This is a genomic window from Paenibacillus oryzisoli, assembly GCF_050467285.1.
Lineage (GTDB): Bacteria > Bacillota > Bacilli > Paenibacillales > NBRC-103111 > Paenibacillus_E > Paenibacillus_E oryzisoli_A.
The window spans coordinates 403,701-461,371 of sequence record NZ_JBCMUN010000009.1 but is presented as its reverse complement, the minus strand read 5'-3'; the positions used below and the strand labels follow the sequence as shown (position 1 = coordinate 461,371).

The following is a 57,671-nucleotide window of genomic DNA, read 5'->3' as shown; positions in this document are numbered from 1 at the left end:
GCGGCGGTGCAGCACGGCGATTATACCGTCATGGAGCGGCTGGTGGCCGCGCTCAAGGATCCGTATGCCCACCGTCCCGAGCAGGAGGAATATGCGGAGCAGCCGCCCAAGTCGGCTTGCGGGTATAAGACGTTTTGCGGGACATAAGCTTTCAGGAAGCCGCCGAGGCTCAAACTTCTTCCATTGCTACAGACGGATGCTGATGCGTTCGCAGCTCCGGATTTTCATAGAAAGCGATTTTCGCATCGATGATGTCCACATTTTTATGGAGCGCCTCGATCTGCTTCAAGACTTCCTCGCGGTGGGCGGCGAGCATTGCTTTGCGCGTTTCGATGGATTCGCTGCCCTGCCTTACCCAGTTGCTGTATTGTTTGATGTCTTTGATCGGCATGCCGGTATCCTTCAAGCAGCAGATCAATTTCATCCACTCCAGATCGTGATCGGAGAAAATCCGTTTGCCGGCAGGTGTGCGGGTCACAAAAGGAAGCAGCCCTTCCTTATCGTAATAACGCAGCGTATGTGCGGTGAGATCAAACTTCTGGGCGACTTCGTTGATCGTATAAGTTTTCATTTTTTTGTTCCTTTCGCTTGACTTAGAGTGAACTCGAAGTGATAACCTCACTATAGACCACAAACACACTTGGGTTCAAGTGGCACAATTTAAGCGATAAGGAGTATGATCGAACATGGCGACGAACCATAAAATTGCAGTGATCACAGGCGGAAGCAGAGGTTTAGGGAAAAATACAGCGATTGCGCTGTCCCGCAAAGGGATTGACGTAATTCTCACGTATCATTCCCGTCAAGAGGAAGCGGAGGCCGTGGTTCGCGAAATTGAAGCGAATGGCTCTCAAGCGGCGGCGCTTCAGTTCGATGCGGGGAGCATCTCGACATTTGACGATTTTGCCCAACGATTGGCGGCAGTTCTGCGGGAGCGTTGGGGCCGGGAGCAGTTTGATTTTCTGATCAACAATGCAGGCTTCGGCCTGAACGGCAAGCTGGACAGCGTCACGGAGGAGCAATTTGACAACTTGATGAATGTGCATTTCAAAGGCGTCTTCTTCCTGACGCAGAAGCTGATCGCCCGCATCGCGGATAACGGAGGCATCATCAATCTGTCCAGCGGCTTGACGCGTTTTGCATTTGAGGGGAGCGGCACTTATGCGGCCATGAAAGGCGCTATCGAGGTGCTGACCAAATATATGGCCAAAGAATGGGGCCACCGCGGCATTCGCGCCAATGTTGTTGCACCGGGTGCGATCGAAACGGACTTTGGCGGCGGTCGGGTGCGTGACAATGAGGCGTTGAACCGCCATATCGCTTCGGTGACGGCGCTTGGACGCGTTGGGATGCCAGACGACATCGGCGGATTAATCGCATCGCTGTGCACCGAGGAATTACGCTGGGTGAACGCGCAGCGGATTGAGGCGTCAGGCGGTATGATGCTGTAAGATGAGGCCCGGGGGATCGGTCGATCCTTCGGGTTTTATTCTTTTGGGGAAGGAATCGCTTTCTTGGACGGCGAATGGATAAGCAAAATACAACCGAAAGAATGTGACGACATGACGACGATTCGCCGAAATTGGGCAGGCAATTACACATATCAAGCGCAGCAAGTCGAAGTTCCGGAAAGCGTGGAGCAGCTCCAGTCCATCGTGGCAGACAGTGCAACTGTTAAAGTTGTAGGGACGCGGCACTCTTTTAATGGAATTGCAGATACTACAGGTACCCACATCTCGCTTGAAAAGCTAAACCGTGTCCTCTCCCTGGACCGCGTGAACCATCAAGTGACTGTGGAAGGCGGCATCCGTTACGGCGAGCTGTGCGAGTACTTACACGAGCAGGGTTACGCGCTGCATAATCTCGCTTCGCTGCCGCATATTACGGTGGCGGGCGCTTGCGCGACCGCGACGCATGGCTCGGGTGACCGCAACGGTAACCTGTCGACGGCTGTGGCCGCATTGGAAATCGTACAAGCAGATGGGCAAAAAGTTGTTTACACCCGCGAGCATCCTGATTTTGCCGGGTCGGTGGTCGGCATTGGCGCCCTCGGCGTGGTGTCGCAATTGACGCTCGACGTCGAGCCGACGTTCGAGATGCGTCAACATGTGTACGATCGTCTGCCGCTTGCGGCGCTGGAGAACAATTTCGACGCCATTTATGGCGCGGCATACAGTGTCAGCTTGTTTACGGATTGGCGGGGCGCTTCGTTCAATCAAGTGTGGGTGAAGGAGCGGATGGATGGCGGCGGCCCTGAACCAAAGCCAGTGCCAGCAACCTTTTTCGGCGCTCAGTTGGCGGAGATCCCGCGGCATCCGGTGGAAGGCTGCGGCACGGAGAATTGCAGCGAACAGCTCGGCGTTCCTGGCCCTTGGCACGAGCGTATGCCGCATTTTCGCATGGCGTTCACGCCAAGCGCGGGGGAGGAGCTGCAAAGCGAATACTACGTGCCGCGGCACGCGGCGTATGAAGCGCTTTGCGCGCTGGAGAAGATCAGCAGCCGCTTCGCGGAGCTGTTGTTCGTGTCAGAAGTCCGCACGATTGCGGCGGACGAGCTGTGGATGAGTCCTTGCTATAAGCAGGACTCAGTAGCGGTCCACTTCACATGGAAGCCCATGTGGAAGGAAGTGCGTGAGGTGCTGCCGCTGATCGAAGCTGCGCTGGCACCGTACGATGCGCGCCCGCATTGGGGCAAGCTGTTTACGATGGCGCCTGCGGACGTGCAGCGGCGGTTCGTGAAGCTCCCGGCGTTCAAGGAGCTCGTGCAACTGCATGATCCGCAGGGCAAGTTCAGGAACGATTTTTTAAGCATGATGAACTTGTAGGGGGTTTGGTGCGAAGTAGTCTGGTATACAGGCTTTGTTTTTGTGGTGCTTAATTCGGAATTACTTTTAACCCTGCAGCTTGCAGGGTTATTTATATTCAAATCATTTCAGAACTTTTTTGAACAGGAGGAATAAATGACTAAGAATTGATAGGAAGTATGGACTATTCCAAAGTTATTGAATAGTAATTTTGTCTTGTGTAAGTTGCTGCTTACAGATATAATAGTGTTAATTTTACTATTTCCTTACAAGAGGTGACGAAAAGTGCATCCGACTATTGAAAGAAATATAGCTTTGTTCAGGAATTATATTAATGAAATTGACTTCGTTTTAGATGAAGAAAGCGGGAGGGACGGCACTCCTTTTTTTGCTATGAATATTCGAACGGATAGCGGTGCAAATATCAGACTTGTTGCTGCATTTACGCTCGATTATCCATCAGTTGACATTTATTGCTTTAACTTAGCAGATATCACAAATCCGCTAAAAAGAGAAATCGCTTTAAAACATGTTAATGACTTGAACATAAACTATAGATACTCGAAATTTACAATTAATGATGAAGGCACTGTTACAATCACTACGGCGCTTGATTTTAATGAGTCTTTTGACCCATCGCTTATTGTAAGACACATCAGACTTTTATACAAAGCAGCTGATGATGAATACAGAAACTTTATGAAAATAGCTTGGTCCTAGAATTTCCTCTATGCTATTATTTTCAAGATAGGAGAATTCAGAATGTCAACAGCTCTTGATAGAGAATTGTCAAGCATTTTCTCTCAATTAACTAGCCATATTAACAAGGATAGCCTGCAAAGTGAAGTAAAAGAGATCCTCTTGAATAAAAGACGCAGACAACAAAATGAATTAGGATATATGAATAATTTAGTTGAAAATATCGCATTTATTACCGAATCATACAAAGCGACTGAGGAATTGCTTGAAAAGATTTTTGCTGAAAAAATCTTTACGCCTGTACAAACTGCAGTAGAAAATATCGTTGGCAGTGTGCAAAGTGATATAAAGCAAGCAATGCCTAGACTCTTGCCTGTATACAGGCAATTAATTAAGGAAAACAAAAGCAATCAAGAGAACATATCGTTCTTAGAAATGAATTATAGTGTTTCTAAGCTAAGCCAGGATTTCACAAATTCATTTTTAATTACCATGTGTAACCCAGCCAATAAGTCATTTTTTGCAAATCTATTTAATTATCCTCCAAAAATGGTGGTAGAGAATATTCGTCAAAAATCACAGTTTTATGCTTCGATGTTCTGTGATGGGGTTAGATTTGGTTGATTTATTAATATCTTACTTTTGTATTTATTACGGGCATAAAAAAGAGCTGCAACTTTCATTCGCGTGAATGAAGGCTGCAGCTCTTTATCGTTAATCCGTAATATTGTTCATGTAATACGCGATAATATCTTTGCGGCGGATGATGCCGAGGAAAATGCCGGTACCGTCGACAACGGGCACGAAATTCTGGTCGGCCGCTTTTGCCAGCATGTCTTCCATGAAAGCGTCGATGGAGACGGATTCGTTGTGAATGTTCTTTTCGATATCCGCGACCGGAAATTTATCCATATTCTCAAAGGTGAGGCCCGGTGTATCTTTCAGGGTCCACAATAGATCGCCTTCAGACAGCGTACCCGCGTATTTGCCCTCATCGTCTACAATCGGCAGTGCTGTATAGGTGTGCTTCTCTAGTTGTTCCATTGCTTCTTTCATCGAAGAGGAGGAGCGGATATAGGCAACTTTATCTTTTGGAAATAAGAATGAGGCAGTTTTCATAAGCGTCGTTACCTTTCTCTGAATTTTCAAACGTCTACTACTATTAAACCATATTTTGAAGCAAAAAGGGGTGAAAGTTCCTGGCAATCGTCGATTATTAGCAGTTTATGTCTGCGAACACGAGGCCTTAACGGTCCTTCTCCTGTAAAATGTGCAGGTAATTTCTCATAAATAGGCCTATATAACCGTAATCATGTAAAACCTACATGTCATTTTCGTCTTAGCGCCTCTTTTTCGTGAAAATGAGGGGACAAGTGGCAATTTACTGTAAGAAATGCAGGATTGTGCAGAAAATCCCACCATTTTTTTGAATTTGATGTAGGAAATGCAGTTTCTCACAGCTGGGTTCTTCAAAAACAATCTTATGTCCTCGCAAAGTTCTCGACGCTCCCAATCTTCAAGCCATGAACCTACTGTTCCCCGCGTATACATGTTGTAATAACTAATGGAGGGAAGGTGCGGCCATGACTAGCGCAGGCACGTATTCAGGCTACCGACCTCAGCAGCCGGTACGATTCGTAACGGCGTCCGCATTATTTGACGGTCACGACGTCTCGATCACCATTATGCGACGAATATTGCAGGCAGGAGGCGCTGAAGTCATCCACTTGGGGCACAACCGCTCTGTGCAGGAGATCGTGCAGGCCGCCATTCAGGAGGATGTGCAGGGGATTGCGGTCTCCTCGTATCAGGGCGGACATGTGGAATTTTTCACATATATGATTGATCTGCTGCGGGAAAAAGGCGCCTCACACATTCAGGTGTTCGGTGGGGGCGGCGGTGTCATTCTGCCTAAGGAAATTCAGAAGCTCCAGACCTACGGCGTCGCCCGGCTGTTCTCGCCGGACGATGGCCGGCAGCTCGGGCTGCACGGCATGATCGCCTGGATGCTCCAGGCGTGCGATTACGCGCTGCCGCTGCCGGCAGCTGGGGAACCGCCGCTCACGCCGGCGGATCAGCAAAAGATCGCGCGGCGCATCACCGCCGCCGAGCTGGCTTGCGCGGCGGGCTCGGCGCCCGCGCCTCTTGCAGACGCAGCCAGCCCCGCTGCTGCGTCACCCGCGCCTCCTGCGGCCGCGGACGCGCCCAGCCTCGCGGGCCCTTCCCCCGCGTCGCCATCTGCGCAGCCCGCCGGCCTGCCGCCATCGCCGGCCAACCCGCCCCGCGCCCCCGTGGTCGGCATCACGGGCACCGGCGGCTCCGGCAAAAGCTCGCTCACCGACGAGCTCGTGCTGCGCTTCCTGCGGCAATACCCGCAGCAGCGCGTCGCGGTGTTGTCCGTCGATCCGACCCGGAAGCGCAGCGGCGGGGCTCTGCTCGGCGACCGGATCCGCATGAACACCGCGAGCGACGAGCGGGTGTTCATGCGCAGCCTTGCCACGCGAAGCTCGGGCAGCGAGATGTCGGCTGCGCTACCGGGCGCGATTGCCGTGCTGCAGGAGGCGGGCTTCGACCTCGTGCTGGTTGAGACGAGCGGCATTGGGCAAGGCGACGGGCGCATCGTCGAGCTTGCAGACGTGTCGCTGTACGTGATGACCAGCGAATTCGGCTCACCGTCGCAGCTGGAGAAGATCGACATGCTCGACTGCGCCGACCTGATCGCGATCAACAAATTCGAGCGCCGCGGTTCGGAAGACGCGCTGCGCGACGTGCAGAAGCAGGTGCAGCGCAATCGCGGGCTTTTTCACATACAGCCCGAAACGATGCCTGTATTTGGCACGCAAGCCAATCAGTTCAACGATCCCGGCGTCGACGCGCTGTTCGGAGCGCTGATCGGGAGCATCCATACGAAGCTCGGCTACCAATGGTCAATACCTAATTGTACCGCGAACCGGCCGAAGCCGCAAATGATCATTCCTCCGGAGCGGATAAGATACCTGGGGGAGATCGCGCAAACGGTCCGCGATTACCATGCCGAAGCGGAGCAAGAAGCGCAGCTGGCCAGCAAGCATTATCAAGTAAGCGGCGCGATTCAGGCGCTGCGGGAGGCGTCAACTGACGCTCCGGCAGACGCGCAAACCGCCGCTGCGATGCATGAGTTGCTGCGTAATCTGGAGAAACAATTGAAGCCAGCAACGCTGCACCTGCTCCGCGCCTGGCCTGATCTCCAGCAGCGCTACACCGGAACAACCATGACGAGTCAAGTGCGCGGCCGCGACATGCTGACAGCGCTTACCTCCCAAAGCTTGGCCGGCACGGACATTCCCAAGGTTTGTTTGCCGCGCTTTCATGACAGCGGTGATGTGATCCGCTGGCTGCTGCGCGAAAACGTGCCGGGTTCGTTTCCATACACGGCGGGCGTGTTTCCTTTTAAGCGCACGGCGGAAGACCCGAAGCGGCAGTTCGCCGGCGAAGGGACGCCGGAGCGCACGAATTTGCGCTTTCACTTCCTGTCGAAGGACGACGCGGCCAAACGGCTCAGCACAGCGTTTGATTCCGTGACTCTGTACGGCGAGGACCCTGACGAGCGGCAGGACATCTATGGAAAAATCGGTGAAAGCGGCGTCAGCATATGCACCTTGGACGATATGAAGAAACTGTTCGATGGCTTCGATCTGTGCGATCCGCTAACGTCGGTGTCGATGACGATTAACGGTCCGGCCCCAATCATCTTAGCGATGTATCTGAATACGGCGATAGATTTCGAACTGTCTCGGGCGTCGCGAGCGGCGGGCCGTGAGCTAACGCCTGACGAAGTTAAGCTGGTTCATAGACAGACGCTCAAGTCCGTGCGCGGCACGGTACAGGCGGATATTTTGAAGGAGGATCAGGGGCAAAATACGTGCATCTTCTCCGTGGAATTCGCGCTGCGGATGATGGGCGATATTCAGCAGTATTTTATCGATCATGAGGTGCGGAACTATTATTCGGTCTCGATTTCAGGCTACCACATTGCCGAGGCGGGGGCGAATCCGATTTCGCAGCTTGCTTTTACGCTAGCCAACGGCTTTACGTACGTGGAATATTACTTGTCGCGCGGCATGCGGATTGACGACTTCGCGCCGAACTTGTCGTTCTTTTTCAGCAACGGGCTTGATCCGGAGTATACGGTCATCGGACGGGTGGCGCGGCGCATTTGGGCCGTGGCGATGAAGCGCCGCTACAAGGCGAACGAGCGTAGTCAAAAGCTCAAATATCACATCCAAACGTCCGGCCGCTCGCTGCATGCGCAGGAGATGGATTTCAACGACGTTCGCACGACGCTGCAAGCGTTGATCGCTTTTCTCGACAATTGCAACTCGCTGCATACGAATTCGTATGACGAGGCGGTGACAACCCCAACCGAGGCGTCGGTGCGGCGCGCTATGGCGATTCAACTCATCATCAACAAGGAGCTGGGTCTCATTCAAAATGAAAATATGCTCCAGGGCTCCTTTTTCATCGAGCATTTGACAGATCTGGTGGAGGAGGCGGTGCTGCGAGAGTTGGACCGGATCAGCGATCGCGGAGGGGTATTGGGCGCCATGGAAACGCACTATCAGCGAGGGAAGATTCAGGACGAATCGATGCACTATGAGATGAAAAAGCATTCCGGCGAGCTGCCGATCATCGGCGTCAACACGTTCCTCAATCCGTCTGCGCCGGAGGGGGATGCGGGGATTCCGGTCGCCCGGGCGACGACGGCGGAGAAAGATGCGCAGATTCGGCATCTGCGGGCGTTTCACGAGCGGCATCAGGCGGAAGCGCCGGCGGCGCTCGCGAAGCTGCAGGAAACCGCACTGACGGGCGGCAATATTTTCGAAGCGTTGATGGAGACGGTCAAGGTGGCAAGCTTGGGGCAGATGACGCGGGCGCTGTATGCGGTCGGCGGCAAATATCGGCGCAATATGTAGCAAAAGGGACAGTGCTCGGAGCCTAAAGGCTGGAGTGCTGTCCCTGTCTGATTTTTAGCGATACACAACCCGCGGTCCTTGCTGAAAAGCGCCATGATGTTCGTCATCGTCCTCATCGTCGTCAATATCCAGCCCACTGGCGAGAATCGTATCGTTTGCCACGGTTTCTTGATCGTTCGGCTCCATGGTTGACCTCCCTTGCAATGTAAGGATATTGGTATTGTATTTCCCTATCTCCCCGTGAAAACCCTGCTGCTGGAAAAAAATATTTACTTTACTCAGTTGAATTATAGATATTATGAGTCTATAATATACGTAAAAGGAGGCGAGACCATCATGATCTACGATTGCGCCATTATTGGCGGTGGCCCGGCTGGGCTGAATGCTGCATTGGTACTAGGACGAGCAAGGAGAACGGTTGCGCTATGCGACAATAACCTGCCGAGAAACCGTGTGACGCATGCTTCGCATGGCTTTATTACACAGGATGGCGTGACGCCGTCCGAATTTCGCCGCAAGGCGTACGAGGACGTACAGAAATATCCGTCCGTCCAGCATCATGCAGTGGCTGTTACGGCAATTATAAAAGAACAGGACGCTTTTACGGTCGTTGTTGAAGGTGGCGAATCGATTCGGGCGCGAAAAGTGCTGCTCGCTGTCGGTTTGGATGAAACGCTCCCGGATCTGCCGGGAGTGAAGGAGGTATACGGTACGAGTGTGTTCCACTGTCCATACTGCGATGGTTGGGAACTGCGCGATCAAGCGCTCATTGCGATCGGCGATCATCCGCGCATCTTCCATATTGCGAAGCTGCTGTATGGCTGGAGCCGCGATGTTGTCATTAGTACGAACGGGGCGCAGGTGTTGGATGACGAGCAGAAGCGTCAGCTGAGCGCCAAGGGAATCCGCGTGACCGAGCAGCGCGTGGCGGCACTGCACAGCGAGCAGGGCAAGCTGAGGGAAGTGGAGTGGACGGACGGCACACGGCTTGCGCGCAGCGGCGGCTTCGTCATGCCGCAGTGGACGCCGCACACGGCGCGCTTCGCCTCACTGGGGTTTGACACGAACGAGTGGGGCGGCATTCGGACGAATGAGCTCGGCGAAAGCTCGGTCCCCGGCTTGTTCGCCGCGGGAGAAGCCGCGACAGGCATGGGGGCGCAGCTCATCACGGCGGCGGCATCCGGCAGCATGGCGGCTATGGGCGTCAACACGGCGCTGATGGAAGAAGCGTTTCAGGATTAACGAAGACGGAAAGCCAAGGAGAAGTGCTGAGATGAAATATTCCAAAGCCACGGATTACGCGCTGCATACGATGCTGTTTTTATCGGTCGTCAGCCCGGATAAACCGCTGGGCGTGCAGCTGCTTGCAGATAAATTTCAGGTGTCGCCGACGTATTTATCCAAGATTTTAACCAAGCTTGTCAAAGCTGGCATGGTCGAATCGGCGTCGGGCGCGAACGGGGGGTACCGATTGAAACGAAACTGGGAATCGGTGTCGTTCCTTGATATTATTCATGCGATTGAAGGGACGGCGTCCTTGTTCGATTGCAGTTTGGATCATGGGCCGGAGTGCCAGGTTCAGCAGATTGTGTTGGAAGCCGAGGCGAAGATGGAGGCGCATTTGCGCAGCCAGACGCTGGGGGAGTTGGCGAAGCGGAGCAGCGCATTTTTTAAAGGAGGTCAGATGTCGAGTGAAGAAGGAACTGTTTGACGAAGCTTTATGGGAGCAGGCGTGGCGGGAGGATCCCGATACCGCGGTGAGGAAAATGAAACGATCGGGCCTCGACCCGACGCGCGTTTTCGATGAGAAAGCGACTGTGTTCAACGAGCAGTCCTTCAATGAGGAGGGCAAGCGGCGAAGCCGGCGCATTATGAATTGGATCGAAGGGCAGGGCGTGAATTTTGAGGGAGCCTCGATTTTGGATATTGGCGCGGCTTCGGGGGTATTTTCCATACCGTTTGCGGAGCGCGGCGCCCATGTCACGTCGGTGGAGCCCAACGAACCGCTTGCTCGGCTGTTTAACGAGAATCGCCAGAACCTGAGCGGCCCGGGCTCCATCAATCTCGTGACGGAAGCGTTTGAGGACATCGACATTGAAGCGAGAGGCTGGAAGATGAAGTTCGATCTTGTGTTTGTCTCCATGTGCCCAGTCGTTTCCGACTGGCCGAGTGTGGAGAAGGTGCTGAGCTGCGCGAAAGAGTTTTGCTACATCAGCACGATGGCTGGCGGCCGGGAGAACAGCCTGCTCAGCGAGGTATGGCCGCTCGTGTCCGATCGCCCTTATGGGTCGGCGCATCTGGAGTTCGGCTATTTGCAGCATTTGCTGTATCTCAAAGGCTATTCATACGAATCTTTGGTGAGCCGCGAATTGAAAACAACGATCCATACGCGTGAAGAAGCGCTGAATGAGTTGATGAATTGGCTGCGCATGGCTGACTCGCTGGACGCGGAGCGTAAGCGCGACATCATCGCCGAGCATTTGGCGCGGCGGTACCCGGATGACCGTGTCGTCGCCCATGAGGGCGGACGCTTCGGCAAAGTGCTGGTTCGGCTGGGAGATCAGCGCATGTTTTCTCGGGAGTAGGCCAGATTATATACACGTACCATGCGAAATCGAACACACTGCGGGAAGTGAACCTGCGGTGTGTTTTCATTTATTTTAAATAAAGAGAGTGATACAATTGGAAAACAAAACGACCATAACCTTGATAAAGGGGAACGCCTATGGCCCTAACGCAATGGATCAAACGGCCGCTTGCCGTTGTTCCGAACATGAAGCTGAGGATGAGGTTTCTGACGAGTTACCTGCTGGTGTGTATGATTCCGCTGCTGATTGTAAGCACGATCATTTATTACCAGTCGGCTCACAGCCTGGAAGAAGCCTCGCAGGAATTTGCTGCGCTGTATACGTCCCAGATCGATTCGTCGATGAATGATTTCATTCAGGAATACGACCGAGTGACGAAGACGGTTTTGATTGATAACGATCTGCTCTCACGCTTAGGCGAGGAGAAGCTGCCGATGGACGAAATGATTGCCAACAAAAACATGATCAACCGCATCCTGATGCGGATTGCGCTGCTCAAGCCGGAGATCAGCAATTTGATGCTTGTCACCAAAGGCAATCTTGTCTATCACTTTTCCAATACGTCCAGCGCTGTGAATGAAACCGTTTTGCTCGAGCAGGATTGGTACAAGATGAGCGCTGATCCGGAGGATACGCTGTTTATAACGGGCCTCCATGACCGCTCGTATTACGAGGATAAAGGGGAAGGCGCGGTGCTGACGGTCGGCCGGGTGCTGCTTAACGCCAACGGTTCCTATGCCGGAGTCTTGCTGATTGATCTTGATCCTTCGCGGCTGCTGAAGCTGAACGAGAACTTTCTGGTCGCCCGGGATCGTTATGACATGCGGGTCATCGTCACGAACAAAAAGGGAGAATTGGTGTACCATTCCGATTTGACCAGTGGTAAAACGAATTGGAAGCAGCTATCCGCGAGCCGTATGACCCCAGCGACAGATAAGGAAAACGAAGGGATGATCGTGCTCAAGGGCAGCATGAGCTCAAACAAGCTGGATGTGCGAACGGAAATTCCTCGGGACAAATTGCTGCTCAAAATCGGAAATATGAAAGTCTCGACGATTCTGGTCACGGCCATCAGCTTTGTGTTTATTATGGCGATCTCACTTGCGATGAGCTCCTACATTACGAAGCCCATTATGAATCTTCGCCGAAGTATGAAGCAGGCGGAAGCCGGGGCGTACCAGCCGATCGAGCTGAAGATTCCCAATGACGAAATCGGGAGCTTGATTTACAGCTACAACAAGATGATTGTCACGATCCGAACGCTGATTGAAGATGTCTATATGGCGGAAATCAAGCAGAGGCAGGCGAAGTTTCTTGCGCTTCAGCATCAGATTAATCCGCACATGCTCTACAATACGCTTGAATCGATTCGGATGAAAGCGCTTGTACAGGGGCAGGACGAAATCGCCGGCATGATCAAAATTCTTGCCCGCATGTTCCGATTGTCCTTGGGGAAGGAAACCCATGTTCATTCGGTCCGCGATGAAGTGGACTACACGGTGAATTATCTCCAGCTCCAGAACATCCGCTTCGACAATCGCTTCAAGCTGCATGTGGAAATGAGCGAAGAGGTGCTGCAATGCCGCATATTGCCGCTCGTCTTTCAGCCGATCGTCGAGAACAGTATTAACCACGGTTTTCACGATTATAGCAAAGTGATGAATCTGGTTTTGGAGGGAACCCTCACAGACCATGGCGAGATTCGGATCCGAATTTCGGACGATGGAGCCGGCATGCCTCCGCCGAAAGTGATGGAGCTGAATGAGCGTTTGGCGGAAGCGGAGACCGATAAGCTGAAGGTGGACGATATTATCGAAGCTTCAGGGAAAAGCATTGGATTGAAAAATATTGCCGAGCGAATCAAGCTGCAGTATGGAGACGGCTATGATGTGACGGTTCATTCGACGGAAGGCGAAGGCACGGTTGTTGAATTTCATATACCCAGAAGGCTGCAGAACTAAGGAGGATGGTGCCATGAGACTGGTGATCGTGGATGACGAAAAGGGAATTATCGACGGCTTGAAAACGATTGTGAGCCGTTATTTGCCGCAATGCAAGGTCGTCGGCACGGCGCATAACGGGAACGAAGGCTGGCAGCTTGTGCAGGAGCTGCAGCCGGATATTGTGATCACGGACATTCGTATGCCGCAATCCGATGGGCTGGACATGATTCGCAGGCTGATCGAATCGGGCAGCAGAGCCAAGTTCATCATTTTGAGCGGATATGCGGAGTTTGAGTATGCCAGAAAAGGCATCCAACTGGGCGTAAAATTTTACATCAACAAGCCGGTTGAAGAGGAAGAGCTTCAAGACTGCGTGTCCAAAGTCATCGCTGAGATCAACAGCGAGCAGGCGCAGGCTCGGCATTGGCATGAATTTGTGTTGAAAGATATTTTGCTATCCGGCTATGATGCGCATAGCCACGAGAGCCATCTGCCGCATATGTTCCATCTGCCTGTTTCGCGCTATCAGTGTGCATGCCTCTTAGTGGAGTTCGGCTGCGAGCCAAGCCAATTGCAGGATGAGTACGTCTTGCGCCAAATAGGGGAGGAATTGCAGGCGTACGATCTAATACAAGCGTTCCGTTATGAAGGTTCCCAATTTGCGGTACTCGTCCTGAGTGAATCGACCATTAAGGAGGAGCAGCTGGTCAGCGATGTGAAGCGGCTGCAAGAGCGATTCCAACGTGTATTAGGCATTCCCGTTTCGGCTGGCATTGGGCGGGGACATGCGGCGCCGGAGGGGTTGAGCACTTCGTTCGATGAAGCTGTGCAGTCGCTGAGATACATGGTCATGAAAGGCGGCAATGCCGTCGCTCTGTTCCAGGAGACCGAACCGTCTTCAACCGGCAGCGCTCTGGTCTCGGAAGTGGATTTGGCGCAGCTTGAGACGAGCATGGAAGCCATGGACAGCGAAGGCAGCGCCGAAGTCATCGAGCGTATTTTTCGCGCCATCGAGCAAGAGAGCTCCCTGCATCCTGCCGATCTACACCATCACATCCTGATGATTTTTCTATCCAGCCTGAGACGCATGTCGTATACACAGCTGCAAATGAACGATTTGCTGGGATCCTATATGCTTTCTAAGGGTGAATTAGTCCGCTTCAAGACGCTGGAAGAACTGAAACGGTGGGTCGTTCAAGCGATTGAGCGCATCGTTGAGCATAATCGGACCCGCAGCGTTCCGAAGAAAAAGGATGTCATTTCCGAAATCAAGGACTATGTGGCGGCGCATTATGACAGCAATATCACGCTTGCGGATTTGTCCGCCCGCTTTTTTATCAATCCGTATTACTTAAGCCAGTTGTTCAAAGAAAAGACCGGGGATACGTATCTTAGTTATGTAATGAGTGTCCGGATGAATAAAGCGAAAGCGCTGCTGGAAGAAACCGACTTGAGAGTGTATGAAATTTGCCAAAGGGTCGGGTATGCGGATACGAACCATTTCAGCAAGCTGTTCGAGCGAATGGTCGGGAGCACGCCGACGGAATATAGAAAAAAATGTAAGCTATAAGCTTTAATAAAGCGCCAGTTTTCCAAGTGATGGAAAGAGCGGGCGCTTTTTTTGTTGAAAACTTAAAAGTGACCTAGTGTAAACTTAAAAATCCCCCTTTGAGATTCCGGCCAAATCTCGGTATATTTTTAACATGAAAACGGATTCAACCAGATACAGAAAAACAAAAAGGATGTGGAGAAAACAACATGAACAGGACACTGTCTGCTGCCGGCAAGGGGGTCGCTACCAGGCGAACGGGATTGCGCCGTGGCGCACTGCTGTGGCACAATATGCGAAAATATTGGCCGCTCTATCTCATGGCCGTCCCGGGCACCGCATTTATTCTCATTTTCAAGTACATTCCGTTAACCGGATCGCTGATCGCTTTCCAGGACTACTCCGTGTTCAAAGGATTTGCGGATAGCCCATGGGTCGGGTTCAAGCATTTTCAGACCTTGCTGCATTATGCGGATTTTAACCGGGTGTTTACCAATACGTTGATTCTGGGCATGCTCAAGACGCTCTTCGTATTTCCGGTTCCGATTGTGTTAGCCTTGATGATTAACGAGGTCCGAAAAGCTGCGCTGAAGAAAGGGATTCAAACCGCCTTATACATCCCGCACTTTCTGTCTTGGGTTATTGTAGCGGGCATTGCCTTTGATTTGTTCGCCGTAAGCGGTTTGTTCAACATCGTGATGGGGTGGTTCGGCCACGAGCCTGTTCTCGCCATGCAAGAAAGCGCATACTTCCGACCGATTTACGTTTTAACCGGTCTCTGGCGGGATGCAGGATGGGGCACCGTCGTCTACATGGCGGCGATCTCCTCGATCGATCCTCAATTGTATGAATCGGCGATGATGGATGGCGCTTCGAAATTCAAGATGATGAGGCATGTGACGTTTCCGCTGCTGCTGCCTACGATTCTGGTACTGTTCCTGCTGGAAATCGGCAATTTCATGGAATTAGGTTTCGATCATGTGTATAACCTGCTGACACCGATGACGTACAGTGCCGGCGACATCCTGGATACGTATGTGTTCCGGACGGGCATTCAGCAGGCGCAGTACAGCTTTGCAACAGCAGTCGGTTTGTTTCAGTCGATCATCGGCTTCATTCTCGTGTATACATTTAACCGACTGTCGAGAAAAGTATCGGATGGGGGGTTATGGTAACCGTGCATTTGTCCAAAAGGGAAAAAGTATTTGAAATCGGCATTCTCATCTGCCTTTGCATCTTCTCGGTGATCGCTTTGATCCCGCTTCTCTCCGTGATTTCCATTTCCTTCAGCTCCAGCCGGGCTGTGGATTTGAATGTTGTGACCATCTGGCCGAAGGAATTCACCTTCGATTCTTGGTCCTATCTGCTGGCACGGTGGGATTTGTGGCGATCTTTCCTGATTACGCTGCTCACGACGGTGATCGGGACATCGCTCGCTTTGCTCGTCACCGCGCTCTTGGCTTTTCCATTGTCCAAGAAAGAGTTTTTGCCGGCTGGCATTCTGATGGTGGCCGTGGTGATTACGATGGTGTTCAAGGCGCCGATTGTCCCCTATTTTCTAACGGTGCGAAGCATCGGTTTGTATAATAATCCATTGGTTCTGGTCATTCCGCATATCCTGAACCCTTTCAACTTGATCATTATGCGGACGTTTTTCAAGCAGTTTCCGAAGGATTTGGAGGAGGCGGCATTGATGGAAGGCTGCGGCTACTTCCGGCTGTTGTTCCATTTCGTGCTTCCGCTGTCCAAAGCGGTGCTGGCAACGCTCGCGCTGTTCTATGGCGTCGTGGTATGGAACCAATTCCAACATCCGCTGTTCTTCATTCAAAATCCGGATTGGTTTCCGCTTCAAATTAAAATCAGACAGTTTATTACCGATCCGAATGAAATGCCGTTTGTTGAGTCCATAATGGACATTAACTATAACGAACGCACGTTGAAATCCGCGACTGTTGTGTTTGCGATCATTCCGGTTATTCTTGTCTATCCTTTCTTGCAGAAGTATTTTGTCAAAGGAGCCATGATTGGTTCCGTGAAAGGGTAATCACTTCCGATTTAGGAGCCGCTAAGGCTGTTAAATACAAATACAATCAATTGGGGGAATGCACGATGGTATGGAAAAAGCTTAGTGTGCTCACACTAACTGCAGCGTTAACGGTATCCGTGTTCGCCGGCTGTGCCAAGAAGGAAGAAACGGGTGCTCAAGATCAAGCGCAAAGCCCGGCGGCCAGCGCCGCACCCGAAGAATTGGTGGATCTCGAAGTCTGGTACTCGAATCTTGGCTTCAAGCCTATCGAGAAGGGCAGCACTTTGTATGAGTTTTACAAGAAGGAGTTAGGTGTCGGCATTATTCATCCTTACGTGGAATGGAACGGCGGGACAACGTACCTGAATCAGCTGAATTTGAAAATTGCAGCGAATGAAATGCCGGATATGTTCCTTCCTCAGCAAGGTATCGAATCGAGCCTTGCGAAGAACGGCGCCATTGCGGATTTGACGGACTTGATCCCCAAGTACGCGCCGAATTTGTGGAATGCCATTCCTAAAGACGTGTGGGAAATCGTAAAGGCGAATGATCCTACCGGACAAGGCCGGATTTACTATGTGCCTGGGGTGCTCGATTATGGCCGAATGGGCGGGCTGATCCGCAAGGACTGGCTGGATAAATTGGGACTCCAGATGCCGAAAACGCAGGATGATTTTGTGAAGGTGCTGGAAGCGTTCCGTGATAAAGATCCGAACGGCAACGGCAAGAAGGACGAGATTCCGACTGGAGGACGCGAGCAAGCGGCCTGGATGGATCATATCTTTGCCATGTACGGTATAGCCATGAATGAAGGCAAGCCGGACTGGGACATCTACGATGGGAAGCTGACATATTCCGCCGTAACGCCGAATATGAAATCTGCCTTGGAGTTTGCGGCTAAGCTTTATAAAGACGGATTGCTGGATAAAGAAACACTGCTGAACAATAAAGCTCAGTGGGACGGCAAAATTGACTCGGATAAAGTGGGCGTATATTTCCACTGGGTTGAAGATGCCGGTGGCCACATCGAAAAAGTGTTTAAAAACACCAACGTGAAGGGCGACTACTCCGTATTGCCGATTCCGGAAGTTCCGGGCTTTAAAGGTTTCTATACCCAGAAGAAAATGGGAAGTCCGATCTGGGTCGTCAAGAACAACAAGGATCAGAAAAAGCTATTGGCAACTATGAAACTGCTGAACAATCTGTATGACAAGAGCAAATGGGAAGACCTCTTCTACGGCGCCGAGGGCATGCACTATACGCTTAAAGATGGCAAGAAAGTGTCGATTCCACCGGATAAGAGCACGCAAGAAAATAAGCTGTTCCAACCTTTCAACGATCTGGATACGTTGGAATACAAAACGAATTTGTTGAAGAACGCAACGTCTGCAGAACGCGAATGGGCACTGGGTCAGAATACGAGAAATATGGCAGCAAATCAGCAGTATGTGAAAGCGATTGCCGGAGATGGTTTGCCAGCCAGCATCTATGATGGATTTGCGGATATTAATAATCGCACCTTGTATGTGGAGTATGCAACCAAGATTATTTTGGGTCAATATCCGATCAGCAAGTTTGACGAGTTCGTTGAGAAGTGGAACAAGTCCGGCGGTGAAGAAGTGACCAAACGGGCGAGAGAGTGGTACGCCAAAATAAAGAAATAAGCTGAGATTCCAGAAGTGAGACAGTCCTGCATGTGTGGACTGTCTCTCCATTTCAGCATGGAAGGGTATAGCAATCGAGTTTAAATGAAAACGGTTACAATCAACAGATATTCATTTAGAAAGAGAGGACTATCATGGGAAAAGTTGCAGGAAGACGTCTATCTGTCGCACTGGTCACGATGCTGGTGGGCAACTTGCTCAGCGGAATCGTGGCGCCGCCGGTCGCGAAGGCTTCCGAACAGCAGTACACAGTCATCGCTGCGAAAGATAATTTTGTCAGAAAAACAGATTCCAAAAATCCAACGCCAGATTACAGCAATATGCCGAACGGCGGGGATGGCATCAACAAACCGCAGTACTTGAACATCAAGGGAACGAATACAACATCGCCAAGGGAAGCTTATATTCAATTCGATCTCAGCAATTATCCCGAGCATATCACGTCAGCTACGTTATATCTGTATGGCAGAAACTCCGAAACGGCACCAAACTCGGTTACTGCCTTGGTGTATGGCGTGAACGCGCCGAACGCCGACAACTGGAGCGATGCCACGTTAACCTGGAATACGAAGCCCGATCCCGGAAATAATCGACTCGGTTCGATGACATTCCCGCCTAACAGTTCGGACTCTGCCTGGGCCAGTCTGGATGTAACGTCGTTCCTGCAGGGTGAGCTTGCCACGGATAAAATCGCAACGTTCGCCGTGAAAGACTCCAATGCGTTGATCCGGCTTGAATCACATACGACGACAGTTGAGGATGCGCCCGGCCATAAAGCTAAGCCGTATCTCGTCATCAACGGGACACCGGCTTTGAAAACGGTGACCTTAACTTCCGATACTCCTTCCATGGGGCTTGACCGGACGGCCAATCTGTCTGTGACGGGGATGCTGGACACGAATATGCCGGCGGATCTGTCTGGTGCAACCATCACGTATGCGAGCGATAGTCCTCACATTGTGATCGACGATCCGACGGCAGGCGTTGCCAGAGCGGTCACCAATGGTACGGCCACGATTACGGCTTCTGTCACGCTGGACAGTATCACCAGAACGGCTGCCCTTCCGCTCACCGCTGACGGGGCTGCGCCTGGCGAAGTCACCGGTGTGTCTGGAGGCTTGATTAACGGGGAGTTTACGCTGACCTGGACGGAGCCGACGGATGGGGATTACACCGGCGTGCGCATTTATAATGGCACTTCATTGCTCGGCACTGTCGCCAAAGGGATAGGTACCTTTCAAGCCGTCAATCTGAATGACGGCCAATCCTACACGCTAACCTTCAAAACGGGGGATTCGGCAGGCAACCTCTCGGTGGGCGCGAATTATACATTCATTTACGAGGAGCCCAACGTTCTAAAAGAGGTGCTCCTGACGCCCAGCGCGGATATGGTGAAGCCGGGCCAATCGGTTTCGTTCAACATGACTGCAACGATGAAAGACGGATCTGCAGCCGACTTATCAGGGGCATCCGTTACTTATCTCAGCAACAGCGGAAGTCTTGCCTTCGGCAGTACAGGCGCGAATGTCGCGAATGCGGTCTATGCGGGACCGGCCAGAATCAAGGCGGTTGTCACGCTGGACGGCGTTACGCGGGAATCGGCGCCGGTGTTGGTTCGGGTGTATCCGGTTGCCGGAGATTCTTATGACGTGCTGAGACTCAAGTATGTTCAGAAGTTGACCGGCTACGATCCTGACGATCCATATGATGTGAACGATCCGGACGTTAATCAGATTATCCGTACGGTGGATGGCGATGCCAAAAACTTCTGGGACTCGCTCAACAAGACGACCTACACATGGGCAGATTTGACGTCGACGACGAAGTCGGTGGAACTGGCGACGGCCTCGTCACGGTTAAGAGCGATGTCCAAGGCGTGGGGAACCTACGGTTCCGCTTATTACCAGGATGAGGCGTTGCTGCATGATATTATTGAATGTTGGAACTTGTTCTATACGACGCGCTATAACGAAAATATCACCTTATATGACAACTGGTTCGACTGGCGCGTTAATGTACCGAACAACATTAACGATTCCATGTCCATTCTGTACGAGACGATTCCGTACAGCGCCTATCCGGATCTCATCGAGAAACTGAACCGGGGCATTGATAAATTCGATCCATCGGCTTCTTATACCGGAGCGAATCGGGTCTACATCAGCAAGGCGCTGATTCTGCGGGGCATTACCGGGAAGAACAGCGGTAGAATTCAAACGGGATCCGATGGTCTGACGGATGTGTTCCCGAATGTGAAGTCCGGCGATGGGTTTTATGATGACGGTTCCTTCATTCAGCACGATTATTTCCCGTATGCCGGCGGATACGGCAAGGCGCTCTTGCAGGACATCACGGATACGTTATGGCTGGTGAGCGGCAGTCAGTGGGATAATCACGATCCGCAGAAGGCCAATATTTTCAACTGGTACTTTGAGGCGTTCGAGCCGAACCTGTACAAGGGGCAAATCATCAACGCCATTGACGGCCGGGAAATTTCAAGAGAATACACGTTCGGCGGCTATTCGATTGTGAATGCGCTGTTGACCCAAATCGAACTCGCAGGGAACCCCTATGTAGAGCAGCAAAAAAGTGCGATTAAATACCATATCGAGAACGCCAGCGTCAGATCGTTTTTGAGTTCGGCTACGATTTGGAACATGCAAAAAGCCAAGAAAGTTCTGAACGATCCGACCGTTCAACCCTACTCGACGCCGCAAGGCAATTTTAACTTTTACAATCAAGATAACGTGGTCCATCGAGGAGACAACTGGTTGTACAGCATCTCCATGCACTCTGATCGTATCGCCAACTATGAGACGGTGAGCAACGAGAACTTGAAGGGATGGTATGAAGCCGACGGCATGACACAGCTGTATTTGGATCCTCTGGATTATCTGTCTCTGTTCTGGACAACGGTCGATCCAAGCCGCTTGCCTGGCATTACCGTCGACCGTGATGTGAATCGTCCGGCAGCGACATCCGCTAATCGTCCTTATATCGATGTCAGCAAATACGCGGGCGACGGCGAATTGATGTCGAATAGCTGGACCGGCGGCGTATCGATGGATGGCGAGTACGGCACGGCCGGCATGGATTTCAAACAGCATAATTATGCCGACATGGATGTATCGGCGAAGAAGTCCTGGTTCATGTTCGACGATGAAATCGTTGCGCTCGGCGCAGGCATTAACAGCACTTCCGACAGGCCGATTGAGACAATTGTGGAGAATCGTCCTTTGAATGCGAACGGTGACAATGCGCTGACGGTCAATGGCGCAATCAATATGACGCCGATGGGGCAGCAGACGGAGCTTGGGAATACCGGATGGATTCAGTTGGGCGGCACGGGAGGCTATGTGTTCCCTGGCGGAGCGGACGTTCAAATGCTTCGAGAAGAGCGTGAAGGCAAATCGAAAGACATTAACGAGAAGTTTTTCTTCCCTGGCAATGACGAATTCAACAGCGCCGTCCGTGCAACGAACTGGAGCTGGTTCCGCGAGGATCCAACGCATTACGCGCTGACGGGTACGAAGGTGCAAATTACTTCCCAGCCGGGAAGCTTGCAGGGCAACGCGAATCCCACAGGGAATCTGTTCCAAACGGCAGCGCCGAAGGAAGATTTCTATGTGACGACTTCGCTTGATTTTTCACCGTCGCAACAGGGGCAGGAAGCGGGCATCCTGATCCGCAAAGATGACGACAACTATGTGTCCGTAGCAAAAGGAATGACCGCACAGGGCAACCGAATAATCGCCGTTAATGAGGTCGGAGGGGCACAGCAGGTTGTGGACTTCCCGATTCCAGGGTCAGTAGCGGGAGATGTCTTCCTTAAGATCGACAAAAGCGATGATCGTTATACAGTATACGCGAGTGGCAGCGAAACAGCCTGGGGTGTGCCTTTGTATACGTTTACGAACCCGATGGGAGGAACGGATCGGCTTAACCTCGGTTTGAAAATGGGGCTCTACGCGCAAAGCGGCACAACATCGACGGCAGAAGCGAAGGCCAACTTCGATTTCTTCCACCTCTGGCATACGCGGAATTACATGACGTTATGGTTCAATCACGGCGTTCAGCCTCAGGATGCGGAATACAGTTATATTCAGCTTCCTAAAAAGGATGCCGCAGAGGTTGCCGCTTACAGCTCGGCGCCGGATGTGTCGATTATCGCCAATACGGCCGACGTACAGGCAGCGGCGGATACGACACTCGGCGTCACGGGTATGAATTTTTGGAAGAGAGGCATCTTGGATGCTGTAAAAGCGAATCAACCTTCTTCTATTATGATGAAGGAAGCCGGGGATCAACTGCAATTTGCCGTCTCCGATCCTACGCACAAGCAGGATACCATCAGCTTCGAGATCAAGAAGCAAGGTACAGGCGTGATCAGCAAGGATAGCACGGTGACGGTGCTTCAATTGTCTCCGACGATCAAATTTGAAGTGGATACGACGGTTGATCCCGGGAAAACGCATAACATTGCGTTCACCTACGAGCCTTCCGCCACAGTCGCAGACTTTACAGCTCCGGTGCTGAAGTCGGCAGCCTTCGATACGACGTTCCGCGTTATTGAAGCGGGGCATACCGCAGCTCCGGTACTGAGCGCAACGATGGACGATCAAGGAGCAGCAGATCTCAACCAAGCGAGCGTAACGTATTACAGCAGCAATGAACAGGTTGCGGCAGTCGATAACTCGGGGACGATGACGGGCCTGACTCCGGGAACCGCCGAGGTAACCGCTGTGGTTACGCTGAACGGGGTTACCGAGATGGCAAAGCTGCAAGTTCTCGTGCCTTCGGCGAATCCAAATGTAACGACTCGGATACCAAGCAAGGATACGTTTATTCGATCCGGCATTTACGAAGAGGATACGTATGGCAGTGACACAAAGCTGTATGTGAAAAGTGCTGGCGGTGACGATTTCAGGGAAGCGTATTTCAATTTTGACCTGAGTGGCATTGCCGGTGAAATTGAATCGGTCAAACTCCATGTTACCGGAAAATTAGAGGATTCTGGCGGCACTTTCGTCGACACTGTCGTGAAGCCGGTTCTAGGCAGCTGGGCAGAAGGCACGACCATGTATGTGAACAAACCGGAGCTCGGCAAAGCGATTACGGAGCCTGCCCGGTATACAAGCGTCGAATCCGAGAAAAGCTTCGATATTACGACATTTGCCAGAGAGCAGCTGAAACATGGACCTACGCTGGATCTGGCGCTTGTCCAGGATGAGCTCGTCGGACGGAAAATGTTCGTATATTCGAGAGAGAATGCGAGCAAGCGGCCTTATCTGGAAGTGGTTGTGCATGCATTTGACGGCAGCGTTCACGATGCTGTCATTGCCCCAGCGTCGGCGGCTTTCGACAAAAATAGCGACAGTGCCGATTATCAGGATATTGCGGTGACGGTATCCTTGAATGGTAACCAGCTGGAAAGCATCAGCAAGGGAACCGCTGCTTTGGTTGAAGGAACGGACTACACGGTGCTTGGCAACCGGGTTACGTTGACAAAAGCGTATCTCGTGGCGCAGCCGACAGGTTCCTTGATCTTAAATTTTCATTTCAGTGCCGGAGCGGACGCCGTGCTTAACGTTGCTATTGCGGATACGACACCTCCGTCCGGCGATGGCGGGGGAGGCTCGGGTGAGCAAGGCGGAGACGGAAGTGATGGCAGCGGCACTGACGGCAACGAAGAGGGTGGCGGTGGAACTGGCACCGGCAACGAAAGTGGCGCCGGGCAGCAGGATCCTGCTTCCAATTCGCAGACAGCGCCTTCCGTACCGTCCGGATCTGAGCCAGTGCGGGATGACAGCGGTGTGAAAGTAACTGCCGCCGCACTGGAGCCGGAAACGGGGACAGATCGCGGAAGCGCCAAGTTTCAAGTGCAATCCCAAACGTTGGAGCAAGCTTTTGAGCTGATGCAGGGGCAGTCACAGCAAACGATCACGATTCAAGCGGAGGCGGATCGCACCGGCATGATGATCGAGTTGCCGGCATCGGCGATCGCCGATGCAGCGAAGCGTACGCCTGCGGCTGCAATCACGATTCAGGCAGGAGCCTACAGCTATACATTGCCGGTTCAGGCGATCCGGTTGGAGGATGCGGCAAAATCGCTAGGGGCTAACCTGAAAGATATGCACATTCTCGTCGCTATGGAGCAAGTCGCCGATGCCGAAAGGCAGGCAGTGGAAGAGAGTGCCAGGAATGCCGGCATTCAACTTGTGGGAGCGCCGGTCGATTTCCGCGTCAGCGTGGAAGCTGGCGGCAAATCGCAGACCATAGATAGCTTTGGTAATCTGTACATTTCCCGCACGGTTGTGATCGACGGCTCTGTGAACACCGAGCAGGCGACGGTGCTTCTCTATGATCTGACAAGCGGCCACATGACGTTCGTTCCTGCCACCTTTGAGGTGAAAGGCGGCAAAACGACGGCGACGATTCTCCGCAATGGCAACAGCATCTACGCTGTCGGCGAGTCGGAGGCAACGTTCTCGGATTTGGCGAAGCATTGGGCCAAGAAGGACATTGAACAATTGGCTTCCAAAATGATCGTAAGCGGTGTCGACAAGGATGTCTTCGAACCGGATCGGAGTATGACTCGCGCCGAGTTTGTGACGCTGCTGGTGCGCGGACTTGGACTTTCGGAGGATCGGAACTCGCTGCGCTTTACGGATCTTTCCGGCAGCGAGTGGTATGCCGGGGCGGTCGGAGCCGCAGTGAAGGCCGGTCTGATCGACGGCTACGACGATGGATCGTTTCAAGCGGATAGGACGGTGACGCGCGAGCAGATGGCTGTCCTGATCATGAGAGCGATGCAGGCCGTTCGGGGTCAGGCGCAGCCAGCCGGCAACCCGGATCAAGCGCTCGCCCGATTCAATGACCGGCAGGCCATTTCCGATTGGGCGGCCGCAGCGGTTGGCGAAGCTGTAGATATGGGCATTATTAACGGGATGACCGATGCGTTGTTCGAGCCAGTGGGAGCGGCTTCCCGGGCGCAGGCAGCGGTCATGCTGAAACGAATGCTGCAGAAGCTTGCGTTCATGAACTGAAGTTCACGAGAAGGAGTGGGGAGCCTTGGAGCGGCAGCTTCGAACCTTCCGTCGAATCATGGATTGCATAGAGGCGAATTACATGAAAGATCTGTCGTTGGCACAGCTGTGCGAAGAGGTTGCTTTAAGCTCCACTTCTGTAAATGGCATTCTGAAGACGTACACCGATCGAACGTTTATCCATTTATTGCAAGAAACACGTATTCGCCGAGCTTGTGAATACTTGGAAGAGGATCGGCTGAAAATTAAGGAAATCGCCGAGAAAACGGGGTTTCGCAGCTCGAAATATTTTATCAAAATTTTCAAAGAGATGCAGGGCGTCACACCGGGACAATTCCGACGGTGAACGAAAAGCAGGGGCGGCAGATGAGCCGCCCTGCTTTTTTTGGAGTAAGAATGCCCACAGTTAAAGTTGACTGACATTCGGTGAGCCGTAGAAACGCGTACGGGTACCATATCCTTATAGGGCTATGGAAACCACCAGCTAAGCCGGTGGCAATGACTTACTGCAAAAAGTGCATGTTATTTCCTCCAAACAGGCCGATTTTCCGGAAATCATGTAAAACCTACAGTAAATTCTTCGCCATCGTGCTTTTTTCCTCGAAAATCGAAGGGGGAGTGGCGAATTGGCTGTAGGAAATACAGGATCTATCCTAAAATCCACCTATTTTTCTGAATTTGATGTAGAAAATACATCTTCTAACCAGGAGGCTTTGCTCCTATTGAAAAGTATTCCCCGAAGTAGAGCTCATGTAAGTTTCGCCGTCCAAATAGTTCGGCGTGCTCCTGCCGTCCGTTAAGGTGTTATTCGTCACTTGCACATTGCTGATCGACCAGGTGCCAGTGGCTTGGAAGCAGGTGATCATCCCAAGGCTGTTGCCGCTCGTGAGGGTGATCTGGTTGTGGTCGATGTAAAAATTGTTGAAGTAATTGTCGGCAGGTTTACCATCGGTATAGTTGATCGCGATGCCAGACGCTTTGGAATTTGTGGTCGTGTAGGCGTCCTGAGAAATGATGTTATTGATAATGTCCAGCTTACCGCTGGCGCCTTTTGGATAGTCGGGCCAATAGGCGATGGCAGCATGCTTGTTGTTGGTTAACGTATTGCCTTTAACGACGCCTGTGCTGCGCATCGAGATCGCCGAACCGTCCAGGCTGTCGTGGATGCGGTTGTATTGAATGGTCATGTCGGCAGCTTTTGCATAGATGCCGTGGTAGGGCGCGCTGGACGAGAAGGGGCGGCGGCCTGAATTGTAAATGTCATTGTTATCAATCAGCACATTGGTATTGTCAGCTTCCACCGTGATGCCGTTGCCGTCAACGTTGTAGATTTGTGAGTTTTTGACTGTAATGCCGCTGCCGCCGTAGATATGCATGGCGTGCGCGTGGAAAGCGGTCCCGGTCCAGACGAGCTCCTTCACGGTGGCATGATCGACCATGACATTGTCGGACCTGTACAAATAGATCCCCATCCCGTAGACATTGCCGTTATCGGTAAGGTTCCGCACTGTCGTATTCTTAATCTGAACCGTGTCGGAGTTGGAGATCAGAATGCCCAGATCGTCGGTGACATCATGAATGGTGGAACCGATGATTAGCACATTGGCGCGGGACTCCACCTCCAGCCGGGCGGTTCGATCTACGTTCTGGTACACCCAGTTCCAGGTGCCTGAGGGCCAGCCTGTCGTGTCCACGGGCGTCAGCTTCCATTTTTGCGTCGTCCAGCCGCTGTACGGTGTGGATTTCACAGTGACACCGTTGCCGCCGGCATCCCCGGTCAGCGCTTTGCCGTTACACTCAAGTTTGAAATAGCCACCGCCCAGATCCGTAATCGTCCATTGCTGTGTAGTCCATCCGCTGTAAGCCGTCGTCTTCACGACGTCCCAGTCGGTGGCACTGTTCAAGGTTAATGCTTTCCCAGCTGCCAAAAGGCTATACTTACCGTTGCCCAAGCTGGTAATCGTCCATACGCTGCCGCCTTGGGTGGCGTTATAGCTGTAATTCTGCACGTTGCTCCAGTCCGTTGCAGAGGTCGCTTCGGCGTAGAAAGCGTCATTGTTGTGACTGAGCCTGACTTTTCCGGTCGGCGGCGAAGCGGCGCTGGCTTGCGACGGCCCCCATGTAACCGCTGCCAAAAATAAAACCGCCAACAACGTGAGCAGGGCGTACTTGCTTGCTTTTGCTTTGAACATCATCATTCTCCTTCCACAATATGAAATTCAGACGAAGCATTCGCCTGATGTAGTAAGGATAAATCGCGCCGGGGGCTGCGTAAATGCCAAGATATCAAAATCGATTCCTTATTTTACAACTGCACGGTCTATCTGCCTAAAAGACAACGAAGACCCCAGACTCGTTTACAAGTCTGAGGCCGCCAATTCCACTCAATATACATCCTTCGCATACCGCTTGCTTTGCGCCATTTCCTTCACGTACGCGTCCGCTTCGTACGCGCTTTTGCCGCCGTGCGTCTGAATAATCGTCTTCAGCGCGCCTTCGACCTCCTTGGCCATGGCGCTGGCATCGCCGCAAATATAGAAATGTGCGCCGGCTTGCAGCCAGGCCCACAGCTCTGCACCGTGCTCCAGCATGCGGTGCTGCACATACACCTTCTCCGCCTGATCGCGGGAGAAGGCCGTGTCCAGGCGCAGCAGGCCACTGCTCACCATTGCTTCCAGCTCCGCCTGGAAGTAAAAGTCGGTGTCGGCATGCTGCTCGCCGAAGAAAAGCCAGTTCCGGCCCTTGGCCTGCGCCGCCTGCCGCTCCAGCAAAAAGCCGCGGAACGGACCGACGCCGGTGCCGGGACCGACCATGATCATCGGCGCCTCCAGATCGGCCGGCGGCCGGAAATGCGCCGCCTTCTGCACGAAGATGGCGGTCTTGGCATCCGGCGCAAGACGCTCCGCCAGGTAGGTCGAGCAGACGCCTTTGCGTGCCCGATCGCTGCAGGTATAGCGCACGGTGGAGACGGTGATGTGCACTTCGTCTGGCGTTGCTTTGGGGCTCGAGGAGATGGAGTACAGCCGCGGTTGCAGCGGTTTGAGCAGACCGACAAGCTCCTCGGCGGTTAGCCGCACGGGGAGTTCGGCCAGCACATCGACGAGCTGCCGTCCCCATAGCCAGGTGCGCAGCCGGGCTTTATGCTGAGGCTGCAGCAGCTCGCCAAGCTGTTCGCTGCCTGAGCGTTCGTGAAGGAACGCAAGCGCAGCAGGCGTAATGCGGGCGATTTCCAGGCGGTGGAGCAAGGCATCCTGCAAGGGCAGCTCTTGGTCTTTGATACGAACTGGAGCATCAGCCTGCAATCCGGTAACGAAAAGCAGCTCCGCAACGAGTTCGGGGCAGTTAACCGGCCATACGCCGAGCGAATCGCCGGCTTCATACGTCAAGCCCGTGCCCGCAAGGTCGAAAATATAATGGCGGGTATCTTTCTCCGAGCCGTCACCGCTTAACTGGTGATTGGCTTTCAGCGTCGTTTGCAGCGGATGCTGGCGATCATACGATTTCCCCTTGGCGCTGATGCCGTCCTTCACCGCTTGCAGCGTCTGATTCACGCTTTGAATCCAGCTGCCGAGCCGCTCGCTGTAATCGGTGTCGCAGTCCGCGCGAGAGGTCAGACGCCGCGCGCCAAGCTGCTCAAGCCTGGCGTCCAGATTCCGGGCGAATCCGCAGAAGGCGTCATAGCTGGAATCTCCCAAGCCGAGCACGGCGTACTGCAGCTCGGGCAGCTTAATCGCATTATCCGCCCCAAGCGCTTGCCAGAACGCGGCGCCGTTATCCGGCGGATCGCCGGCGCCGAACGTGCTGGCGACCAGGATCACGAAGCGTTCGGACGCGAGCTCCGCCACGTTGTAGGCATCCATGGGGATGCAGCGGATGTCGTGAGCTGCGGCTTGCAGCGTCTTCGCGCATTCCAGCGCGGCGCCTTCCGCATTGCCGGTTTGCGATGCCCAGAGCAGCGTGATGCCGGTTCGTGCGCTTGCTGCAGGCTGCGCAGCCGAGCCAACGGCTGCGGCAGCCACAGCAACTGGTAACGCGCCTCCTGACGCGCTTGGCGACGCCAAAGGCGCTGCAACCGAAACCGCCGCTGCCGCCTCAGGTAAATAGGTGCGAGAGAACATACCGGCCAGCATGCCGTCGAGCCAATATTTTTTTGACAGGTCCAGCGGTGCAGTTAGAGGAAGGACCGGGATGCCGGCAGACGTCCGGGAATCGTCCGTGCGCAGGCTCGTAATGAAGCCGGCCAGATACATTTTTTCATGCGTCTCCAAGGTTAAGGCGGCAGCGGGCTCAATGCCGAGAATGGTTGCAAGCGTATCGACTTTGGACATATAACCTTCCTCCTTCGGAAATGTGGACAAGGGTGCAGCCGCCTTGGTCAAGGCAACCGCGCAGTATTTGAGCTCCGGCTGAAACGAAATCGGATCCACCGCATCGCTCGTAACTTCATTAATGGCCAAATGTTCGCCAAACACATCGTTCCAATGGAACGGGGCGAAGCAGCCCCCGGGACGCACGCGATCCGTCACAACGGCGGGTAAAATGGCAAAACCGCGGCGCGAACGGATTTCCACGCGATCCTCATCCTGAATGCCGAGCGATGCAGCGTCCTCCGGATGAATTTCCACAAAAGGGCCGGGGTTCAGCTTGTTCAGCGTTGGGATCTTGCCTGTCTTGGTCATTGTGTGCCATTGATGTTGGACGCGCCCTGTATTCAAAATAAAACCAAACGCCTCATCCGGCATTTCTTCCGGCGGGAGAAAAGGGCGGGCGAGAAAGATGCCTTTCCCGCTTTCCGTGGCGAACGCCAGGCGGGGGATCGTACCATCTTCGTTCGCTTTCAATTTCTGGCTGATGCCGTTATTGAGATACCGGATCCCATTGCGATGTTGCGCCGTGTCCGGCGCAGCGGGCCACTGCATCGGCGTTTCCTGCAGGCGCGCATAGGTCGCACCGCGAATATCATAGCCGGTCTTTGGATTCCAGGCTTGCTGGATTTCCTCATATACCTCGGCGGCCGAGGCATAAGTGAAGGCGTCGCGATAGCCCATTTCGCAAGCTACGCGGGCAATAATGTCCCAATCCGCAAGTGCTTCGCCCGGCGGATCGACGGCTCTGCGCATGAGCGTCAGGTTGCGCTCGGAGTTGATCATGACGCCTTCGGCTTCGGACCAAAGGGCGCCCGGCAGCATGACATCCGCGTAACGATTCGTTTCCGTCTCATAAAACGCATCCTGCGTGACAACCAGTTCCGCCGCCTGAAGCCCGGCGATCACCGTTTGACGGTTCGGCACCGTCGCCACCGGATTCGTGCAAATGATCCAGCACGCTTTGATGTTGCCGCTCGCCATCTGTTGAAACATGGAAACCGTGCCCGATCCCGTGTCGGTGGAAAGCGTTCCGCGCGGGATGCGCCACATGTCCTCAATGAAGTCGCGATCCTCTTTTACGAGCACGCTCCTCTGGCCCGGCAAGCCTGGGCCCATATAGCCCATTTCTCGGCCGCCCATTGCGTTCGGCTGTCCAGTCAGCGAGAATGGACCGCTGCCGGGACGGCAGATCGCGCCGGTGGCAAGGTGCAGGTTGCAAATGGCGTTCGTATGCCATGTGCCGTGCGTGCTTTGGTTGAGACCCATCGTCCACATGCTCATCCAGTCTGCTGCTTCGCCGATCCACCCAGCGGCAAGTCGAATATCTTTTTCGGGAATACCGGTGATAGCAGCTACGCGGTCCGGTGGGTAATCGTCCAGAAACGCAGGCATGTCGTCCCAACCGGAAGTGAAATCGCGAATAAACGCAGGATCGGTATGGTCATTTTTCAGGAGCAGATGGAGGAGGCCATTCAGCAAAGCGAGGTCGGTCCCCGGTTTGATTTGCAAAAACAGATCGGCTTTCTCGGCCGTCGCGTTGCGTCTTGGATCGACGACGATCAGCTTGGCGCCCGCTTTGATGCGGTCCATGACCCGCAAGAACAAAATGGGGTGGCAGTCCGCCATATTTGCCCCAATGACGAAGAACAGGTTGGCCGCATCCATATCCTGATAGGAGCCCGGTGGTCCGTCTGCGCCCAGTGATAATTTATAGCCGCTGCCGGCGCTAGCCATGCAAAGGCGTGAGTTGGATTCGATGTTGTTGGTGCGAACGAAGCCTTTTGCCAATTTATTAATGAGATATTGCGCTTCCAGCGACATTTGACCGGATACATAAAAAGAAACGCTGTCCGGACCATGCTGGTCCAGGATGTTTCTGAGCTTTCCAGCAGTCTCGCGAATCGCCTGATCGATACCGATGCGGGCAGGCTCAGCATTACGGTGCTGGCGCTGACAGGCATACTCGAGCCGGCCGGATGCGGCAATCGCCTGCGCGCAGGTGCTGCCTTTCGTGCACAGCCTGCCGAAATTCGTGGGATGCTCTTTATCTCCGGTGACCTTGGTGACACGATTGCCGGACACCTCAAGAATGATACCGCAGCCGACGCCGCAGTAAGGGCAGACACTTTTCACTTTTGTTGTTGTCATATTTCATCACCAAACATAACGATTTATAACCAAATATATATCGCACCGCGAGTTAAGTCAATGAAATATGTCATATATAATAACATTAAAAGAGAAATTCTTTCTTTTACATACGAAGAAAACGATTTCATGTCATTATACATTCCATTTAATAAGAGGTGGACTTGATCTCCTTTTCCAAACCTCTTACACTTAGGGGTAGGTTAGGAGTCGGAAAGGAGCCGAGATGACGGAAGAGCGATTGCCCAAACAGATCTATGAACAGCTTGCCTTGTTTCGATACCGCATACGCAAATTTATTCGTTTTAGCGAAGAAGCCGCCCGCAGCAAAGGATTGACACCGCAGTACCATCAGTTGATGCTGTCCATCATGGGCTTCCCCGAACGCAATTATGCCACGCCGAAGGAGCTTGCCGAGCGTCTGCAGATTACGCCGCATGCTTGCGTGGAGCTTATTCAGCGCTGCGAGGAACTGGGACTTGTTCAGCGGGACCGGAACCAGCAAGATAAGCGAAGCATTTTTATCTCCCTTACAGACAAAGGAATGGGGTTGCTCGAGGAACTGTCCGAAATTCATGTAGATGAATTGAAGAGGGCAGGTTTGCTGACATTTGAGAAATTGCTTCAATAGGCTGTGAAAAACTTTTATGTGGGGCCAATCTGATTGGATCAGGTTGGCTTTTTTGTGCTTTCGGCGAGGTGGCTTCCAGTTTTTATGAATAGAAAATGAGACTTCTGGCAAGCTAAAAAGAAAAGTTATGGGAGTTCATTATGTTTTTTTCTCAACTATTTAATAAGCAGCGCAAAGGGCGGCTGGAGTTTACAGCCCCAGCAATGACAGCGAATTCCCAGGTGGAAGTCGATGTCGCCTCAAGGCTCGCTTGGTTTGAACAGCAGCTCAGGAATTGCGCGGACGTCCAATTTCATTCGTGCGAAATCGGATCGCATTCCTGCGTGTTTATTTTTATCGACGGGCTCGTCAACCAAGACATGTTGCAATCACACATTCTGGAACCGCTGCTGCTGAAGTTGCAGTTTTCTTCGACCAGCGAAATGGTATCCGAAATTTTACAGCATAAACTGCTTCCAGTTTCCGCAATACAGGGGATCCAGGATGTTACTGCCGCGCTGCATGCTATTTTCGAAGGAGCCGTCCTTCTCCTCATTGAGAATGAGCCGCAGATGGTCATGTTTCCGCTGCGTGCAACAGAGACAAGAGCGATCACACAATCGGAAAATGAAAATGTCATTCGCGGACCGAAGCAAGCGTTTGTTGAGGATTTGGACATCAATGTGTCGTTAATTCGCAAAATTGTTAAATCTCCGCTGTTAAAGGTGGAAAAATTCAAGTTTGGCAGCTATACGAATACCAACGTTGTGATATGCTACATCGAAGGTTTGTGCCAGCAAAAACTGGTCGATGAAATGAAGGAAAGAATCGGCCGTGTTGATATCGATGCTGTTCTGGGCAGTTCGTACATTGAAGAATTTATCGAAGACAATCCGTATTCGCCGTTTCCGCAAGTGCAGTACACCGAAAGGCCGGATATCGTCGCCGCTGCTCTCCTGGAAGGGCGAATCGCGGTTATTGTGGACGGGACACCTATTCCGATTATCGTACCGGTGACGCTGTACATGCTGCTTCAGTCGTCGGAAGATTATTATCAACGCTTCGTTGCGGCGACATGGATTCGATGGATTCGCTACTTTTTTTTGTTAATTTCATTTTTGCTGCCCTCCGTTTATATAGCAGTCACGACATTCCATCCTGAGATGCTGCCGCCAAATCTGCTGATTGCTGTCGCGGCTGCAAGGGAAAACGTTCCGTTTCCCGCCATAGTCGAAGCCTTTATCATGGAGCTAACCTTTGAAGCGCTGCGGGAGGCAGGATTGCGAATTCCGAAGCCGATCGGCCAAACCGTATCCATTATCGGTGCCCTCGTTATCGGTCAGGCAGCCGTGCAAGCAGGGATCGTATCCGCACCTATGGTTATCGTAGTCTCGATTACGGGGATTGCCTCGTTCGTTATCCCACATTTCGATCTGGGCCTGACATTTCGGCTTCTGCGCTTCCCTGTGATGTTTTTGGCGGCTTCGCTGGGGCTTTATGGGGTCATTCTTGGTATTCTCCTCATCTATTTGCACCTGGTGACGCTTCGTTCCTTCGGTACGCCTTACCTTACGCCGACATCCCCGATCCAGTTCGGGGACTGGAAGGACGTCTTCATGCGTGCTCCGATATGGCTGATGAGAAAGCGGCCGGTCTTATTCGGAACGAACGGAGGCGATCGTGTTGCCTATAAGCCAAGACCGCAAATTCCAGAAGATAATGGAGATTAAATATGCATTGCTATCGCAAACTGCTGTTGGTTGTCGTTGCTGGATTCAGTGTATTGGTATTGACCGGCTGTTGGTCAAGGATTGAAATCAATGATAATGCTTTTGTCACGGTCATGTATATCGATCGGCCGGAAGACGATCAGTTTGAAGTTTCTCTGGGGTTTCCATTGCCGAATCGGATGGCGACAGGCTCGATGTCTACGAACACCAGCAATGGCAATTCCTATTCTATCGTGACCAAGCGGGCGGAGAGCATTCCCGTGGCCATTCGTAAAATACGCTCGGATTTATCCCGTGAAATTACATGGGGACATTGTCGCGTGGTGGTAGTGGGACGCAAAATGGCAGAGCATGGCATCAGCCAACTGTTGGAATTCGCTTCACGCCAGCCCAGCTTTCACACCAAAAGCTATCTCTTTGTGTCAATGGCGACAGGACAGGACATTGCCAAATTAACCCCTGTGTTTGAGCGGTTGCCGTCAGAAATCGTCCGAGAATTTGCACAGCGCCATGTTACACTCGGCACAACGATCAAAGACTTTCTGCAAGCCGAAGCAGCCGGAGGTGATATGGTAGCAGGGTTATTGACGCTTGGCGATGTTGAAATGATAAGTGAAAAAGGAAAAGTCAGTAGATGGGTCGGAACGGACGGTGCTGCCGTATTCAAAGCAGGCGCCATGGTAGGAGATCTGGATGTCATGCAGATGCGCGCCGGTCTGTGGCTGCAAGGGAACATGAAGAGCTCGCTTAATTCCTTACGTTCACCAAAGGATAATAAAATTATCTCCTTTCTCATTCAATCTTCGAAGGCTTCCATAAAGCCGCATGTTCAAGGCGATCGGATCTGGTTTACGATCGATGTAGAAGCGGAAGACGACATTATTTCATCTGAATCGCAGCTTAACCTGTTGGATCCCGAGAATATTAACATGCTTGAAGGCATGCTGACCGAGCAATTGAATGGGCGTATCCTGAAAGCTATTAAAGCTACGCAAGCGATCGAATCAGATGCCTTTAATTTTGGACGCATACTGGAGTGGCATTATCCGAAAGTATGGGAGAAGAACAAGAATCAGTGGCGGGATATCTATAAGAACTGTGAATTTGTGGTGAATTCAAAAATTTTTGTTCGACGAACAGGTACAGAGAAAAATTCAGTTACATCGAAATGACGACCGTGTGAAGTGGGGGAAGGAGGATGATTCTGATGACGATTCTCTTCGTTGCAATCGGAACCTATGAGTTCCATTACATGTACAAGCGAGGCCGTAAGAAAAGAACGTACTGGATTGTCGCCTTGAGTATGCTGGCCGCTTACCTCATGGACATGTCGGTCTACGCTATTCGCGACTTGCCGGGGATCAATCGGGCAATCAGCTTTATTTTCAAATTCTAAGACTGACAAGAGGAGGGAACGGACGATGATGTTGCAGAAGGTTAGCCAGCTTGAGCTTGGCTTATTGTTCGTATTGTTTAATTTCTCGACGGGCGCAGGCTTTATGTTGGGACCGCTATCCTCCGCTTCCGGCTTTCAGGGCTGGCTGGTCATTATCGTCGGACATTTCGGCGGATTGGCAATCGCCTTTATGGCCTATCATTTCGCTAAAAATAGACCGAACGATTTTTTAGCCCATTATGGCAAAGAACTTATTGGCCGATGGCTCCACATTCCCATGATGGTTTGCTATTGCTTCTTTTTTATTCATATTGCCAGTATCGTTCTTCGGCAAACGATGGATTTTCTCATCCAGATTTACTTGCCAGCTACGCCTAGCTGGGCAATTGGAGGTTCGTTTGCACTGGTGATTTGGCTTGCGGTCCGTTCAGGCCCAGAGGCGATTTTCCGATGTGCAGCCGGCTTTTTTTTCGTTATTTTCGTAACCGCATCCTTCGTACCGTTTCTGGTCGGAAAGGAATTGAATTACCATAGCGCCGTAGCGCTGATCACCAATTTGGATATGCGTCAGTTGACTGTTGCCAGCTATCCGTTTATCCCGTGGTTTGGCGAAATGTTTCTCATTCTATTTATTTTTCCTTTACTTGCGGAACCGGAGAAAACGAGACGCACCTTGGTACTGTCTTCCTTGTTCAGTATCTTGTTCTTTGAACTCTACTATCTGTTGTGCATCTTATTATTTGATAAGCATTTAATGGCTGAGATCACGTATCCGATTCTTGAAATGCTGCGTTTTATTCGCATCGGCGACTTTTTGGAAAATCTGGATCCGATTGTCGTATCGATCTGGATCGCAGGGCTATTTATCAAAATCAGTTTACTGCTCTATGTCTCGGTGCTGATCTTTGCGCAGCTGTTTAAGCTCAAAGATACGCGGCCGTTATCTTTCTCGTTTGGCGCCATCATGGTTGGACTTTCGATGAATGTGGTAAAAAGTCAAGTCGAGTTGAATGATTTTCTTATGCATTCCTGGGCCAATTTTGCCTACTGTGTGGAATTGTCACCCGTCGTTTATTGGGCCGCCTTCAAGCTGCGGAAAGTGTTCAAAGCCAAAAAAGCAGCTAACGAACCGGCCATCGAAAGTTGACGTCACATCCACAATAAAAGGGTTGTTCCGAAGGGGGAGCATATCACCCTGGGAACAACCCTTATGTTTTATTCTGAAGCAGGCTGCAAATTTTTGAACTGGTTGGAAAACATCCGGTAATACGTGCCTTCTTTCTCCATTAGGGCACCGTGACTGCCTTGCTCGGCGATCTCACCTTTATCGATCACCATGATCGTATTCGCATCCCGTATCGTGTTCAGCCGGTGCGCGATAATGAAGCTGGTACGACCGCGCATGATCCCAAGCAGCGCCTCTTGGATGTGCAGCTCGGTCCGCGTATCGATGGAGCTTGTCGCCTCATCGAGAATGAGAATCGACGGATCAGCGAGGATGACGCGCGCGATCGCGAGCAATTGCCGCTGCCCTTGGCTCAGATTGCCGCCGTTCTCGGAGAGCGGCGTATCATAGCGCCCCGTCAGCCGGTGAATAAAGGCGTGCGCGTTCGCAAGCTTTGCCGCCGCTTCTACCTCGGCATCCGTCGCATCCGGTTTGCCATATTTGATGTTCTCCTTGATCGTGCCGGAGAACAAATACGTGTCCTGCAGCACGATGCCGAAGGCTCTTCGCAGGCTGTCACGGGTATACGCGCGGATGTCGCGCCCGTCAATCGTAATCGTGCCGCTCGTCGCATCGTAGAAGCGCGTCACGAGATTGACGATCGTCGTCTTGCCCGCGCCCGTCGGCCCAACAAGGGCAATGGACCTGCCGGCCGGAGCGTCGAAGCTCACATTGCGCAGGATCGGCACATCCGCCCGATACCCGAAGGTCACATCGGTGAATTCGACATGGCCGATGGGCTTCTGAAGCTCGATGGCGCCAGGCTCATCCGGCGCTTCTTCCGCTTCGTCGAGCACCTCGAACGCGCGTTCGGCACCGGCGACGCCGGATTGCAGCACGTTATACGTGTTCGCAATATCATTCAGAGGCCGCACGAACTGGCGCGAGTAGCTCAGGAAGCTGGCGATGACGCCGACGGTGATATGCCCTTGGACGGCGAGCACGCCGCCGACCACAGCAACGGCCGCAAAGCCGATGTTATTGATCACGCTGAGCAGCGGCATGAGAAAGCCCGACCAAATTTGCGCTTTCAAGCCAACTTCGAACAGCCGGCCATTCACATCATTGAATTCGCGAATCGCCTGCTGCTCACGGTTGAACGCTTTGACGACGAGAAGTCCCGTTACCGTCTCCTCAATATGTCCATTTAGCTTGCCAAGCTGCGCCTGCTGCTCTTTGAACAGCTTGCCGGTTCGCTTTGTAATCGTCCGTGCCAGCACGAAAACGAGCGGCACGGTGATGAGGCTTGCCAGCGTGAGCAGGGGGCTGAGCACCAGCATCATGACCAGGGAGCCGATAATGGCGATCGAGCCGGTCATGAGCTGGGTTGTCGCTTGCGAGATCGTGTTGCTTACATTGTCGATGTCGTTCGAGAGTCGGCTCATGACATCCCCGTGCGAACGGCTGTCGAAGTAAGCAAGCGGCAGCTTCTGCAGCTTGGCAAACATCGTCTGCCGCATCCGCATGACGACACGTTGTGCGAGGCCCGCCATGACCCAGTTTTGCAGGAAGGTCAGCCCGGCATCGCCGACATAGGTGCCGATTAACGCGAGGATCGTCACGTTCAGCACGTTGTAGTCAACCGTTCCGTTCGCCATCGCATCGACAGCAACGCCGATCAGATACGGTCCGCTCAGTGTCAGCAGCGCGTCAGCCAGGATGAAAATAAAGACGATCGTGAGCCACTTGCGCTCAGTGCCGAGATACGACCAGAGCCGTCTTAACGTGCCTTTGAAATTTTTCGGTTTGACGACCGGAGCCCGTCCGCCACGGCCGATGGGGCCGTTCAGCATAGGAACGTCAGGCTTCTGGCCGGCGGTGTCATTCCCCTTGGACATGAGGCATCAGCTCCTTTCCGAACTGGGATTGGAAGATTTCAACATAGACGCGGCAGGAAGCCATTAACGTGTCATGCGTGCCGACGCCGACGACTTCGCCGTCGTCGAGCACGATAATTTTATCCGCATCCATCACTGACGAAATGCGCTGTGCGATCATCAGGCACGTGACACTCTGCGCGTACTGCTTAAGCGATTCCTTGATGCGGGACTCCGTCGCTGTATCCAAGGCACTTGTGCAGTCATCGAGGATTAGAATATCGGGTCTGCGAATCAGTGCGCGGGCGATGGACAGCCGCTGCTTTTGGCCGCCGGAGAGGTTGACGCCTTTTTGCCCCAGCCGGGTCGCATAACCTTCTGGAAATGTCGCGATAAAAGGGTGCGCTTCCGCCATAACAGCCGCCTGCTCAATCTCCTCTTGCGAAGCCGATGCGAGGCCATACCGCAGGTTGTCGCTAATCGTGCCACTGAATAGGATCGTCTTCTGCGGTACGATGCCGATTCGTTCGCGGAGCAGCGCGGGGTCGAGCTCTTTCACATCGACACCGTCCACCTTCACCGTTCCGGAGACGGTGTCGTAGAAGCGGGGGACGAGGGAGATGAGCGTGCTCTTGCCTGCGCCGGTAGAGCCGATGATGCCAACGGTTTCGCCGGGGAGGCAGGAGAACGTCACGTTCTTCAAAACAGGGTCGCCCCCAGCGCCTTCGTAAGTAAATGTGACATTTTCAAAATCAATGCGGCCTTTCGGCGAGCTCTCCGGCAAGGCTGCCTCCGAGTTCCACGTTAGGGTGCTCGATTCGCCAAACACTTCTCCAATCCGGTTGGCCGACGCTTTCGCGCGCACGAACATGTTGAATACCATGGAAATCGTCATGAGCGCAAACAAAATTTGCGTCATATAGTTAACGAACGCAACGATATGGCCGACCTGCATCTGGTGCTGGTTGACACGCCAGGCGCCGAGCCAGAGCACGGCAACGATCCCGAAATTCACTGTAAGAATAATGGCGGGGTTAAAAATGGCAAGCAGTCGCGTGACCGATATCGACGTCGTTTGGTACTCCGTGTTCGCCTGTGCGAATTTGTGCGATTCGTGATCGAAGCGATTGAACGCTTTGACGACGCGGACGCCTGACAAATACTCGCGCATGACCCGGTTCACGCCGTCCAGCGCTTTCTGCACACGGATGAAACGGGAGAAGCCGAACTTCAAGTTCAGGGCTACGAGTCCGAGCACGATCGGGACGACGATGAGCAGGACAACGGCCAGATTTGCATTGAGCCGAACCGCCATAATGAGACTGCCGATACAGAGCAGCGGGGCTTTGACGAAAATGCGCATCAAGCCGTTCACAAAATTTTGCACCTGCGTGACGTCGTTCGTCAGGCGGGTAATGAGCGAGGCGCGTTCGAACCGCTCGATGTTGTTAAACGAGAGCGATTGCATATGCGCGAACAAATCCGCTCGAAGCTCTGTCCCGAATCGCTGCGACACGTGGCTCGCCACAATATTGCGCATGGATGCCGCCACCGCGCCAAACGCGGTAATGAGCAGCATAATGCCGCCCATTCGCAGGACGTAATCCATACGGCCCTCGGCGACGCCGTAATCGAGAATACGGGACATCATCGTTGGCTGGAGTAAATCTGCGAGCGCTTCCAACGAGACGAAAAGTACGGCAACCAGAAACAGCTTCCAGTACTTTTTCACATACTTCTTCATAAATGTCATGGGGTACACTCCTCAGTCCGTGGTCAACCTCTTCGCTTTGAAGATACGCCGATTCGCAGGAAATGTCATCTTTTTTTTCGCGTGAGGTCGAGGGCAGTTAAAGCTTAGAATCCTCTTGGGGGATGAACGTTAAGCATAATTGTTCCAGGATCGTTTCCGGTGATAAGCCGCGACCCTGGCGCTGAAATAAATAAGCTTCACTGCCCAAGGCGTGCAGCAGCATATCCGCTTTGAACACGCTGCTTACGCTGCCGGGCTGCGTGCCGTGGATTTCTTCAAACAAGAGGACAAGCTGTTGGTGCAATTCTTGGTAGATCGGGCTATATGCGCGCTTTCCGGTAGGAGGTGCTGCGTTCTCGATGCCCTTGAGCAATTGCGCTTTCTTCTCCCGAAAGCGCAGGAAAAAACCGAGCAGCAGCCGCAGCCGTCCACCGGCCGGTTCCTCTTTATTGGCCGCCATCGCTTCATAAATGTCGTCGAACAGCACATCGACGCTGTCTTTGATGAGATCCTGGCACAGCTCGCTCTTGTTTCGATAGCGCCGGTACAGCGTGCCAGGGCCGATCTGCGCTTCCGTGGCAATCTGATTCATGGAGACCTGCTCCACGCCGTGCAGGTCGAACAAATGCAGGGCGGCATCGATGATGCGCTGCCGATTCTCCGCCGCATCGCGGCGTTCATTGCGTGGTGGCGTCAGTCTATATTCCGACATGCTGCATTTCACGTCCTTCGGATTCGGATTGTTTGCTTTGGTAGACAAACGGAGAGTTCTCCGCTTAATCATATCGAAAGTGACGGGGGTCTGCAAGTGGTTTTAGGCGTCTTTTGAAGGGGGACAAGCCTGATCTATTGTAACGGTCGCCACAGCGGCTAATGCCTCAAAATGGAGGCATTTCCACATGTAACGGTTGCGACAGAGGCTATTTAGGCAAAATCGACGAGATTTCATCTAGATTGATGCAAATAAGCTCCATGGCAACCGCTAAATTGGAATAGAGCATATTTTGAGTCAAATAGGCTCTCTCACAACCGTTAGCGTCTGAGTTGCTACGTCCGACTGCGAAGACACCTCCGTTCTTCTGTAAAAGTAAGGATACAGCGAGGATAAATGTGGACGCAGCTTGGAAAAATAACCGCATACCCGCCAGGAATGTGGCAGATAAGGAAGGAGCCGCTGAACGTTTATGTCATGGATCAAACGCATGCTTATTGGAAGACCGCTCAAGTCAGCGGAACTCGGCGAGCAAAAAATCAATAAAACCAAAGCGCTCGCCATTCTGTCCTCTGATGCGCTTTCCTCCGTGGCGTATGGCCCAGAACAAATCTTGCTCGTGCTTGTCACGGTAGGGACGGTTGCCTTCTGGTATTCCATCCCGATCGGCGTGGGCGTCTTGATTCTCCTAACTGCACTCATTCTGTCGTATCGGCAAATTATATATGCATATCCGCATGGCGGCGGGGCCTATGTCGTTTCCAAAGAAAACCTGGGCAAATACCCGGGACTCGTCGCCGGCGGTTCGCTTCTGGTGGATTACATCCTGACGGTTGCCGTGAGTGTGTCCGCCGGGACGGACGCGATTACGTCAGCTTTTCCAAGCCTGCATGCCTACAGCGTCGGCATTGCCATTATATTCGTGATTATTATCACGATTTTAAATTTAAGAGGTTTGACGGAATCGGCCTCGATTCTTTCGTATCCCGTCTATTTATTCGTCGCGGCGCTGTTTATCCTGATCGGTGTCGGTGTATATCAAATCGCGACAGGCCAGTTCTCGCCAGATTTGCATGCGCCTCTTGGCACAGAAGTAGCAGGCATCAGCCTATTCCTGCTGCTGCGAGCGTTTGCTTCCGGAAGCTCCGCGCTGACGGGGGTCGAGGCGATCTCCAATGCGATCCCGAACTTCAAGGATCCGGCACCTCAAAATGCAACCAGAACGCTCATTGCCATGGGGACGCTGCTGGCGATTTTATTTTCGGGCATCGTCTATCTCGCCTACGAACTCGGGATCAGTCCGAAAGCGGAGGTGACGGTGGTCTCGCAGATTGCAGAGGAGATTTTTGGCCGCGGCTTTCTGTACTTTTTTATCCAGGGCACGACTGCGCTGATCTTGATTCTCGCTGCGAATACCGGTTATTCCGCGTTTCCGCTGCTCGCTGTGAATTTGGCGAAGGACAAGTTTATTCCGAAAATGTTCACGAACCGCGGCGACCGACTGGGTTATTCCAACGGCATCATTTTTCTCGGCATTCTCTCGATTTTTCTCATTCTGGCGTTCGAGGGGCAGACGGAGCATTTGATTCCGCTTTACGCCGTCGGGGTGTTCATTCCGTTCACGTTGTCGCAGACCGGGATGATGATGAAATGGCTCCGCACACGGCCCAGCGGTTGGGTGATCAAACTCGTCATTAACACGACCGGCGCCGTGATTTCCTGCATCGTGTCGCTGATGTTCTTTTTCACCAAGTTTGGGCAGGTGTGGCCAGTCCTGATCTTTTTGCCGGGCATGGTGTGGATTTTTTATAAAATCCGCAAGCACTACGACACCGTCGGGGATCAGCTGCGCATTACGTCGTGCGAGCCTGTGCCGCCAATTGAGGGCAATGTGGTCATTTTGCCTGTCGCCGGCATCACACATGTGGTAGAATACTCGCTGAATTACGCCAAATCGCTCTCACCGCATCAGATTATCGCCGTTTACGTGCCGTTTGAGCGGGAAGAGGAGCTGGGCTTTCAGGAAAAATGGCAGAAGTGGCAGCCGGATGTCCGGCTCGTCACGCTTCTGTCGCCGTATCGCAGCATCATTACGCCGCTCAGCAAATTTATCGACACCGTGCAGCGCAAAGCGAGTGAGTCGCATTACCAGGTGACGGTCATCATCCCGCAGTTTATTCCGCGGAAAGGGTGGCACAACATTTTGCATAATCAGTCTAGCATCTTCATCCGCACGCATCTGCTGCTCAGTCGGAATGTGATTATTACGACGGTGCCGTATCGTTTGAAGAAGTAAACGCGTGTTATAATGGGGGTAAGGCTAAGAATGCGGGAGGTGCGGCGCGGATGATCGAGCTTGTGGGAACGTGTGAGAAGTGCAAGCGGCCGGTGTACTGCCGTGATGGGTTTATTGACGGGATCGTGCAGTCGGATAAAACGGTGATTTGCTTCGCATGCTCGGACGATGAGGTGGAAAAGAAGGATGAAAAAAGCTGATCCCGCGGGATCAGCTTGGTGAGCAGCGTCATGATTGACGCTGTTTTTTTGTTTTTCGCAGCGCGATAAACTGCTTCCATTGAAAGTACATGAAGCATCCGAGGCAGAAGCCGCAGAGTGCGAGCACGACGGCGACCGTCAGCATCGCGAGCGAGATGTAAGAGATGATGGTGAAGTCGATCGCATGCGCAGCCAACGTCACTGTGAGGAACAGAATGGCTAACAAATTGTTAAAACGCAGCAGTTCGCGGCTCTCTGTTTTCGTACTGACCGGGAACATGGAAGCGAAAATCCGCACAAACGGGTTATATTTGACGCCATACTGGCGGGAGACGAGCTGAACCGCGAGCGGAATCAGCAAAATCCACACCTGCTGTAGCAGGACGGTAGCGATGATGCTTAGCAGAATCCCTGTCTGGTTGCCGCGTACGCGATGCAACGGGACATCATCGACGCAGGATAAATCGAGTTGGCTTCGTTGTGATGTCATAGAGATAACCTCCGTTCCTAGGACGTGATAGTATCTCCATTATACAATAATTCCGAGTAATCCGATACACAATTAATTATATGGTGGCGGTTGATCTTTGACTCCAGCTGTGGTATGATCCAACTAAATTTGATTTACGAAAGAAGGCTGAAGATGGATATGTAGGATTTCTTGCGATTGGATTCTGAAATAGAACAGAGAACAGCATGTGTTCGCATGTTTTATTTTGATCTGGCAAGAAAGCGGCATATCTTCTTCAGCTTATTTAAATATCCTCTTCGATCCCCGGATTGGCCGGGTCGATTTGCTGTATTTATTTGAGCTGCGAGAAAGCTACTTTCTTGCGGCTTTTATTTATTTGTACAGGGAGGATACGCCTATGTCATTGATTAAAGTTACGAATCTCACGTTTGCCTATGAGGGCAGTTACGATCATATTTTTGAAAACGTCTCGTTCCAGATTGATACGAATTGGAAGCTTGGCTTTACAGGCCGCAATGGCAGGGGAAAGACGACGTTCCTGAACCTGCTCTTGGGCAAATATCCATACAGCGGTCATATTTCCGCGCAGGTCGGCTTTGATTATTTCCCATTCCCCGTGGCGCATCCGGATTGGCTCACGATGGATGTCGTCAGTGACATTGATCCGGATTACGAGCATTGGATGCTGATGCGGGAGCTGATGCAGCTGCGCGTGTCGGAGGACGTGCTGTACCGACCGTTCGACTCGCTGTCGCAGGGGGAGCAGACGAAGGTGCTGCTGGCGGCTTTATTTTTAAAAGATAACCGGTTCTTACTCATCGACGAGCCCACCAACCATCTGGATAGGGAAGCGCGCGAACTGGTTAGCGACTATTTGAAATCGAAGAGCGGCTTCATTCTCGTTTCGCATGACCGGGCGTTTCTGGATCACTGCATTGATCATGTGCTGTCGATTAACAAAACGAATATCGAGATTCAGCGTGGCAATTTTTCCGATTGGTGGGCGAACAAAGAGCGGCAGGACAACTACGAGCTGGCGGAGAACGACAAACTGAAAAAGGACATCAAACGGCTGTCCGAAGCGGCGCAGCGCACGAATCAGTGGTCGCATGAGGTGGAGAAAACGAAGAACGGCACACGTAACTCGGGCTCCAAAGTGGATAAAGGCTACATCGGCCACAAAGCCGCGAAAATGATGAAACGCTCGAAGTCGATGGAGCACCGGCAGCAAGCTGCCATTGATGAGAAGTCTGGCTTGCTGAAAAATATCGAGACTGCTGAGAGTCTGAAGCTGGCTCAATTGGTCTATCATGCCCGGGAGCTCGCGGCGCTGGATCATGTGTCCCTCTACTATGGCGAGCGGCAGGTGTGCAGCGATGTTAGTTTTACGGTTGAGCAGGGGGATCGGATTGCCCTTTCTGGAAAAAACGGCTCCGGTAAATCGAGCATCCTGAAGCTGTTGTTAGGCGAGGACATCGCCCACACAGGCACCCTGCGTAAAGGCAGCCGATTGAAAATCTCGTACGTTTCTCAGGACACGTCGCAGCTGCGGGGCAATCTTACAGACTACGCGCACGAAGCGGAGATCGACGAAAGCTTGTTCAAGGCGATTTTACGCAAGCTGGATTTTGCCCGCGTGCAGTTCGAGAAAGACATGTCCGCCTTCAGCGGCGGCCAGAAGAAGAAGGTGCTCATCGCCAAAAGCCTGTGCGAGCAGGCGCATTTACACATCTGGGATGAGCCGCTCAACTTCATCGACGTGCTGTCGCGCATGCAGATCGAAGAGCTGCTGCTGGAACATGCGCCGACCATCGTGTTCGTGGAGCACGACCGGTTTTTTTGCAACAATATCGCCACGAAGATTGTGGAATTGTAAGGGAGGGAGCTCGCGACGCTTATGGCGTTGGCGGGCTTCTTTTTTGTTTTCAATATTTTGGAAGAGTGATAAGATGGAAGGGAAATGGAAGGAGCGTGGATATGGGATGAAAAAGATTGTGGCAGGCGGCTTTTTTCTGATTAGCGGGATTCTGCTGTATCTTGGAATTCGCATTCCTGCTGGGGTCATTGCCGCCAAACTGGGAGGCTGGGATACACCGCCAGGGCGATACGGCACAGCTCTGGAAGCGATAGGCGGAGCGGGACCTGCCAACATAGCCATCGTTTTTATCATTTTGGGGACGGTTATGATTGTGCTCGGGGCTTTCAGTGACGAACTTCGTGCCTTATGGAAGAAAGTGGCGGACAAGGAGCGGGAGCTGGCGGAATGAAGATTGAGTGGAAGGGCTTTCTGATTAGCGATGATCGAATTGTACAAGCATTTAAACAAAAAATTTGTATACATAAGGAGACAAAAATATGGAAAATAACAAATTACTGAGAATGGACAATGTTGGCATCGTTGTAGAGTCCCTTGAGGGCGCAATTGCTTTCTTCGAGGAGATTGGCTTGAAGCTCGAAGGACGAGCTACTGTCGAAGGTGAATGGGCTGGTCGTGTAACCGGGCTGGGATCACAGTGTGTAGAGATTGCTATGATGGTTACCCCAGATGGCCACAGCCGACTTGAACTTTCGAGATTTCTCACCCCGCCGACGATAGCAGATCACCGAACTGCTCCTGTAAATGCCCTCGGTTATCTGCGCGTCATGTTCGCCGTTGAAGACATTAACGAATTGGTAGCCAGACTCACGACTAAGCACGGTGCTGAGCTCGTTGGCGAAGTGGTTCAGTACATGGACTCGTATCGACTCTGTTACATTCGTGGACATGAAGGAATTCTAGTCGGTTTGGCGGAACAACTCGGCAAAAAATAAAAGCTCAGAAAACCGCCTCTTCAACGAGGCGGTTTTCTCATCGTAAAGATCAATAGCTTCTATAGAAAGGAGGGATGACCGAAGGTTAGCTAAAGCGATCTTCCTAGACGCTCTTCCAAAATGACGCGCAGCTCATCAGGAATCCGTCCAAACTCCACTCCTTTCCCCAAAAACAAAAGCCAATCGGCATAATACGCCAGCTCCTCGCTATCTGCCACATTCAGTTGAACATTGAAAATCCCGCTCGACTGAAACATCCCGGTAAAGGACAAAATAATTCCCGGCGGATGCAGGCGCTTAAAGCGTCGAATCCCGGTCGCATCAAGCTTCACAACCAGATTGGAGCTGCGCGCGCCAATTAGTTTTTTGTTTAAAATCTCTTGCTCCGAGCACTTCATCGCCTCTTCAGAAATGGCCGAATCCCGCAGCATCTCAACTGGCAAATAACGAAACTCATCCGTATCAAAATGATAAACTTCAACCAGCCATCGAGCGTTCGAATTGAAAATATGCAGCAAAAAAACGTCCATCATCTGAGACAAACCAGGATTCAGCTCATAAGTCAAGCGCAGGTGCTTATCCCGCACGGCAAGTGAAATCAGCTGGTTCAGCTCGGGAGGCGCCGCATCATCAAGCTCCAAAAGATTCGGATTCGCGGGATTGGTGTCTTCAAAAAGTAAGATATCATTCAGCTCGATCAGCTCGTCTTGCTGGGTTTGAGACGCGATGCCGATGAGCTTTTCAGTGATGGAACGGCGATTGTGCAGGTAAGGGAGCTGCGAATTTTTCGAGGCGATGAAGCTGATAAAAATCGCCTTCAGCTCGTCGGGCGTGAAGCGGACGGCGGGCAGATATTGATTCTGCAAGACGTAGTAGCCGCCACCGCGCCCAAGCTCGGTGGTCAGCGGAAACCCCATCGCTTGTATCTCGTTAATATCGCGGATCGCCGTCGCACGGGAAATCTTGAACTCTTCCTGAATCTCGGCTATCGTAAAATGAGCGCGGTTATTGATATAGCGCATAATCAGGTTCACTCGTTCTGTTTTTTTCATGATTTTACTGTTTCCTCGGCAGTGAAATGTAGTTGGAAATTTACTTTTTTGGATTTAAATAAAAGGTATCATTTTTTGATACATATAGCAAATAGAATCAATCTTGTAGCAAACAAACCCAAAGAGGAGCGAATAAAATGTCTAACTACACAATCAAATCCATCTCAGAAAACTACAAAATGACTGCATATGGTGTTCTACTGGAAGATTACAACGACTGGGCAGGCAATGCAGCAAAAACGGCAGCGAAAAAAGCTGAAATCACTGAAAACGGCAAGCTTGCTGAACTTCTCGCGCTTGCTGATGGGCAAGAATATCAAATCAACTACGTCATCGAAGGCAAGGCTTGGCGCGGTTTCGGCGTGATGGGTGAGCTCGACGTGGAAGGCGCGCTTGTCCTCAATTTCCTTGCTGGCGACTACATCGTCGTGTCTGGCACAGGCGCTGACAAAGACCGCCTTGCCGATGAAATCACAGGTAAAGTTTTCGGCGGCTTGCTTCAAGAAATCACCGACTACAAATACGTTGGTCCAGGTAACTCAACATTCGTCAAAGCAGCTGACAACGGTGAATTCTACGGCGAAATGTGGCTTCGTGCAAAAAAAATCGAAGGCTAAAGGAGCGCGCACATGGCAGCGTACACACTAGAACGCAAAAAGTCATTCACATTGACAGGTTATGGTTTTTCTATTCGGTCGAACTTCCAAGACGTTCCAGCCTTACAAAAGGAAAAAGCTGAGTTTTGGGGCGGACTCAAGGCTGACGGCCGTTTTGATAAGCTCAAAGGCGCCGCAAAAGACGATCGCGAATGGTCAGTCAACGAGGTATATCAAGGCAAACCGTGGAATTATTTCGCGGTAGAAGCTGGCAAATCCGTGGCTGACGCAACGCGCATGATCGAGTTTCCAGATAGCGAGTACATCGTGGTCGCAGGAAATGGCGAGAAGGAAACTTTGTTTGATCAGCTGACTTACCGTGCTTTTGGCGAAGTCTTGCCCAAAATTACGGATTATGCTTACATCGGCGGTCCAAATGCGACGTATCGCAAAGAGAATGGCGACGGCACTTGCTATGGCGAATTTTGGGTGCCTGTGGTTAAAAAGTAATAAGAAAAAATCCTGTGGAAACAGGATTTTTTTATTTGCGTGGGCCTCACCGACATTGACGCTCCCTAGCGAAAATGATAGCCTTATTTTAACTGAAACTTTAGTGGATATGTAATATCGAGGAGGGTCTTTATGTCTATTTCAAAAAAAATGGATTATGAAACTGCCAGCGAGCTGCGGTCCATCTTGTCGAAATTAAATATAACTCGAAATAAAGTAACTATTGATCTGGACAACGACACAATCGAAGTTGATGATGATTATGCGATTGACGACATACTTGATTCGGCTGGGATCCTAACGCAAGAGCAGGCGAAAGAGCTTATGGACGAAGTAAAAAAAATGCGTGAAGAAGATTGGAACTAATGAGTATTCGGGGATATTTAGTCGATACGAACATTGCCATTGCAATATTAGCCAAGGAACAAATTGTGATGGATTTTGTTGAACAAGCCAAAAATGATAAAATGTCAATTTTCTTTTCTGTAATTACAGAATGTGAAGTTTACAGTGGCTTGAAATCTGAATTTCAGCTACGTGGTGTAAAATTGTTTAATTCCCGTCGCTGTTTAGATGTGAATTCCAAAATCGCTCGAATTGCCGGAGATATTCGTAGGGAACAAAGGGTAAAAGGCCGCAAATTAAAGACTCCTGATGCCATCATTATTGCGACAGCATCGAGTATCAACTAGCTCTTATATCAAGGGATTCCGACATGAACTTAGTTCATGACTACGGCGTCACTCTGCTTAAACTGTGAATCTGTTTGGTACCGCCAATTTGTTTCAATCGTACTACTTGACAAAGACTTTTAAACCGCAATTATCGACAATTACTCTTAACGGTGGAGGAAATTCGATGCATCCCATTCAAAATCAGATCGGTACGGTGTTCATTCCTGTAAGTAACATTGAGCGCTCGCGGGATTGGTACAGTGACATTCTCGGTGTACCTGTCGAAGGGGAGATTCTGTTCGGGCATCTCTACGTGCTCCCGATGAAGGGGACGGGCCTTGTGCTGGACAGCAAGATCTATGCGGAAGACCGCGTGTTTCGGGTGCCTGCGTTTCATTTAAATACGACCGACATTGGAGCCGCGTACGCTTTCATGAAAGAGAAGCAAGTGAATCTCATCACACCGATTGAACATCAGCACTGGTTTAATTTCAAAGATCCGGACGGCAATGTGCTGATGGTGTGCAAATGCTGAGAGAAATGGTTGCTGACCCAGCATCAGCCACGTTGGGAGGCTCGATTCCTGCAATTAAGCAGGCATTTCTCGCAAAAATGCCGTTTTCAGCATGATTCCTGCGAAAAGGCAGGTTTTTCTGCCGAACTCGCTCCAAAAGAGGATGCTCGCCCACAAAAGCCTGCCGAATCGCAGGAATTTCTTAAAAACAGCCAAGGATGGATGCAAATTCCTGCTTATTTGCAGGTTTGGATGACCGCCAACCAAATAGACCTCTCAGCGCCCCATCCCCATCCCCGGCAGCCTCACTCAGCCCGCTCTCCCGGTCGCCAAGACTGCGAGGGCTTTTTGTGCCGCGGCTTTTTGGCTGAAATTTTATTTCACATAGAATTGTGATTTTTGCAATAAAATTCCCGTTTAAGACGAATTGGATAAGAAAGGATGACACGAAGGTTCTTGTAATTTGAAACAAATCTTCGTATGATGATAGTAATTTTATCAGAAAATTTGAAACCGGGCAGGGAAGAGCGATGTCAATTCATGACAATATATTGATTAAAATTCGGGACATGCGAGACAGCCTGACGCCGGTCGAGAAGCTGGTGGCCGATTATATTTTGGACAATGTCGCGGATATCCCGCATTTGTCGATCAAGAGTCTGGCGCAATTGACCAAGACGAGCGACGCCTCCGTGCTGCGTTTTTGCAAAACGATGGGATACAAGGGATACCGGAACTTTATCGTCAGCATTTCGGCCTCGGTCGGCTCGATGGACGAAGATCAGAAGGATCAGTATACGGACATTCAGCCCGGGGACGATCTGCCGATTATTATTTCGAATATTTTCCACAATAACAGCAAATCCATTGAGGATACGCTGAGCGTCATCGATAAAAACGAGATCGCCCGTGCGGTCAAAGTGCTGAGAGAGTGCAACCGGATCGTTTTCTTCGGAATCGGGGCTTCCGGGCTTGTCGGCATTGACGCGGAGCAAAAGTTTTCACGGATCAACAAAATGTGCCATACGTATACGGACGGCCACAGCCAGCTGACGGCTGCAACGTTGATGGACAAGAAGGATGTTGCGATTTTTATTTCCAATTCCGGCAGCACGTCCGAGATTTTGGATACGCTGGAGATTGTGAAGAAAAACGGCGCGACCGTCATCGCGATTACGAAATATAACAAAAGCGAACTGGCGGAGAAAGCGAATATCGTGCTTAGTATTTCCACACCGGAGCTGACGATTCGCAGCGGCGCGATGGGATCGCGGATCGCTATGCTGACGGTCGTTGACGTCCTGTTCGCCGGTGTTGCGAGCGCGGAATATAAGAATGTGAAGAAATATTTGAGCAAGACGCACGATATTATTGCAAGTACCAAACATCGTAAATAAGTATGAAAGACAATGGTTATGATAGTTATAGCCGTTGTCTTTTTTTGTTTTCGCCAAATTTCATCATAATTGGACAATAAAATAAAAAATCAAACTTTTATTGTAAAATAAAATAAAATTTCAAAAAGTATTGACCAAGATGAAATTTTTCGTTAGTATGAACTCATGAAAGCGAAACAAACAGGATAGGAGGTTGCGACAATGGATGAGTATCTGTCGGGGTTGACTACGGAAGAAATCAACGAGAAAACGCAGATGATCGACGAATGTACAACAGAACAAATGCTTCGTCTGATGAACGAGCAGGATGCACTGGTTCCCGCAGCAGTGGGCGCGGAAATTCCGCAGATCACTAAAGCGGTTGACATCTTGCATCAGGTTCTGAAGAACGGTGGCAGAATGTTCTACGTAGGAGCTGGTTCTTCTGGCAGACTCGGTGTACTCGACGCTTCTGAATGTCCTCCTACTTTTGGTGTGGATGCCATGCTGGTTCAAGGTCATATCGCAGGCGGGGACGTAGCGCTCCGATTTGCAGTCGAAGGCTTTGAAGATAACGCAGAGGAGGGGATCGCGCTCATTGAGCGGTGCGGCGTGACGGAGAAGGACGCAGTCATTGGCATTACAGCCAGCGGCAGCGCGCAATTCGTTATCAGCGCCATTCGAAAGGCGAAAGAGATCGGCGCCGCCACAGTCGGCGTTGTGAACAACAAGCAATCCAAGCTTGAGCCTTTCTGTGATGTGTGTATTTCACCGGTTGTAGGGCCAGAAGTTATCATGGGATCCACCCGATTGAAAGCGGGGACAGCACAGAAGCTGGTTCTGAATATGCTGACGACCTGTACGATGGTGAAGCTTGGCAAGACGTTTAACAATCTCATGGTGGATATGAAAGCGAGCAATATCAAATTGTATGACCGGTCCGTGCGCATTATCCGAACGGCAACCGGCGTCGACGAAGCGACGGCAATTTCCCATTTGGAAGCGGCTTCAATGAACTGCAAGCTGGCAATCATGATGATTAAAACAGGCCTTAACGTGGAGGCAGCGGAAAACGCCCTCGAGCAAAGTGAAGGCAGTTTGAAAAGAGCAATTCGTTCCTTTAGTCGAGTAGTATAATAGCTGAAAAATATGAGGAGGTCACTTTTTCATGAAAAGAAAAATGCCCGTATTAGCATCGGTTGTTGCATTAACAATGGCTCTCACAGCATGCGGTAGTTCCTCTGATACAAAAGAATCTGCTTCCCCTGCTGCTTCCGCGGCGGCTACGGCTGCTGCATCGCAAGCGAAGGACACCATCACGGCGCTGCTGCCGCCGGTTTCGCCAAACTATCAAAAGAACTTTGAGCAAATGGCGAAAGACTTCAACGCGCTGTATCCGAATTTGACGCTGAAAATCGAACCGGCAAGCTGGGAAGATGTGAAGCAGAAGCTGGATACCCAAGTGAACGCGGGCAGCCCTCCGGACATCGCTTTCGGCGGATCGGATGCCATTCCGAAATACATCGAGCAAGGCTTGCTGATGGATATTACGGATACTGTGAAACCTGAGATGATCTCGGACTACGACAAAGCGCCGCTTGATTACATGAAGAACGGCAAAGGCCTCTACGGCTTCCCGGCATACATGGAAGTTCATGCACTTGGCGGCAACAAAGCGTATCTCGAACAAGCGGGTATCGATTGGAAGAAGGTTCAAACGAGCGGCTGGACCTACGATGAGTTCCGTCAAGCGATCAAGAAAGGCGTTGTCACGGAAAACGGAAAAACGCGTTACGGCTTCGTATTCGCTGTTAAAGGCGTAGCCGCGGTTGACTACTTGGGCATCATGGCGAAAAATGCCGGCATGCCATATGCGTTTGATAAAGATAACAAATATGCATACACTAGCAAAAACTACCTGGGTCTCTTGAAAGACCTGCGTGCTTTGATCGACGATGGCTCCATGCCGAAAGAACTGAGCTCTGTTGATGCGGGTAAACGTTGGAACATGTTCCTGACTGGCCAAACAATGATTACAGGTAAAGGTCTGGCGGTATTTGAGAACTCCGCGAAAGCCAACAACGCGAAATTGGCTGCAAAAGACGCAAGCGCTGTGAAAGACTCCATTCCAGTGGACTACGTAGTTCTGCCAGCTCCGACGTTCCAAGGCGCGAAAGCTTCCTATGCAACTGTTGTTGACGGCTACATGACGTTCCGCGGCAAAAAAGAGCCGACAGCTGAGCACAAAGCAAACGTGGTAAAAGCGGCTTACTTCTTGGCTAGCGGCAATGTTGCAGCGACAACAAACAACGATTTGTTCGCAGCGCACATTACGCAAAGCGCGAAGAAAGCGGCGGAAAGCATGAAAATCGATAGAAGCCCAGAAAACGTGGCGGCTGTTGACTACATGCTGAAAAATGCAACACCGGCTCGTTCGGACATTCCGACAGACCTGGCTGCGAAAGCCATCAAATTGGAAACAGAAGTAATCGTACCGAAATTCCAAGGTCTGATTGCAGGCGAAGTAACGCCTGAAGCGATGTACGAAGCTGTGAAAACAGCTGCGATCGCTGCATTCGGCGCCGACGGTATCGTAAAAGACTAATTTATACCGATGACATGGCTCGGATAGTCGCGCAGAAGAATGCCGCGGCTATCCGAACTATTTTACAGGAGTATCTAGAGATTGGAGGGGACACGATGGCTACGAATATCGCTAAACCGATCAAACGTCAAAAAATCAAAGGGGACGGCGCCTGGGGGTATACGTTCATTGCCGTCGCTTTGATTGCTTTTGCGATGTTCACGGCATATCCGGTCGTCAGTGCGTTTATTATTTCGTTTCAAAAGTATAAGCCGCTCGGTTCCACCTATGTAGGATTGGACAACTATGTTGCAACATTGAAAGACCCGCTCTTCTGGCAGGCGATGAAAAATACCGTCGTATACACGATCCTGACCGTTCCCGTGAACTTATGTATTTCGATGGCCATCGCGATCCTGATCCTGCCGTTCCGTAAATCGACGCAAACGTTCTTTAAAGCCGTGTACTATTTGCCGGTTGTCGCGTCAGGCGTTGCCTTGTCCGTCGTGTGGCTATGGATCTTCGATCCGATGGAAGGCGGAATTCTGAATCAACTGATTCATTTCTTCGGTTTCAGCAATCAAAACTGGCTCGGTTCCAGCTCAACGGCGATGTTCTCGCTTGTCCTGATGTCTTGGCTGTCTTCGCACGGTACGTCCATCATCATTTATTTGGCGGGCCTCCTCGGAATCGACGATACGTATTACGAAGCCGCAGAAATGGACGGCGCGAACTTTTTTCAAAAACTGTGGTACATCGTAGTTCCGGCCCTAAAACCGGCTACCTTGTTCTTGCTCGTTACTGGCGTCATTGGTTCGTTCCAGGTATTCCAGAACGCGTACCTCATGACTGGCGGCGGCCCGAACAACGCGACAACGATGGTCGGCTTGCTGATCTTCAACAATGCCTTCACATTCTTTGATTTCGGTAAAGCAGCAGCGCAATCGCTTGTTCTTGCTGTCATTATCGCTTGCATTTCTGTCATTCAATTCAAATATGCCGGCAAAGACGTCGAGTACTAAGAGAGGGGGATAAACAATCATGGCTCTTTACAGCAATCACGCGGGAAAACCCGGCGTACGCAAGTCGCGCAACACCATTATTTTTATCGCCCTTCTGCTCTTTGCTCTGGCGACGGTTTTTCCGATTTACTTCATGGTCATTTCGTCCTTCGCGGACCCGGTAGAAGCAGGCGCTGTTTCTTATTCGATATTGCCCAGTAAATTTACTTTCGCGTCTTTCAAGTTTTTCTTTGATTTTAGCGAATATTCTTACAGATGGCTTCTGAACTCCTTGATTGTGGCAACGTCGGTGATGGTGTCCAACGTCATCTTCGCGAGTATGGCCGGTTTCGCGTTCTCCAAGCTCCGTTTTAAAGGAAGAGGCGTGCTGTTCTCCGTCCTGCTCGTGTCCATGATGATTCCGTATCAAGTGACACAGGTTCCTTTGTACATTCTCATCGTCAACGTATTTGACCTTCAGAATACGTACACGGCGCTGATTATGCCGGGAATCGTAACCGTTTATAATATTTTTCTCGCCAAGCAATTCATGAGCTCTATTCCGAATGAAATTATGGAAAGTGCCAAAATAGAAGGCTGCAGCCAGTTCACCATTTATTGGCGGATCATTCTGCCGCTGTCCAAAACGGTGCTTGCCGTCATGGCGATTCTGACATTCATGGACAGCTGGAATACGTTCTTCTGGCCGTTGCTAGTCACGAACACCATGGATATGCAAACGATCCAAGTCGGTCTGAAAAACTTCCGCTTCGCCAACACGACGTTTATTGCGCCGATGATGGCCGGAGCGACAATCTCGGCTTTGCCGATGTTCATTCTGTTCTTCAGCTTGCAAAAGTACTTCTTGGAAGGCGTTACGGTCGGTGCGGTCAAAGGTTGATCGCCGCCGCGCATGGGGGAGGATCGCAGCATGATAGTCACTTGGGATGACAAGTATACGCAAGGCGTTATTGCTTTGTGGAACCAGGAAGCCGTGAAAGACGACTACAAGGAGCTTGATGACGAAAGCTTTGGGCATATTTTCACGGGCAATGCGCATTGGGATGAATTGAATACGTTCGTGCTTCTGGATCAAGCGAACGTCGTCGGCTTTGCCTGCGGCTGCTCGGGAGACGATCTCCCTATTGGGGACAAAGCGGGGTATATCACTTGCATCGTACTCGCGGACGGCTATCAAACCGATGCGAATTACGCAGATCTGCTTCAAGCTTTAGAGGGACGTTTTCAAGAGTTGGGCAAGAAGCAAGGGGACGTGCTTTTCTTCAACCCGATGATGCTCCCGTGGTATATTCCGAACACGCCGCAGCATGAGCATAACAATGCGCCGGGCGTGCCGGTAGACAGCAGGCTGTATGCCCATTTACTGAGCGCTGGCTATGTGGAACGGGCGAAGGAATGCGCCATGTACTTGAACCTCGACAACTTCGTTATGCCCGAAGAGAGTGTGGCGAAGGAGCGCAAAGCGGCCGTGGAAGGTTATGCGGTAGCGTTGTTCGATGCTGAGAAACATCATGGTGTCCAAGACATGCTGCAAGGCTTTGACAACCCGTTATGGCAAAAGGAGATCGGTGCCGCAACCGCTAACGGCGTGCCGGTCGTCATTGCCGCTCATCATGGCAAGGTTGTCGGTTTTGCCGGTCCTGTGATCAAACAGGCGAACGGCAGAGGCTATTTTGCCGGGATCGGGGTGCATCCCGACCATGAAGGGCACGGGCTCGGCAGCATCTTATTCTATAAGCTGTGCGAGGCTTTTCAAGCGATCGGAACGCCGTACATGTCACTGTATACGGGCAGTACGAACCCTGCGATCCGCATTTACGAGAAAGCCGGCTTTACAACGGTAAAACAATTTTCTGTCATGCGAAGGGAGTTTTAATCAGCCATGAGTGAACAGCAAATGACGATTCTGGCCATTGGCGGCCATGTAGGGGATGCAGAGTTAACCGCAGGAGGCGTACTTGCCAGCCACTCGCTGAAAGGAGACCGCATTGCAACGCTGGCTTTGACAGCGGGGGAACGCGGCGTACCGGCAGGGCAGGACATGAAGGACTATCACGCGCAAAAAGTGCGGGAAGCGAATACGTTCGCCGAAATGCTCGGCGGTGAAGCGTACGTGTTCGACGATATTCCGGACGGCGAACTGGAGGACAGCACGGAGCTGCGCTTCCGCGTGGCCGATGTGATCCGCAAAGTGAAGCCGAATGTGATCATCACCCACTGGAAAAACTCCATGCATAAGGATCACATGACGACGCACCGCATTGTTAACGATGCTCGCTTTTTTGCCGGACTCGCTTCGTTTGAGCGGGAACTGCCTGCCCATTTTGCCCAGCGTCTGTACTATGCCGAGAACTGGGAAGATGCTGTTGACTACCGTCCGTATGTGTACGTGGATTTCAACCAGGAAGCGTTTGATCTATGGGTCAAAGCGGCCTCAACGCATTGGTTCATCACCAACAGTAAATCGTTCCCTTACCTGGAGTACTACAAGCATTTGATGCGCGTTCGCGGCATTGAAGCCCGCAAGCAGTATGC

Annotated in this window: 49 protein-coding genes (2 of these 49 cut by a window edge); 39 read left to right on the top strand and 10 right to left on the bottom strand. The window is 51.7% G+C overall.

Annotated features, from left to right (window positions below):
• Positions 1-147, top strand: the end of a protein-coding gene (locus ABE504_RS17375; protein WP_430090994.1) for a protein adenylyltransferase SelO. 1,329 nt of this gene lie to the left of the window's left edge; 147 of the gene's 1,476 nt are visible here — the last part of the coding sequence; its start codon lies beyond the left edge, outside the window; it ends in the stop codon at positions 145-147.
• Between the two features lie 22 nt (positions 148-169).
• Here ABE504_RS17375 and ABE504_RS17370 read toward each other — a convergent pair whose 3' ends face one another.
• A complete protein-coding gene (locus tag ABE504_RS17370) occupies positions 170-571 on the bottom strand; it encodes a MerR family transcriptional regulator (RefSeq protein WP_430090992.1) in 402 nt (133 codons plus the stop codon).
• A 115-nt stretch (positions 572-686) separates the two neighbouring features.
• On the opposite strand from ABE504_RS17370, the gene ABE504_RS17365 reads away from it, so the two are divergent.
• The 4 genes from ABE504_RS17365 to ABE504_RS17350 all read left to right on the top strand — a co-directional run bounded on the left by ABE504_RS17365 (position 687) and on the right by ABE504_RS17350 (position 4,127).
• Positions 687-1,451 carry an SDR family NAD(P)-dependent oxidoreductase gene (locus ABE504_RS17365; protein WP_430090990.1) on the top strand — a complete coding sequence of 255 codons (765 nt, stop codon included), beginning with the start codon at positions 687-689 and terminating at the stop codon, positions 1,449-1,451.
• Positions 1,452-1,562: 111 nt separating this feature from the next.
• A complete protein-coding gene (locus ABE504_RS17360; protein WP_430090988.1) occupies positions 1,563-2,825 on the top strand; it encodes an FAD-binding protein in 1,263 nt (420 codons plus the stop codon).
• Positions 2,826-3,089: 264 nt separating this feature from the next.
• Positions 3,090-3,524 carry a T3SS (YopN, CesT) and YbjN peptide-binding chaperone 1 gene (locus ABE504_RS17355; protein ID WP_430090986.1) on the top strand — a complete coding sequence of 145 codons (435 nt, stop codon included), beginning with the start codon at positions 3,090-3,092 and terminating at the stop codon, positions 3,522-3,524.
• Between the two features lie 42 nt (positions 3,525-3,566).
• Positions 3,567-4,127 (top strand): hypothetical protein, encoded by a 561-nt coding sequence (locus tag ABE504_RS17350; protein ID WP_430090984.1) that lies wholly within the window; start codon positions 3,567-3,569, stop codon positions 4,125-4,127.
• Positions 4,128-4,217: 90 nt separating this feature from the next.
• On the opposite strand, the gene ABE504_RS17345 is transcribed toward ABE504_RS17350, so the two are convergent.
• Entirely contained in the window at positions 4,218-4,622 is a 405-nt protein-coding gene (locus tag ABE504_RS17345; RefSeq protein WP_430090983.1) for a CBS domain-containing protein, read from the bottom strand.
• 464 nt (positions 4,623-5,086) lie between these two features.
• Here ABE504_RS17345 and icmF point away from each other — a divergent pair, with 464 nt between their 5' ends.
• Positions 5,087-8,455, top strand: a complete 3,369-nt coding sequence (gene icmF / locus ABE504_RS17340; RefSeq protein ID WP_430090982.1) for a fused isobutyryl-CoA mutase/GTPase IcmF — start codon at positions 5,087-5,089, stop codon at positions 8,453-8,455.
• Between the two features lie 54 nt (positions 8,456-8,509).
• On the opposite strand, the gene ABE504_RS17335 is transcribed toward icmF, so the two are convergent.
• The gene (locus ABE504_RS17335) at positions 8,510-8,641 is read right to left on the bottom strand and encodes a hypothetical protein (RefSeq protein ID WP_277600943.1); all 132 of its coding nucleotides are present in this window, start codon (positions 8,639-8,641) and stop codon (positions 8,510-8,512) included.
• Positions 8,642-8,791: 150 nt separating this feature from the next.
• Here ABE504_RS17335 and ABE504_RS17330 point away from each other — a divergent pair, with 150 nt between their 5' ends.
• The 10 genes from ABE504_RS17330 (at position 8,792) to ABE504_RS17285 (ending at position 25,617) form a co-directional block, all read left to right on the top strand.
• Positions 8,792-9,697, top strand: coding sequence for an NAD(P)/FAD-dependent oxidoreductase (locus tag ABE504_RS17330; RefSeq protein WP_430090980.1), 906 nt, complete (start codon positions 8,792-8,794; stop codon positions 9,695-9,697).
• 31 nt (positions 9,698-9,728) lie between these two features.
• Entirely contained in the window at positions 9,729-10,166 is a 438-nt protein-coding gene (locus ABE504_RS17325; RefSeq protein WP_430090978.1) for an RrF2 family transcriptional regulator, read from the top strand.
• The gene (locus ABE504_RS17320) at positions 10,147-11,040 is read left to right on the top strand and encodes a class I SAM-dependent methyltransferase (RefSeq protein ID WP_430090976.1); all 894 of its coding nucleotides are present in this window, start codon (positions 10,147-10,149) and stop codon (positions 11,038-11,040) included. The genes ABE504_RS17325 and ABE504_RS17320 overlap by 20 nt, the downstream gene beginning before the upstream one ends.
• 140 nt (positions 11,041-11,180) lie before the next feature.
• The gene (locus ABE504_RS17315; RefSeq protein WP_430090975.1) at positions 11,181-13,004 is read left to right on the top strand and encodes a cache domain-containing sensor histidine kinase; all 1,824 of its coding nucleotides are present in this window, start codon (positions 11,181-11,183) and stop codon (positions 13,002-13,004) included.
• A 13-nt stretch (positions 13,005-13,017) separates the two neighbouring features.
• Positions 13,018-14,556: a helix-turn-helix domain-containing protein gene (locus ABE504_RS17310; protein WP_430090973.1), complete on the top strand. Its 1,539-nt coding sequence runs from the start codon at positions 13,018-13,020 to the stop codon at positions 14,554-14,556.
• 272 nt (positions 14,557-14,828) lie between these two features.
• A complete protein-coding gene (locus tag ABE504_RS17305) occupies positions 14,829-15,710 on the top strand; it encodes an ABC transporter permease (protein WP_430091374.1) in 882 nt (293 codons plus the stop codon).
• Entirely contained in the window at positions 15,704-16,579 is an 876-nt protein-coding gene (locus tag ABE504_RS17300; RefSeq protein ID WP_430090971.1) for a carbohydrate ABC transporter permease, read from the top strand. The genes ABE504_RS17305 and ABE504_RS17300 overlap by 7 nt, the downstream gene beginning before the upstream one ends.
• Before the next feature lie 65 nt (positions 16,580-16,644).
• A complete protein-coding gene (locus tag ABE504_RS17295; RefSeq protein WP_430090969.1) occupies positions 16,645-18,225 on the top strand; it encodes an extracellular solute-binding protein in 1,581 nt (526 codons plus the stop codon).
• Between the two features lie 134 nt (positions 18,226-18,359).
• Positions 18,360-25,271 carry a polysaccharide lyase family 8 super-sandwich domain-containing protein gene (locus tag ABE504_RS17290; protein WP_430090967.1) on the top strand — a complete coding sequence of 2,304 codons (6,912 nt, stop codon included), beginning with the start codon at positions 18,360-18,362 and terminating at the stop codon, positions 25,269-25,271.
• 25 nt (positions 25,272-25,296) lie between these two features.
• A complete protein-coding gene (locus ABE504_RS17285) occupies positions 25,297-25,617 on the top strand; it encodes a helix-turn-helix domain-containing protein (protein ID WP_430090965.1) in 321 nt (106 codons plus the stop codon).
• Between the two features lie 373 nt (positions 25,618-25,990).
• Here the strand turns inward: ABE504_RS17285 and ABE504_RS17280 are convergent, their stop codons facing one another.
• Together ABE504_RS17280 and ABE504_RS17275 are read right to left on the bottom strand one after the other, a co-directional pair.
• Complete coding sequence (locus ABE504_RS17280) at positions 25,991-27,463, bottom strand: right-handed parallel beta-helix repeat-containing protein (protein ID WP_430090964.1); 1,473 nt, start codon at positions 27,461-27,463, stop codon at positions 25,991-25,993.
• A gap of 192 nt (positions 27,464-27,655) precedes the next feature.
• Positions 27,656-31,786: a molybdopterin-dependent oxidoreductase gene (locus ABE504_RS17275; protein WP_430090962.1), complete on the bottom strand. Its 4,131-nt coding sequence runs from the start codon at positions 31,784-31,786 to the stop codon at positions 27,656-27,658.
• A 226-nt stretch (positions 31,787-32,012) separates the two neighbouring features.
• On the opposite strand from ABE504_RS17275, the gene ABE504_RS17270 reads away from it, so the two are divergent.
• From ABE504_RS17270 to ABE504_RS17250, 5 genes are all read left to right on the top strand, one after another.
• Entirely contained in the window at positions 32,013-32,417 is a 405-nt protein-coding gene (locus ABE504_RS17270) for a MarR family winged helix-turn-helix transcriptional regulator (protein WP_430090960.1), read from the top strand.
• 140 nt (positions 32,418-32,557) lie between these two features.
• Positions 32,558-34,126 carry a spore germination protein gene (locus ABE504_RS17265; RefSeq protein ID WP_430090958.1) on the top strand — a complete coding sequence of 523 codons (1,569 nt, stop codon included), beginning with the start codon at positions 32,558-32,560 and terminating at the stop codon, positions 34,124-34,126.
• Positions 34,127-34,128: 2 nt separating this feature from the next.
• Positions 34,129-35,298, top strand: a complete 1,170-nt coding sequence (locus ABE504_RS17260; RefSeq protein ID WP_430090956.1) for a Ger(x)C family spore germination protein — start codon at positions 34,129-34,131, stop codon at positions 35,296-35,298.
• A 35-nt stretch (positions 35,299-35,333) separates the two neighbouring features.
• Positions 35,334-35,522, top strand: a complete 189-nt coding sequence (locus ABE504_RS17255; protein WP_430090954.1) for a hypothetical protein — start codon at positions 35,334-35,336, stop codon at positions 35,520-35,522.
• A 25-nt stretch (positions 35,523-35,547) separates the two neighbouring features.
• Positions 35,548-36,669, top strand: a complete 1,122-nt coding sequence (locus tag ABE504_RS17250) for a GerAB/ArcD/ProY family transporter (RefSeq protein ID WP_430090952.1) — start codon at positions 35,548-35,550, stop codon at positions 36,667-36,669.
• Between the two features lie 68 nt (positions 36,670-36,737).
• Here ABE504_RS17250 and ABE504_RS17245 read toward each other — a convergent pair whose 3' ends face one another.
• From ABE504_RS17245 to ABE504_RS17235, 3 genes are all read right to left on the bottom strand, one after another.
• Positions 36,738-38,540 (bottom strand): ABC transporter ATP-binding protein, encoded by a 1,803-nt coding sequence (locus ABE504_RS17245; protein WP_430091372.1) that lies wholly within the window; start codon positions 38,538-38,540, stop codon positions 36,738-36,740.
• Positions 38,541-38,568: 28 nt separating this feature from the next.
• Positions 38,569-40,317 carry an ABC transporter ATP-binding protein gene (locus tag ABE504_RS17240; RefSeq protein ID WP_430090950.1) on the bottom strand — a complete coding sequence of 583 codons (1,749 nt, stop codon included), beginning with the start codon at positions 40,315-40,317 and terminating at the stop codon, positions 38,569-38,571.
• A 97-nt stretch (positions 40,318-40,414) separates the two neighbouring features.
• Entirely contained in the window at positions 40,415-41,077 is a 663-nt protein-coding gene (locus ABE504_RS17235) for a TetR/AcrR family transcriptional regulator (protein WP_430090948.1), read from the bottom strand.
• A 424-nt stretch (positions 41,078-41,501) separates the two neighbouring features.
• On the opposite strand from ABE504_RS17235, the gene ABE504_RS17230 reads away from it, so the two are divergent.
• Together ABE504_RS17230 and ABE504_RS17225 are read left to right on the top strand one after the other, a co-directional pair.
• Positions 41,502-43,325, top strand: coding sequence for an APC family permease (locus ABE504_RS17230; RefSeq protein WP_430090947.1), 1,824 nt, complete (start codon positions 41,502-41,504; stop codon positions 43,323-43,325).
• 50 nt (positions 43,326-43,375) lie between these two features.
• On the top strand, positions 43,376-43,525 hold the full coding sequence (locus tag ABE504_RS17225) for a hypothetical protein (RefSeq protein ID WP_430090945.1): 150 nt from the start codon (positions 43,376-43,378) through the stop codon (positions 43,523-43,525).
• Positions 43,526-43,553: 28 nt separating this feature from the next.
• Here the strand turns inward: ABE504_RS17225 and ABE504_RS17220 are convergent, their stop codons facing one another.
• Positions 43,554-44,015 carry a DUF4395 domain-containing protein gene (locus tag ABE504_RS17220; protein WP_430090943.1) on the bottom strand — a complete coding sequence of 154 codons (462 nt, stop codon included), beginning with the start codon at positions 44,013-44,015 and terminating at the stop codon, positions 43,554-43,556.
• A gap of 379 nt (positions 44,016-44,394) precedes the next feature.
• Between ABE504_RS17220 and ABE504_RS17215 the strand changes: the two genes are divergently transcribed.
• The 3 genes from ABE504_RS17215 to ABE504_RS17205 all read left to right on the top strand — a co-directional run bounded on the left by ABE504_RS17215 (position 44,395) and on the right by ABE504_RS17205 (position 46,808).
• Positions 44,395-45,873, top strand: a complete 1,479-nt coding sequence (locus ABE504_RS17215; protein WP_430090941.1) for an Lsa family ABC-F type ribosomal protection protein — start codon at positions 44,395-44,397, stop codon at positions 45,871-45,873.
• A gap of 106 nt (positions 45,874-45,979) precedes the next feature.
• The gene (locus ABE504_RS17210) at positions 45,980-46,264 is read left to right on the top strand and encodes a hypothetical protein (protein WP_430090939.1); all 285 of its coding nucleotides are present in this window, start codon (positions 45,980-45,982) and stop codon (positions 46,262-46,264) included.
• An 88-nt stretch (positions 46,265-46,352) separates the two neighbouring features.
• On the top strand, positions 46,353-46,808 hold the full coding sequence (locus ABE504_RS17205; protein WP_430090938.1) for a VOC family protein: 456 nt from the start codon (positions 46,353-46,355) through the stop codon (positions 46,806-46,808).
• Between the two features lie 89 nt (positions 46,809-46,897).
• Here the strand turns inward: ABE504_RS17205 and ABE504_RS17200 are convergent, their stop codons facing one another.
• Positions 46,898-47,860, bottom strand: coding sequence for a helix-turn-helix transcriptional regulator (locus ABE504_RS17200; protein WP_430090936.1), 963 nt, complete (start codon positions 47,858-47,860; stop codon positions 46,898-46,900).
• 137 nt (positions 47,861-47,997) lie between these two features.
• Between ABE504_RS17200 and ABE504_RS17195 the strand changes: the two genes are divergently transcribed.
• From ABE504_RS17195 to ABE504_RS17135, 13 genes are all read left to right on the top strand, one after another.
• The gene (locus ABE504_RS17195) at positions 47,998-48,477 is read left to right on the top strand and encodes a hypothetical protein (RefSeq protein ID WP_430090934.1); all 480 of its coding nucleotides are present in this window, start codon (positions 47,998-48,000) and stop codon (positions 48,475-48,477) included.
• 12 nt (positions 48,478-48,489) lie between these two features.
• On the top strand, positions 48,490-48,966 hold the full coding sequence (locus tag ABE504_RS17190) for a GyrI-like domain-containing protein (protein ID WP_430090932.1): 477 nt from the start codon (positions 48,490-48,492) through the stop codon (positions 48,964-48,966).
• 132 nt (positions 48,967-49,098) lie between these two features.
• Positions 49,099-49,332 carry a hypothetical protein gene (locus tag ABE504_RS17185; protein ID WP_430090930.1) on the top strand — a complete coding sequence of 78 codons (234 nt, stop codon included), beginning with the start codon at positions 49,099-49,101 and terminating at the stop codon, positions 49,330-49,332.
• A complete protein-coding gene (locus ABE504_RS17180) occupies positions 49,332-49,658 on the top strand; it encodes a type II toxin-antitoxin system VapC family toxin (protein WP_430090928.1) in 327 nt (108 codons plus the stop codon). The genes ABE504_RS17185 and ABE504_RS17180 overlap by 1 nt, the downstream gene beginning before the upstream one ends.
• 166 nt (positions 49,659-49,824) lie before the next feature.
• Positions 49,825-50,175, top strand: a complete 351-nt coding sequence (locus tag ABE504_RS17175) for a VOC family protein (protein ID WP_430090926.1) — start codon at positions 49,825-49,827, stop codon at positions 50,173-50,175.
• Between the two features lie 9 nt (positions 50,176-50,184).
• A complete protein-coding gene (locus tag ABE504_RS17170) occupies positions 50,185-50,550 on the top strand; it encodes a hypothetical protein (protein ID WP_430090924.1) in 366 nt (121 codons plus the stop codon).
• A 134-nt stretch (positions 50,551-50,684) separates the two neighbouring features.
• Entirely contained in the window at positions 50,685-51,551 is an 867-nt protein-coding gene (locus tag ABE504_RS17165) for a MurR/RpiR family transcriptional regulator (RefSeq protein ID WP_430090922.1), read from the top strand.
• Positions 51,552-51,752: 201 nt separating this feature from the next.
• The gene (gene murQ / locus ABE504_RS17160) at positions 51,753-52,667 is read left to right on the top strand and encodes an N-acetylmuramic acid 6-phosphate etherase (RefSeq protein ID WP_430090920.1); all 915 of its coding nucleotides are present in this window, start codon (positions 51,753-51,755) and stop codon (positions 52,665-52,667) included.
• Positions 52,668-52,698: 31 nt separating this feature from the next.
• On the top strand, positions 52,699-54,135 hold the full coding sequence (locus tag ABE504_RS17155; protein ID WP_430090918.1) for an ABC transporter substrate-binding protein: 1,437 nt from the start codon (positions 52,699-52,701) through the stop codon (positions 54,133-54,135).
• Between the two features lie 95 nt (positions 54,136-54,230).
• Positions 54,231-55,136, top strand: coding sequence for a carbohydrate ABC transporter permease (locus ABE504_RS17150; protein WP_430090916.1), 906 nt, complete (start codon positions 54,231-54,233; stop codon positions 55,134-55,136).
• A gap of 19 nt (positions 55,137-55,155) precedes the next feature.
• Complete coding sequence (locus ABE504_RS17145) at positions 55,156-56,016, top strand: carbohydrate ABC transporter permease (RefSeq protein WP_430090914.1); 861 nt, start codon at positions 55,156-55,158, stop codon at positions 56,014-56,016.
• 30 nt (positions 56,017-56,046) lie between these two features.
• Positions 56,047-57,012: a GNAT family N-acetyltransferase gene (locus ABE504_RS17140; RefSeq protein WP_430090912.1), complete on the top strand. Its 966-nt coding sequence runs from the start codon at positions 56,047-56,049 to the stop codon at positions 57,010-57,012.
• Positions 57,013-57,018: 6 nt separating this feature from the next.
• On the top strand, positions 57,019-57,671 hold the 5' portion of the coding sequence (locus ABE504_RS17135; RefSeq protein WP_430090910.1) for a PIG-L deacetylase family protein. The gene runs 55 nt beyond the window's last position; only the first 653 of its 708 coding nucleotides appear in the window; the start codon lies at positions 57,019-57,021; its stop codon lies beyond the right edge, outside the window.

Excerpts from the sequence above, each read along its gene's own strand:
- ABE504_RS17370 (WP_430090992.1), bottom strand. The coding sequence starts at position 571 with ATGAAAACTTATACGATCAACGAAGTCGCCCAGAAGTTTGATCTCACC.
- ABE504_RS17365 (WP_430090990.1), top strand. The coding sequence starts at position 687 with ATGGCGACGAACCATAAAATTGCAGTGATCACAGGCGGAAGCAGAGGT.
- ABE504_RS17360 (WP_430090988.1), top strand. The coding sequence starts at position 1,563 with ATGACGACGATTCGCCGAAATTGGGCAGGCAATTACACATATCAAGCG.
- ABE504_RS17350 (WP_430090984.1), top strand. The coding sequence starts at position 3,567 with ATGTCAACAGCTCTTGATAGAGAATTGTCAAGCATTTTCTCTCAATTA.
- ABE504_RS17345 (WP_430090983.1), bottom strand. The coding sequence starts at position 4,622 with ATGAAAACTGCCTCATTCTTATTTCCAAAAGATAAAGTTGCCTATATC.
- icmF (WP_430090982.1), top strand. The coding sequence starts at position 5,087 with ATGACTAGCGCAGGCACGTATTCAGGCTACCGACCTCAGCAGCCGGTA.
- ABE504_RS17335 (WP_277600943.1), bottom strand. The coding sequence starts at position 8,641 with ATGGAGCCGAACGATCAAGAAACCGTGGCAAACGATACGATTCTCGCC.
- ABE504_RS17330 (WP_430090980.1), top strand. The coding sequence starts at position 8,792 with ATGATCTACGATTGCGCCATTATTGGCGGTGGCCCGGCTGGGCTGAAT.
- ABE504_RS17325 (WP_430090978.1), top strand. The coding sequence starts at position 9,729 with ATGAAATATTCCAAAGCCACGGATTACGCGCTGCATACGATGCTGTTT.
- ABE504_RS17315 (WP_430090975.1), top strand. The coding sequence starts at position 11,181 with ATGGCCCTAACGCAATGGATCAAACGGCCGCTTGCCGTTGTTCCGAAC.
- ABE504_RS17310 (WP_430090973.1), top strand. The coding sequence starts at position 13,018 with ATGAGACTGGTGATCGTGGATGACGAAAAGGGAATTATCGACGGCTTG.
- ABE504_RS17305 (WP_430091374.1), top strand. The coding sequence starts at position 14,829 with ATGCGAAAATATTGGCCGCTCTATCTCATGGCCGTCCCGGGCACCGCA.
- ABE504_RS17300 (WP_430090971.1), top strand. The coding sequence starts at position 15,704 with ATGGTAACCGTGCATTTGTCCAAAAGGGAAAAAGTATTTGAAATCGGC.
- ABE504_RS17295 (WP_430090969.1), top strand. The coding sequence starts at position 16,645 with ATGGTATGGAAAAAGCTTAGTGTGCTCACACTAACTGCAGCGTTAACG.
- ABE504_RS17290 (WP_430090967.1), top strand. The coding sequence starts at position 18,360 with ATGGGAAAAGTTGCAGGAAGACGTCTATCTGTCGCACTGGTCACGATG.
- ABE504_RS17280 (WP_430090964.1), bottom strand. The coding sequence starts at position 27,463 with ATGTTCAAAGCAAAAGCAAGCAAGTACGCCCTGCTCACGTTGTTGGCG.
- ABE504_RS17275 (WP_430090962.1), bottom strand. The coding sequence starts at position 31,786 with ATGACAACAACAAAAGTGAAAAGTGTCTGCCCTTACTGCGGCGTCGGC.
- ABE504_RS17270 (WP_430090960.1), top strand. The coding sequence starts at position 32,013 with ATGACGGAAGAGCGATTGCCCAAACAGATCTATGAACAGCTTGCCTTG.
- ABE504_RS17265 (WP_430090958.1), top strand. The coding sequence starts at position 32,558 with ATGTTTTTTTCTCAACTATTTAATAAGCAGCGCAAAGGGCGGCTGGAG.
- ABE504_RS17260 (WP_430090956.1), top strand. The coding sequence starts at position 34,129 with ATGCATTGCTATCGCAAACTGCTGTTGGTTGTCGTTGCTGGATTCAGT.
- ABE504_RS17255 (WP_430090954.1), top strand. The coding sequence starts at position 35,334 with ATGACGATTCTCTTCGTTGCAATCGGAACCTATGAGTTCCATTACATG.
- ABE504_RS17250 (WP_430090952.1), top strand. The coding sequence starts at position 35,548 with ATGATGTTGCAGAAGGTTAGCCAGCTTGAGCTTGGCTTATTGTTCGTA.
- ABE504_RS17245 (WP_430091372.1), bottom strand. The coding sequence starts at position 38,540 with ATGCTGAACGGCCCCATCGGCCGTGGCGGACGGGCTCCGGTCGTCAAA.
- ABE504_RS17240 (WP_430090950.1), bottom strand. The coding sequence starts at position 40,317 with ATGACATTTATGAAGAAGTATGTGAAAAAGTACTGGAAGCTGTTTCTG.
- ABE504_RS17230 (WP_430090947.1), top strand. The coding sequence starts at position 41,502 with ATGTCATGGATCAAACGCATGCTTATTGGAAGACCGCTCAAGTCAGCG.
- ABE504_RS17225 (WP_430090945.1), top strand. The coding sequence starts at position 43,376 with ATGATCGAGCTTGTGGGAACGTGTGAGAAGTGCAAGCGGCCGGTGTAC.
- ABE504_RS17220 (WP_430090943.1), bottom strand. The coding sequence starts at position 44,015 with ATGACATCACAACGAAGCCAACTCGATTTATCCTGCGTCGATGATGTC.
- ABE504_RS17215 (WP_430090941.1), top strand. The coding sequence starts at position 44,395 with ATGTCATTGATTAAAGTTACGAATCTCACGTTTGCCTATGAGGGCAGT.
- ABE504_RS17210 (WP_430090939.1), top strand. The coding sequence starts at position 45,980 with ATGAAAAAGATTGTGGCAGGCGGCTTTTTTCTGATTAGCGGGATTCTG.
- ABE504_RS17205 (WP_430090938.1), top strand. The coding sequence starts at position 46,353 with ATGGAAAATAACAAATTACTGAGAATGGACAATGTTGGCATCGTTGTA.
- ABE504_RS17200 (WP_430090936.1), bottom strand. The coding sequence starts at position 47,860 with ATGAAAAAAACAGAACGAGTGAACCTGATTATGCGCTATATCAATAAC.
- ABE504_RS17195 (WP_430090934.1), top strand. The coding sequence starts at position 47,998 with ATGTCTAACTACACAATCAAATCCATCTCAGAAAACTACAAAATGACT.
- ABE504_RS17190 (WP_430090932.1), top strand. The coding sequence starts at position 48,490 with ATGGCAGCGTACACACTAGAACGCAAAAAGTCATTCACATTGACAGGT.
- ABE504_RS17185 (WP_430090930.1), top strand. The coding sequence starts at position 49,099 with ATGTCTATTTCAAAAAAAATGGATTATGAAACTGCCAGCGAGCTGCGG.
- ABE504_RS17180 (WP_430090928.1), top strand. The coding sequence starts at position 49,332 with ATGAGTATTCGGGGATATTTAGTCGATACGAACATTGCCATTGCAATA.
- ABE504_RS17175 (WP_430090926.1), top strand. The coding sequence starts at position 49,825 with ATGCATCCCATTCAAAATCAGATCGGTACGGTGTTCATTCCTGTAAGT.
- ABE504_RS17165 (WP_430090922.1), top strand. The coding sequence starts at position 50,685 with ATGTCAATTCATGACAATATATTGATTAAAATTCGGGACATGCGAGAC.
- murQ (WP_430090920.1), top strand. The coding sequence starts at position 51,753 with ATGGATGAGTATCTGTCGGGGTTGACTACGGAAGAAATCAACGAGAAA.
- ABE504_RS17155 (WP_430090918.1), top strand. The coding sequence starts at position 52,699 with ATGAAAAGAAAAATGCCCGTATTAGCATCGGTTGTTGCATTAACAATG.
- ABE504_RS17150 (WP_430090916.1), top strand. The coding sequence starts at position 54,231 with ATGGCTACGAATATCGCTAAACCGATCAAACGTCAAAAAATCAAAGGG.
- ABE504_RS17145 (WP_430090914.1), top strand. The coding sequence starts at position 55,156 with ATGGCTCTTTACAGCAATCACGCGGGAAAACCCGGCGTACGCAAGTCG.
- ABE504_RS17140 (WP_430090912.1), top strand. The coding sequence starts at position 56,047 with ATGATAGTCACTTGGGATGACAAGTATACGCAAGGCGTTATTGCTTTG.